Source organism: Candidatus Marivariicella framensis, from assembly GCF_982709265.1.
Map to the genome: position 1 here is coordinate 1 of NZ_CEXPNT010000010.1, position 57511 is coordinate 57511.

The 57511-nt window shown below is 31.6% G+C and carries 57 protein-coding genes and 1 tRNA gene (1 of these 58 cut by a window edge); 16 read left to right on the plus strand and 42 right to left on the minus strand.

Translation table 11 applies throughout. The features are described from left to right. Positions 1 to 86 precede the first annotated feature (86 nt). Genes AC34EU_RS04860 through AC34EU_RS04870 form a run of 3 tightly spaced genes read right to left on the minus strand, consistent with a single transcriptional unit; the run spans position 87 to position 3857 of the window. Positions 87 to 827, minus strand: coding sequence for a hypothetical protein (locus tag AC34EU_RS04860; RefSeq protein WP_487533979.1), 741 nt, complete (start codon positions 825 to 827; stop codon positions 87 to 89). A 20-nt stretch (positions 828 to 847) separates the two neighbouring features. Further along, positions 848 to 2173 carry an aminotransferase class III-fold pyridoxal phosphate-dependent enzyme gene (locus tag AC34EU_RS04865; RefSeq protein ID WP_487533980.1) on the minus strand — a complete coding sequence of 442 codons (1326 nt, stop codon included), beginning with the start codon at positions 2171 to 2173 and terminating at the stop codon, positions 848 to 850. A 10-nt stretch (positions 2174 to 2183) separates the two neighbouring features. After that, a complete protein-coding gene (locus tag AC34EU_RS04870) occupies positions 2184 to 3857 on the minus strand; it encodes an amidohydrolase (RefSeq protein WP_487533981.1) in 1674 nt (557 codons plus the stop codon). A gap of 219 nt (positions 3858 to 4076) precedes the next feature. Between AC34EU_RS04870 and AC34EU_RS04875 the strand changes: the two genes are divergently transcribed. Next, complete coding sequence (locus AC34EU_RS04875; protein ID WP_487533982.1) at positions 4077 to 4781, plus strand: hypothetical protein; 705 nt, start codon at positions 4077 to 4079, stop codon at positions 4779 to 4781. Here the strand turns inward: AC34EU_RS04875 and AC34EU_RS04880 are convergent. Then, positions 4778 to 5086: a hypothetical protein gene (locus tag AC34EU_RS04880; protein ID WP_487533983.1), complete on the minus strand. Its 309-nt coding sequence runs from the start codon at positions 5084 to 5086 to the stop codon at positions 4778 to 4780. The genes AC34EU_RS04875 and AC34EU_RS04880 overlap by 4 nt on opposite strands. A 3-nt stretch (positions 5087 to 5089) precedes the next feature. Further along, positions 5090 to 5968, minus strand: coding sequence for a lipid A-modifier LpxR family protein (locus AC34EU_RS04885; protein WP_487533984.1), 879 nt, complete (start codon positions 5966 to 5968; stop codon positions 5090 to 5092). A gap of 122 nt (positions 5969 to 6090) precedes the next feature. Between AC34EU_RS04885 and AC34EU_RS04890 the strand changes: the two genes are divergently transcribed. After that, positions 6091 to 6597, plus strand: a complete 507-nt coding sequence (locus AC34EU_RS04890) for a GNAT family N-acetyltransferase (RefSeq protein WP_487533985.1) — start codon at positions 6091 to 6093, stop codon at positions 6595 to 6597. Between the two features lie 11 nt (positions 6598 to 6608). After that, positions 6609 to 7064: a 6-pyruvoyl trahydropterin synthase family protein gene (locus AC34EU_RS04895; RefSeq protein WP_487533986.1), complete on the plus strand. Its 456-nt coding sequence runs from the start codon at positions 6609 to 6611 to the stop codon at positions 7062 to 7064. On the opposite strand, the gene AC34EU_RS04900 is transcribed toward AC34EU_RS04895, so the two are convergent. The 4 genes from AC34EU_RS04900 to AC34EU_RS04915 all read right to left on the minus strand — a co-directional run bounded on the left by AC34EU_RS04900 (position 7065) and on the right by AC34EU_RS04915 (position 12318). Continuing rightward, positions 7065 to 9368, minus strand: a complete 2304-nt coding sequence (locus AC34EU_RS04900) for a penicillin-binding protein 1A (RefSeq protein WP_487533987.1) — start codon at positions 9366 to 9368, stop codon at positions 7065 to 7067. Continuing rightward, complete coding sequence (locus AC34EU_RS04905) at positions 9361 to 9861, minus strand: gliding motility lipoprotein GldH (RefSeq protein WP_487533988.1); 501 nt, start codon at positions 9859 to 9861, stop codon at positions 9361 to 9363. Before AC34EU_RS04905 ends, AC34EU_RS04900 begins: the two co-directional genes overlap by 8 nt. A 61-nt stretch (positions 9862 to 9922) precedes the next feature. After that, on the minus strand, positions 9923 to 10954 hold the full coding sequence (gene trhO, locus AC34EU_RS04910) for an oxygen-dependent tRNA uridine(34) hydroxylase TrhO (RefSeq protein WP_487533989.1): 1032 nt from the start codon (positions 10952 to 10954) through the stop codon (positions 9923 to 9925). Positions 10955 to 10992: 38 nt separating this feature from the next. Further along, positions 10993 to 12318 carry a M24 family metallopeptidase gene (locus AC34EU_RS04915; RefSeq protein ID WP_487533990.1) on the minus strand — a complete coding sequence of 442 codons (1326 nt, stop codon included), beginning with the start codon at positions 12316 to 12318 and terminating at the stop codon, positions 10993 to 10995. A gap of 93 nt (positions 12319 to 12411) precedes the next feature. Here AC34EU_RS04915 and recA point away from each other — a divergent pair, with 93 nt between their 5' ends. Then, positions 12412 to 13419 (plus strand): recombinase RecA, encoded by a 1008-nt coding sequence (gene recA, locus AC34EU_RS04920; RefSeq protein WP_487533991.1) that lies wholly within the window; start codon positions 12412 to 12414, stop codon positions 13417 to 13419. Positions 13420 to 13432: 13 nt separating this feature from the next. Here recA and AC34EU_RS04925 read toward each other — a convergent pair whose 3' ends face one another. Then, positions 13433 to 14047, minus strand: a complete 615-nt coding sequence (locus AC34EU_RS04925) for a lysophospholipid acyltransferase family protein (RefSeq protein ID WP_487534045.1) — start codon at positions 14045 to 14047, stop codon at positions 13433 to 13435. 274 nt (positions 14048 to 14321) lie between these two features. On the opposite strand from AC34EU_RS04925, the gene trpS reads away from it, so the two are divergent. Both trpS and AC34EU_RS04935 read left to right on the plus strand, forming a co-directional pair. Next, positions 14322 to 15290, plus strand: coding sequence for a tryptophan--tRNA ligase (gene trpS, locus AC34EU_RS04930; protein WP_487533992.1), 969 nt, complete (start codon positions 14322 to 14324; stop codon positions 15288 to 15290). Positions 15291 to 15341: 51 nt separating this feature from the next. After that, positions 15342 to 16301 carry an HU domain-containing protein gene (locus AC34EU_RS04935; protein WP_487533993.1) on the plus strand — a complete coding sequence of 320 codons (960 nt, stop codon included), beginning with the start codon at positions 15342 to 15344 and terminating at the stop codon, positions 16299 to 16301. Positions 16302 to 16313: 12 nt separating this feature from the next. Here AC34EU_RS04935 and AC34EU_RS04940 read toward each other — a convergent pair whose 3' ends face one another. The 14 genes from AC34EU_RS04940 to AC34EU_RS05005 all read right to left on the minus strand — a co-directional run bounded on the left by AC34EU_RS04940 (position 16314) and on the right by AC34EU_RS05005 (position 30613). After that, the gene (locus AC34EU_RS04940; RefSeq protein ID WP_487533994.1) at positions 16314 to 17531 is read right to left on the minus strand and encodes a murein hydrolase activator EnvC family protein; all 1218 of its coding nucleotides are present in this window, start codon (positions 17529 to 17531) and stop codon (positions 16314 to 16316) included. After that, positions 17531 to 18316, minus strand: a complete 786-nt coding sequence (lolB1, locus tag AC34EU_RS04945) for a lipoprotein insertase outer membrane protein LolB1 (RefSeq protein WP_487533995.1) — start codon at positions 18314 to 18316, stop codon at positions 17531 to 17533. The genes AC34EU_RS04940 and lolB1 overlap by 1 nt, the downstream gene beginning before the upstream one ends. Further along, positions 18313 to 19329, minus strand: a complete 1017-nt coding sequence (locus tag AC34EU_RS04950; protein ID WP_487533996.1) for a sugar phosphate nucleotidyltransferase — start codon at positions 19327 to 19329, stop codon at positions 18313 to 18315. Before AC34EU_RS04950 ends, lolB1 begins: the two co-directional genes overlap by 4 nt. 26 nt (positions 19330 to 19355) lie before the next feature. After that, on the minus strand, positions 19356 to 19790 hold the full coding sequence (gene dut / locus AC34EU_RS04955; protein ID WP_487533997.1) for a dUTP diphosphatase: 435 nt from the start codon (positions 19788 to 19790) through the stop codon (positions 19356 to 19358). Between the two features lie 102 nt (positions 19791 to 19892). Next, on the minus strand, positions 19893 to 20756 hold the full coding sequence (gene atpG, locus AC34EU_RS04960; RefSeq protein ID WP_487533998.1) for an ATP synthase F1 subunit gamma: 864 nt from the start codon (positions 20754 to 20756) through the stop codon (positions 19893 to 19895). Between the two features lie 9 nt (positions 20757 to 20765). Beyond that, positions 20766 to 22340 carry a F0F1 ATP synthase subunit alpha gene (gene atpA / locus AC34EU_RS04965; protein WP_489666519.1) on the minus strand — a complete coding sequence of 525 codons (1575 nt, stop codon included), beginning with the start codon at positions 22338 to 22340 and terminating at the stop codon, positions 20766 to 20768. Between the two features lie 6 nt (positions 22341 to 22346). Next, entirely contained in the window at positions 22347 to 22898 is a 552-nt protein-coding gene (gene atpH / locus AC34EU_RS04970; protein WP_487534000.1) for an ATP synthase F1 subunit delta, read from the minus strand. 6 nt (positions 22899 to 22904) lie between these two features. Continuing rightward, on the minus strand, positions 22905 to 23402 hold the full coding sequence (locus tag AC34EU_RS04975; RefSeq protein ID WP_487534001.1) for a F0F1 ATP synthase subunit B: 498 nt from the start codon (positions 23400 to 23402) through the stop codon (positions 22905 to 22907). A gap of 33 nt (positions 23403 to 23435) precedes the next feature. Next, entirely contained in the window at positions 23436 to 23630 is a 195-nt protein-coding gene (locus tag AC34EU_RS04980; protein WP_487534002.1) for a hypothetical protein, read from the minus strand. Positions 23631 to 23671: 41 nt separating this feature from the next. Then, positions 23672 to 24763, minus strand: a complete 1092-nt coding sequence (gene atpB, locus AC34EU_RS04985) for a F0F1 ATP synthase subunit A (protein WP_487534003.1) — start codon at positions 24761 to 24763, stop codon at positions 23672 to 23674. A gap of 687 nt (positions 24764 to 25450) precedes the next feature. Further along, entirely contained in the window at positions 25451 to 25846 is a 396-nt protein-coding gene (locus AC34EU_RS04990; protein WP_487534004.1) for a bactofilin family protein, read from the minus strand. A gap of 7 nt (positions 25847 to 25853) precedes the next feature. After that, on the minus strand, positions 25854 to 28328 hold the full coding sequence (gene porW, locus AC34EU_RS04995) for a type IX secretion system periplasmic lipoprotein PorW/SprE (protein ID WP_487534005.1): 2475 nt from the start codon (positions 28326 to 28328) through the stop codon (positions 25854 to 25856). Between the two features lie 55 nt (positions 28329 to 28383). Next, positions 28384 to 29079: an ABC transporter ATP-binding protein gene (locus AC34EU_RS05000; protein ID WP_487534006.1), complete on the minus strand. Its 696-nt coding sequence runs from the start codon at positions 29077 to 29079 to the stop codon at positions 28384 to 28386. Between the two features lies 1 nt (position 29080). Continuing rightward, a complete protein-coding gene (locus AC34EU_RS05005) occupies positions 29081 to 30613 on the minus strand; it encodes a DUF5687 family protein (protein WP_489666520.1) in 1533 nt (510 codons plus the stop codon). Positions 30614 to 30719: 106 nt separating this feature from the next. Here AC34EU_RS05005 and AC34EU_RS05010 point away from each other — a divergent pair, with 106 nt between their 5' ends. Further along, positions 30720 to 31751, plus strand: coding sequence for a 2Fe-2S iron-sulfur cluster-binding protein (locus tag AC34EU_RS05010; RefSeq protein ID WP_487534008.1), 1032 nt, complete (start codon positions 30720 to 30722; stop codon positions 31749 to 31751). On the opposite strand, the gene AC34EU_RS05015 is transcribed toward AC34EU_RS05010, so the two are convergent. The 3 genes from AC34EU_RS05015 to AC34EU_RS05025 are packed head-to-tail and all read right to left on the minus strand — an operon-like array spanning position 31748 to position 34400. Continuing rightward, positions 31748 to 32791, minus strand: coding sequence for a glycosyltransferase family 9 protein (locus tag AC34EU_RS05015; RefSeq protein ID WP_487534009.1), 1044 nt, complete (start codon positions 32789 to 32791; stop codon positions 31748 to 31750). The two genes, AC34EU_RS05010 and AC34EU_RS05015, sit on opposite strands and share 4 nt — an antisense overlap. Before the next feature lie 4 nt (positions 32792 to 32795). Next, positions 32796 to 33437: a DUF4254 domain-containing protein gene (locus AC34EU_RS05020; RefSeq protein WP_487534010.1), complete on the minus strand. Its 642-nt coding sequence runs from the start codon at positions 33435 to 33437 to the stop codon at positions 32796 to 32798. Positions 33438 to 33470: 33 nt separating this feature from the next. Then, positions 33471 to 34400 carry a hypothetical protein gene (locus AC34EU_RS05025; protein ID WP_487534011.1) on the minus strand — a complete coding sequence of 310 codons (930 nt, stop codon included), beginning with the start codon at positions 34398 to 34400 and terminating at the stop codon, positions 33471 to 33473. Positions 34401 to 34439: 39 nt separating this feature from the next. Here AC34EU_RS05025 and AC34EU_RS05030 point away from each other — a divergent pair, with 39 nt between their 5' ends. Continuing rightward, entirely contained in the window at positions 34440 to 34670 is a 231-nt protein-coding gene (locus AC34EU_RS05030; RefSeq protein ID WP_489696091.1) for a DUF6341 family protein, read from the plus strand. On the opposite strand, the gene purD is transcribed toward AC34EU_RS05030, so the two are convergent. Genes purD through AC34EU_RS05055 form a run of 5 tightly spaced genes read right to left on the minus strand, consistent with a single transcriptional unit; the run spans position 34665 to position 40289 of the window. Beyond that, positions 34665 to 35936 (minus strand): phosphoribosylamine--glycine ligase, encoded by a 1272-nt coding sequence (purD, locus tag AC34EU_RS05035; protein WP_487534013.1) that lies wholly within the window; start codon positions 35934 to 35936, stop codon positions 34665 to 34667. The two genes, AC34EU_RS05030 and purD, sit on opposite strands and share 6 nt — an antisense overlap. A gap of 24 nt (positions 35937 to 35960) precedes the next feature. Then, positions 35961 to 36893: a polysaccharide pyruvyl transferase family protein gene (locus AC34EU_RS05040; RefSeq protein ID WP_487534014.1), complete on the minus strand. Its 933-nt coding sequence runs from the start codon at positions 36891 to 36893 to the stop codon at positions 35961 to 35963. After that, positions 36890 to 37933 carry a glycosyltransferase gene (locus tag AC34EU_RS05045; protein ID WP_487534015.1) on the minus strand — a complete coding sequence of 348 codons (1044 nt, stop codon included), beginning with the start codon at positions 37931 to 37933 and terminating at the stop codon, positions 36890 to 36892. Before AC34EU_RS05045 ends, AC34EU_RS05040 begins: the two co-directional genes overlap by 4 nt. Further along, on the minus strand, positions 37926 to 39419 hold the full coding sequence (locus tag AC34EU_RS05050) for a GH3 family acyl-acid amido synthetase (protein WP_489696092.1): 1494 nt from the start codon (positions 39417 to 39419) through the stop codon (positions 37926 to 37928). Before AC34EU_RS05050 ends, AC34EU_RS05045 begins: the two co-directional genes overlap by 8 nt. Positions 39420 to 39422: 3 nt before the next feature. Continuing rightward, the gene (locus tag AC34EU_RS05055; protein ID WP_487534017.1) at positions 39423 to 40289 is read right to left on the minus strand and encodes a M23 family metallopeptidase; all 867 of its coding nucleotides are present in this window, start codon (positions 40287 to 40289) and stop codon (positions 39423 to 39425) included. A 91-nt stretch (positions 40290 to 40380) separates the two neighbouring features. On the opposite strand from AC34EU_RS05055, the gene tatA reads away from it, so the two are divergent. Continuing rightward, positions 40381 to 40569 carry a twin-arginine translocase TatA/TatE family subunit gene (gene tatA / locus AC34EU_RS05060; RefSeq protein ID WP_487534018.1) on the plus strand — a complete coding sequence of 63 codons (189 nt, stop codon included), beginning with the start codon at positions 40381 to 40383 and terminating at the stop codon, positions 40567 to 40569. A 3-nt stretch (positions 40570 to 40572) separates the two neighbouring features. Here tatA and AC34EU_RS05065 read toward each other — a convergent pair whose 3' ends face one another. Together AC34EU_RS05065 and AC34EU_RS05070 are read right to left on the minus strand one after the other, a co-directional pair. Next, positions 40573 to 41580, minus strand: a complete 1008-nt coding sequence (locus tag AC34EU_RS05065) for a DUF4837 family protein (RefSeq protein WP_487534019.1) — start codon at positions 41578 to 41580, stop codon at positions 40573 to 40575. Positions 41581 to 41609: 29 nt separating this feature from the next. After that, positions 41610 to 42791: a phosphoglycerate kinase gene (locus AC34EU_RS05070; protein ID WP_487534020.1), complete on the minus strand. Its 1182-nt coding sequence runs from the start codon at positions 42789 to 42791 to the stop codon at positions 41610 to 41612. 130 nt (positions 42792 to 42921) lie between these two features. Between AC34EU_RS05070 and AC34EU_RS05075 the strand changes: the two genes are divergently transcribed. Next, on the plus strand, positions 42922 to 44001 hold the full coding sequence (locus tag AC34EU_RS05075; RefSeq protein ID WP_487534021.1) for a DNA polymerase III subunit: 1080 nt from the start codon (positions 42922 to 42924) through the stop codon (positions 43999 to 44001). On the opposite strand, the gene AC34EU_RS05080 is transcribed toward AC34EU_RS05075, so the two are convergent. From AC34EU_RS05080 to ybeY, 3 genes are read right to left on the minus strand one after another with little or no spacing between them, the layout of a single operon-like run. After that, a complete protein-coding gene (locus AC34EU_RS05080; protein WP_487534022.1) occupies positions 43998 to 44840 on the minus strand; it encodes a class I SAM-dependent methyltransferase in 843 nt (280 codons plus the stop codon). The two genes, AC34EU_RS05075 and AC34EU_RS05080, sit on opposite strands and share 4 nt — an antisense overlap. Before the next feature lie 17 nt (positions 44841 to 44857). Further along, a complete protein-coding gene (gene mnmG, locus AC34EU_RS05085) occupies positions 44858 to 46729 on the minus strand; it encodes a tRNA uridine-5-carboxymethylaminomethyl(34) synthesis enzyme MnmG (protein ID WP_489696093.1) in 1872 nt (623 codons plus the stop codon). 12 nt (positions 46730 to 46741) lie between these two features. After that, positions 46742 to 47137: an rRNA maturation RNase YbeY gene (gene ybeY, locus AC34EU_RS05090; RefSeq protein WP_487534024.1), complete on the minus strand. Its 396-nt coding sequence runs from the start codon at positions 47135 to 47137 to the stop codon at positions 46742 to 46744. Between the two features lie 85 nt (positions 47138 to 47222). On the opposite strand from ybeY, the gene gltX reads away from it, so the two are divergent. Further along, the gene (gene gltX / locus AC34EU_RS05095) at positions 47223 to 48713 is read left to right on the plus strand and encodes a glutamate--tRNA ligase (protein ID WP_487534025.1); all 1491 of its coding nucleotides are present in this window, start codon (positions 47223 to 47225) and stop codon (positions 48711 to 48713) included. Continuing rightward, positions 48710 to 49648: an SPFH domain-containing protein gene (locus tag AC34EU_RS05100; RefSeq protein WP_487534026.1), complete on the plus strand. Its 939-nt coding sequence runs from the start codon at positions 48710 to 48712 to the stop codon at positions 49646 to 49648. The genes gltX and AC34EU_RS05100 overlap by 4 nt, the downstream gene beginning before the upstream one ends. 8 nt (positions 49649 to 49656) lie before the next feature. Here AC34EU_RS05100 and AC34EU_RS05105 read toward each other — a convergent pair whose 3' ends face one another. Then, positions 49657 to 51327 carry a glutamine--tRNA ligase/YqeY domain fusion protein gene (locus AC34EU_RS05105; RefSeq protein ID WP_487534027.1) on the minus strand — a complete coding sequence of 557 codons (1671 nt, stop codon included), beginning with the start codon at positions 51325 to 51327 and terminating at the stop codon, positions 49657 to 49659. Between the two features lie 75 nt (positions 51328 to 51402). Between AC34EU_RS05105 and folB the strand changes: the two genes are divergently transcribed. Then, positions 51403 to 51762 carry a dihydroneopterin aldolase gene (gene folB, locus AC34EU_RS05110; RefSeq protein ID WP_487534028.1) on the plus strand — a complete coding sequence of 120 codons (360 nt, stop codon included), beginning with the start codon at positions 51403 to 51405 and terminating at the stop codon, positions 51760 to 51762. Between the two features lie 27 nt (positions 51763 to 51789). Beyond that, a tRNA-Cys gene (locus AC34EU_RS05115) sits at positions 51790 to 51860 on the plus strand. Positions 51861 to 51892: 32 nt separating this feature from the next. On the opposite strand, the gene AC34EU_RS05120 is transcribed toward AC34EU_RS05115, so the two are convergent. Then, complete coding sequence (locus AC34EU_RS05120) at positions 51893 to 52585, minus strand: GIN domain-containing protein (protein ID WP_487534029.1); 693 nt, start codon at positions 52583 to 52585, stop codon at positions 51893 to 51895. Between the two features lie 10 nt (positions 52586 to 52595). Then, the gene (gene rnr / locus AC34EU_RS05125) at positions 52596 to 54761 is read right to left on the minus strand and encodes a ribonuclease R (protein ID WP_487534030.1); all 2166 of its coding nucleotides are present in this window, start codon (positions 54759 to 54761) and stop codon (positions 52596 to 52598) included. 509 nt (positions 54762 to 55270) lie between these two features. On the opposite strand from rnr, the gene rpiB reads away from it, so the two are divergent. Both rpiB and AC34EU_RS05135 read left to right on the plus strand, forming a co-directional pair. After that, positions 55271 to 55699, plus strand: a complete 429-nt coding sequence (gene rpiB / locus AC34EU_RS05130; protein WP_487534031.1) for a ribose 5-phosphate isomerase B — start codon at positions 55271 to 55273, stop codon at positions 55697 to 55699. Between the two features lie 2 nt (positions 55700 to 55701). Further along, positions 55702 to 56148 carry a GNAT family N-acetyltransferase gene (locus AC34EU_RS05135; RefSeq protein WP_487534032.1) on the plus strand — a complete coding sequence of 149 codons (447 nt, stop codon included), beginning with the start codon at positions 55702 to 55704 and terminating at the stop codon, positions 56146 to 56148. Here the strand turns inward: AC34EU_RS05135 and rnpA are convergent. Continuing rightward, positions 56107 to 56481: a ribonuclease P protein component gene (gene rnpA / locus AC34EU_RS05140; protein WP_487534033.1), complete on the minus strand. Its 375-nt coding sequence runs from the start codon at positions 56479 to 56481 to the stop codon at positions 56107 to 56109. The genes AC34EU_RS05135 and rnpA overlap by 42 nt on opposite strands. Next, a protein-coding gene (locus AC34EU_RS05145; protein WP_487534034.1) for a M1 family metallopeptidase crosses the window boundary here: on the minus strand, positions 56468 to 57511 show its 3' portion. The gene runs 807 nt beyond the window's last position; the window shows 1044 of its 1851 coding nt (coding positions 808-1851); the start codon falls outside the window, past its right edge; the stop codon is at positions 56468 to 56470. Before AC34EU_RS05145 ends, rnpA begins: the two co-directional genes overlap by 14 nt.

Genomic DNA, 57511 nt, shown 5'->3' on the forward strand with positions numbered 1-57511 from the left:
AGAAGATGGGACTCGAACCCACGACCTCTTGACTGCCAGTCAAGCGCTCTAGCCAGCTGAGCTACATCCCCATTATTAAATTTTCTTCAATTTTTATTTTCGTCTTCAAGAAGATTATAAATTATTTCAAATACTTTCATGTCCCCTTTTAATCTGCCAAGCTCTATTATTGTCGTTTCTATTTTAAAATTAATAACATTCCAAAATTTTAGATCATTTGACAATTTTTCAAAATCTGTTTTAGGACCTCCAATAACAAGTTGACTGTTTGAATTTCCTAGAACAATTTCTCTATAATTAATGTTATCATTGATATATGGTTCAATTCTATCATTATACTGAGCTTCATTATACTCCGCCAGTCCTTTTGACCTCTCAATTTGCCTAACATACTTTTTAAGCATAGTTTTTAATGAGTCATTCTCTACTTTATTTATATAGTCCAGGTCGATAAACTCTTGAGTAATTGGCATTGTATAACTTACCGGCCATGTGGTAGCTAAAGTTCCCAATAGTTTTTTTAAGACAGGAATAGAATCTTTGTTTTTTGATTTGATAATCTCTAATGATCTTGTCATTGAATTTTTGAGATATTGTAATGTTTTTTGGTAACCCTTTTGATAATTAATTGTCTCTTTAAATTCAACTTGAATATCCTTATAGTAATATTTAATCTCAGCTTGTTCGACTCTTTTATTATTCCAATTATCTATAGCTAAGGCAATTAAAATTCCTCCTGTTACTAAAACTATTTCGAAAAGTATATGCTTAAATGAAACTCCTCCTCCTAACCCTTTAGCATTTGTAAGCCTCCTTAAGTTAATCATATTATTATTTAATTAGGTAATTATTCGTAAGCTTGATCCGCTATTTTTAAAGCTTCAGATATAATCTTTAAACCTTCGTCTATTTCATTTTTATTTATACAAAGTGGAGGTGCTATAAAGATATAGCTCCATTTACTAAAAGTATACATTCCTAGTTCAGCAATTTTAGCCTTGACTTTATCCATGACTTTTAAATCCTCCGGCTTAGCATTAAAATGAGCCATTGGCTCTTTATTTTTTCTATTCTTAACTAATTCTATGCACCCTAAAAGCCCAGTATTTCTAAAATCTCCAATGGAAGGGTGTTTGCTTTTTAATAATTCGACTTGCTCTTCCATATAAGCACCCATCTTTTTTGCATTATTAAAAAGATCGTCCTTTTCGTATATACTTATAACCTCTAACGCCGCTGCACATGCTGTTGGGTGAGCAGAGTATGTTAGCCCAAGCATCATAGGATTGTTGTCAAAATGTGATGCAATAGTATCAGTTACTTGTAAGGCTCCAAAAGGTAAATAGCCTGCAGTAATTCCTTTTGCTAAAACCATCATATCGGGAATAACATTATGGTTATTAATCCCAAACCACTGACCAGTTCTTCCAAATCCACTCATCACTTCATCTGAAATCAGTAAGATTCCATGCTTATTACAGACCTCTCTTAGTTTTTTAAAGTATCCTTTTGGTAACTTGAGACATCCCGAAGTTCCTGATTCTCCCTCCATCATAATTGCTGCAAAGTTTTCTGGTCCCTCATATGCTAATATTCTGTCGAGTTGGTCAAAACATTCTTGTTCCCAACCACTTCCCTTGGAACGGTATTCATAAGGTATCTCAAGATGAACAAAGTTTGGGGCTTGATGAGCATCAACTTTTAATCTTCTTGGATCTCCACCAGCTGACATAGCTCCCGTTGTTGAGCCATGATAGGATCGATATCTTGTTAAAATTTTATGCCTTCCTGTATATAGTCTTGCTAGTTTTATAGCATTTTCAATACCCGTAGCTCCACAAACAGTAAAAAAAGATTTATTTAAATTTCCAGGACATATTTCGGCTAGTTTTTTTCCTAATTCGCCCCGAACTCCAGTAATTGCAGATGGAGTAACGTAACTCACTTTTTGCATCTGATTCACAACTGCATTTGTTACTCTTTGATCTCCGTGGCCAATATTAACATTCATTAATCCAGAGGAAAAATCTATGATTTTATTTCCATCATGATCGTATAAATAAATCCCTTTTGCCCTTTCGATGTTTAAAGGCTTAATACCTTTTTGCTTTGACCATGAAAACAGTGTGTAGTCAAGATTATTTTTAAGGATCGTATCCTTTTTATCTAACATAAAAAAAAATTTAAGACTCGTACTTCCACTTACCCCCGACCATCGTTCTCTCAATTGGAATATCTATAATTTCCATTGGATCAACTTTTCTTAGGTCTTTGCCAAGAACAACCAAGTCGGCCAGTTTTCCACTCTCTAAACTCCCCTTTATACTCTCTTCATATGATGCATAAGCCCCATGAATTGTTCCTACTTTAATTGCCTCTTCTACTGATATTTTTTGGGACGGCCCCCATATATTTCCATTGATATCTGTCCTTGTTACGCTAGACTGAATAGCCATCATGGGCTCAAAAGGACCTGGAGGGTAGTCAGAAGTTTGCGTAACTTTTATCCCTGCATCAAGAAAACTACGAACGGCAAACATGTTTTCAAGTCTTTCCTTTCCATATTGTTTCATTTTCTCACCATGAAAATAAACATATGTAGAAAAAGGATTTGGAATAGCGTTTAATTTTTTGATTCTTCTAACTAGATCATCGTTAATTACTGTGCAGTGTTCGAGTCTAAACCTGGGGTCAATTCGAGGGTGTTCTTTTTGAAGTCGTTCATAAATGTTTAGTGTCTTGTCAATTCCAACATCTCCATTTGCATGAACGCCAATTTGCCATCCGTTTGTATGAGCTTTGTGGGCGTACTTATATACTTCTTCCTGCTCCATTACTAGTATTCCATAGTCATTTGGCCTTCCAATATATGGTTTTGATAACCTTGCTGTTCTTTCCGAAATTGAACCATCTATTGTAATTTTCATTCCACCAATCCTAAGCCATTCATCTCCAAAGCCAGTCTTAATTCCTGCATCAATAAACTTATCTATTTCTCTGTAAGAAATCATACTGTAAATCCTCATGGATAATTCATCTGCACTATACGCATCCTGATAAGCTTTTAAAAAAGTTGAAGACCCATAAGCCTCAGTAACAGATGTAACTCCACTTTTTGTCATCATTTTAGTTATCAACCTAACTCCTTCTTGATGATCTTTTTCAGTAAAAGTATTTGGAATTAATTTTGATAGAGGGTACCCTGCTGTTTCTAAAAGTTGTCCTGTTAATTCTCCAGTTTTTCCGTCTCTACCTATTTTGCCTCCTTTAGGATCAGGAGTGCTTCGGTCATATCCCATTAAATTTAGAGCTGTTGAATTAACATATGTTGAATGTCCCCCTCGATGTTTAATTCTAACTGGATGATTTGGAGCAGCTTCATCAAGGTCATACCTGTTTATTAATCTTCCTTCTTTAATCTTTGTGTCGTCATATTTAAACCCTAAAATCCACTCTCCCGGAGGAGTTTTTTTTGCTCTTTCTTGGATAGCTTTTTTAATCTCCTCTATTGATCTTAAATCAATATCAACATTTCTCAAATGTGATAGTCCTGATGAGGCAGGATGAGAATGGGCATCAATAAATCCTGGAACAACTGTTTTCCCAGCAATATTAATTTTTTTAGTATTTGAGTTTGCTAATTTTAATATTTGATCATTTTCTCCAATTGCAACAACTTTTTCTCCTAAAATGGCAATAGCTTGAGCCTCAGGATTCTTTGGGTTTACGGTTATTACATTTGCGTTATATAAAATTGTATCAGGGCTTGATGTGAAAATGCCTTTGGTTCTTAGCCATGGAAGGGCGATTAAAGGGCTTGCGTTTTTGAAAAATTGTCTCCTGTTTTGAATTGGCATAAAAATTTATTTAGGGTCTCTTAAATTTATAAAAAATCTTTTTCATTTTATCTATTTTTATTTTTCCTGCAAAAAATAATATCCTTATGATCTATTAATACATCATTATTTGCATCAAGCTTACTAAAATATATGTTATAGTTTTTTATTAAAAATTCAATAGAAAGTAAGGTTTAGTTTAAAAGTAAATAAATTTAACTTTAGTTTAGTGTTAAAATCTTGACAACAATTATTTTAGGGTTGTTACTGTATATTAGAGGAATGTTGCGAGTTTATTTGTTTTTAGCTTTAATTTTAACTGGTTTTTTATCCTTTTCACAAGGAAATAAAAACCTATACAAACAATATAGAACTGGGCCTGATCCAGACAGTTTTTATCACCTTTGGAATTACTCTTTATACGGAAGGTTAAATTGGATGAACTCTGATCAAGATTATACTAAAAACGGAATGGGAAAAGGTGTTGGTTTTGTCGTTCAAAAACTTGAGTCTAAAACATTTGGATTTTCAACTGGTTTTGAGTTTAATGAAATTCGCTATCAATATGATGGGTTTTTAGAAAACTCTTCTGATAGTATAAATTGGTTGAGTTTCCCTTTATCAATTAGACTTTATCCCTCAAGGAAATTATTGTTTGAAGTAGGACTCAAGTACCATTATTTTTTGAATGCTAAAAATTCAACAATTAATAATTTAATTACTGGGTCGCTTAAGTATCCTAAGGAGTTTTTTGGAAATACTTTCGGAACATTTATCACTATTCAATACCAAGTTTGGAAAAGATTAAATATAGGTTTTCAGTATCAATACATGAAGGGGAAAAGCATAAATTCTTCAGGGGTTCAACCAAGTGTTTTTGATGGATTGACTCTAACGTTTGGTGCTTTTATTAAAAACCCTATGAAGCGTCCAGAATTAAATTAATTATAATTTTTAACTATAGTGTCCTTAATAATTATCATTTTAACCAAAGAATCTGTAGCTAAACTATCAATTATAACAAGGTGTCCTTTTGGCTTAATTTCGTCTATGAAATAAATTTCAGATTTACGATTTTTTAAATCAACAAACTCCCCAGAAGGGTTTAGTTTCTTGGTAATATTTGATTTATGACCAAATTCTTTAGTCAAGGTTTTGGAGGGTGTTTCATAAAAGTTATTTACTATTAAACATGATTGAAACAAAATTAAAATAAGGCCTGAGGTAAAAAAAATTTTTATTGAATTCATGTTTTAAAATTGATTTCTTATTGTAATATTAAGGACTTGATGTCGATTGAATCTTTGACCAGGAGTGTCTTTACTCATAGATTGGTATAGCATTAAAATTGTCCACTTTTTTTTCTGAGAAAAAAATCCAAATTCAAAATTATTTCGATATTTTAAATTGGGTCTTGTTAATTCAGATGAACTATTATCAAATATGCTTCCACTCAAAGCAAAATCATGAGGCCTATATTCTTGTCTAGTTCCAATATATATTCCTCTAGAAAGTTCAGAGTTGCTAAATGAAATTCTTTGAAATGGAATCTTTTCATTTGAGCCTATTAAAACTCCTATTCTAGCTATAGATTGAATTCTATAGCTAGATAGTTTTGAAAAAAGTTGAGAGGTTAAATGAATTTTATCTGATATAGTAATTCCTTTATTAACCTGGCCAAAAATTCCAAAATGAAATCTTTGAGGTTGAGCTCCTGCCCATGATAGTTCGTCTAAGTTTAAAAAAGTGCGATGATAGAAATTTTGAAATGTTTTTGCTAAAGAAGCATCTCCCGTAACTCCTAATTCTGTTCCCCAGCTATAGCTGAATTTTGAATTCAAAAAATATTCTTTTTCATTTTGAATATATAGCCATCCATTATAAGGATAGTCGATTTTAGATAGATTAGTAGTAAAGCGATGAGAGGGGTGAAATATTTCTTGTCCAATTCGCCAATGAGAGGCTTTTTCTTCTTTTTTTTTACCATATGAAATAATTATTCCACTTGAATAATATTGGTCAGTTAGAAAATATAAGTCGTTATCAACAGATAATTGAACATATGACTGAGAATGAGTTTTTACAGTCAAAAAAGCAAAACACACAATCAAGTAAATTAACTTATTTTTCAATTTGTATTTTATAATACGTTTATATAAAATTAGATGTAAGGTTAAAATTAGAACATCTTTCTAAAAAACATAAAATTATAGCTAATGATGTTAAAAAAATTTATTTTGGCAAAAAATTTATTATGATTCGACTTGCATACTTTTCTGACTTAGATAACATTAAAAAATTAGCTGAAGCCTGTGCACAAGAAATGATTTCTAGAAAAATATTCCAATGGAATGAACATTATCCTTCTAGAGAGACTTTTGAAAAAGATATAATGAATAGGGAATTATATGTTGCTGAAATAGATAATTCTATAGTTGGTTGTATTATGTTTTCAAAGCTCAAAGATGAGGTTTATAATGAAATTGAATGGCTCACGCCTGATCTAAACAATTTATATATTCACAGACTAGCTGTTCATCCCAAAAATCAAAAAAAGGGATTAGCTAGATCAATGATGGATTTTGCAGAAGAAGAAGCAATTAAAATGAACTGTATTTCAGTTAGACTTGATACCTTTAGTCAAAATCCGAGAAATTCAAAATTTTATAATTCCAGGGATTATATTCAGCTAGGAGATGTATATTTTCCAAAACAAAGTGAATATCCATTTTATTGTTTTGAAAAAATTATGAAGCATTAAGAAGATAAATTATGAATAATAAAATACGAATTACTAAAGAATTTAGTTTAGAAACTGGTCATGCGCTTTATGGTTACGATGGACTCTGTAAAAATGTCCATGGACATAGTTATAAGCTATATGTGACCATAATTGGAAAACCAATAGATGAATCCAAAAATGTAAAGCTTGGAATGGTCATTGATTTTAGTGATTTGAAAAAAATTGTAAAGGAAGAAATTATTACTCCTTTTGACCATGCAACAGTTTTAAACTGTGATTCTCCTCATAATGTGTTAGCAAATGAGATGGAAGAAAAAGGAAATAAAATTGTTAGAGTAAATTATCAGCCCACTTGTGAAATGTTGGTTTCTGATTTTGCAAGTAAAATACAGGTTCGTCTTCCTAGACATTTAAAACTCCACTCTTTAAAACTAAGAGAAACAGCTACTGCTTATGCTGAGTGGTATGCGGAGGATAATCCTTAATTAGAATCCAAAACCATCTAAATCCTCTAAATCTTCATCTGATTTTTCTTGAATATATTGATCACAATCTAATGAAATTTTTAGTATTTCAGGCTTAATAAAATCCTCTTTTGAAATTCCTAATTCAGGCTTAAGATAAACTTCTTTCATAAACTGACCCCATATAGGTAGGGCCATTGTAGCCCCTTGACCGTAAGCAATTTTTTCAAAGTGAATTGAACGGTCTTCTCCACCTACCCAGACTCCTGTTACCAGGTTTGGAACAATTCCCATGAACCAACCATCGCTTTGATTTTGAGTTGTTCCTGTTTTTCCGGCAATTGGATTTTCAAAAATATAAGGGTATCCTGTAATTATGTTTTTATAAATGTAATTTTCTTTTTCAAGTCCTGCATGTCTTAGCCTTGCTCCTGAACCAAGCTCAGTAACTCCTTTCATCAGGCTTATTGTTACGTAAGCTGCCTCTTCAGATATAACATCTTGTGTTTCTGGAACTGATTCGTAAATAACTGTTCCATTTTTATCTTCTATTCTTGAAATCATTACTGGCTTAACATATATTCCTTTGTTTGCAAAAGTTCCGTATGCTCCAACCATTTCAAAAAGACTTATGTCGGGTGTTCCAAGTGCAATTGAAGGAACAGGGGGGATATTGGAGGTGATTCCCATTTTTCGTACTAAATTAATTACTGGTCTAGGACCTACTTTATCCATCAGTCTTGCACTTACAGTATTTACAGAGTTTGCTAATGCGTTTTTTAAGGTTCTATTCCTTCCATATTTATCTCCTGCATTTTTTGGACACCATGCTTCAACATTTCCGTGTTTCATCGGCTCTATACAAAACAGAGCGTCAGGAAGAATATCACATGGTGAAAGCTTTAGTTGATCAATAGCTGTTGCATATAGAAAAGGTTTAAATGTTGATCCGATTTGACGCCTTCCCTGCTTTACTTGATCGTATTGAAAGTGTTTATAATCATATCCACCCACCCAAACTTTTACATGTCCAGTTTGAGGCTCCATTGACATCATTGAGGAGCGCAAAAAATATTTATAATATCTTATTGAGTCTAATGGTGACATAACAGTGTCTATTTCTCCTTTCCAGGAGAAAACTGACATTGATTTAGGTTCTTTAAAGTTATTTAATATTTTATCCTTTTCCCATCCAGCATTTACTTTGTTTTTCCAGCGCTCAGATCTGTATGCTGTTCGCTCCAATAGAGTATCTATTTGTCCTGTTCTTAAGTCTAAAAAGGGTGCTGTTTTATTTAGTTTTTTTGTGTTTTGTCTGAAAAACTCTTTTTGTAAATTTTTCATGTGGTTACGAACCGACTCTTCTCCAATATTTTGAAGCTGGGAATCAATTGTTGTATAAATTTTTAACCCGTCCCGATACAAGTTATATTGATCTCCGTTTTGTTTTGGATTTTCTTTTGTCCATTTTCTCATAAACTCTTGCAGATATGCTCTGAAATATGTTGCCAATCCTTCCCTATGAGACTCAGGAGTATAATCAACTTCTAAAGTCATTTTTGAAAGAGAGTCAGCAATTTTTTGTGACAAAAAACCATTTCTTTCCATTTGTTTAAAAACAATATTTCTTCTTCTTTTAACTAATTCAGGTCTTCGTAATGGGTTGTAGTATGATGAGTTTTTAAGCATCCCTATTAAAGTTGCTGATTGTTCAATCTTTAGTTTTTTTGGAGTTGTGTTAAAAAATATTTTTGCTGCTGATCGAATTCCGTCAGCATTATACCCGAAATCATAAATATTTAGATACATGGCTATAATTTCTTTTTTGGTATATCTTCTCTCCAATTGAACAGATAAAACCCATTCTTTAACCTTTTGAATTACTGCCTCGGAAATATTTCTAGATCTAACTCCAACAAAAAGCTGTCTTGCTAATTGCTGAGTTATTGTGCTTGCCCCTCCTCTTTTTCCTAAAAAAACAAACGCGCTAATTGTTCGTCTCCAGTCTATTCCTGAATGGGAATAAAACCTTTCATCTTCTGTAGCTATAAGTCCATTTACAATATTTTCAGGAAGCTCATTAAATTGAATGGGGGTTCTGTTGTCCTCATAATAATACTTTCCTAGCACGACTCCGTCTGATGAAAATATTTGCGTGGCTAAATTAGTTTTAGGATTCTCGAGTTGTTGAAGATCAGGCATAGAACCATAGTGGCCCATTCCCGCTCTATAAAATATAATAACTGCAATAATAATTCCTGAAATGATTATTCCCCAAAAAATATTAATAGCGAGCCTAAAGGGTTTATTTTTTGGACTATTCATTTTTTTCTCTGTTAAGAATTATACTTATTCCTACACTTATAATTCCAGGTAAAACTTTCATTCCAAATTCATTTTGATTTTTCCTCATTGCATGTTTTAAAGTAACTGAATATTTAGATTCACTTGAAAAACTAATATCTTCTTTCCAGGTTAACAGACTTTCTTTCACGCTTCCAAAACCCTTACCTAAATACCTTCCTGTTTTATCGGCCATTGAATATTCTAAAGTGTCAGTTGTAATTTCAACTCCATCTTTTAATAAAGAGGAAATTAAAAAAATATTAGAAAAAGGATAATTATTGTCGTTTCTAATATTAATGAGAATATTTCCTTTTGAATTAGGTGTTTCATTAAAACTAAAAGTGGCTGAATCTTCTGATTTCCATCCATCTGAGAAATCTTTAAAATCACTATACCAAATTTCATTCGAACAAGAGCAAAAAACTATTGATGTAATTAAAAATAAGATTCTATTAATATTTTTAGTTGTCATAATGATTTTGGTGTCTAAGCAAAGATACAATATCTATAGACTGCCAATATATGTGAATATTTTATTTTTTAAACTTTAGAAATTCTGATCTGCCTTTTTTAAAAATCTTGTTACTATTGCGGGTTCCTTTTCTTAATTGTTTTTGAATTTCAAATGGCATGTTAATAATTTCTTTACACTCGTCAGAACAACAACTTTTATGTTTTTCACAACATTTAGAACATTGTATAAATAGTAAATGACAAGCTTGATTTTTACAATTCACATGAACATCACAAGGTGATCCACATTGGTGGCATTTAGAAACAATTTCTTGAGATATTCTTTCTCCTCTTCTCTCGTCAAAAACAAAATTCTTACCTATAAATTTGTTTTCAATACTTGTGTTATTAACTTGCCTAGCATATTCAATGATTCCACCTTCTAATTGAAAAACATTCTTAAACCCTTTATGTTTAAAATAGGCGCTTGCTTTTTCACATCTAATTCCTCCAGTACAATACATTAAAATGTTTTTCTCTTTTTCATTTTTTATTATGGTGTTTTCAATTACTGGTAATGAATCTCTAAAAGTATCTACATCAGGAGTTATAGCTCCTTTGAAGTAGCCTATTTCACTTTCATAATGATTCCTAATATCAACACAAATAGTTTTTGGATCCTCTAACAGTTCATTAAATTCTTTAGCACTCAAATGTTTGCCCTTATCGGTTACATCAAAAGAATCATCATTTAAGCCATCTGCTACAATTTTATCTCTCACTTTAATAGTAAGCTTCAAAAATGATTTGTTGTTTTGTTCAACAGCAATATTAAGCCTGACATTTTTTAAAAAAGAGATATCATCAATATTGTGTTTGAAGTTTTGAAATTTTTCTGCAGGAACAGAAAGTTGAGCATTTATTCCCTCATTTGCTACATAAATTCTACCCAAAACTTCAAGTGGATTCAATGTCAAAAAAAGGTGGTCTCTAAAAAGGGTAGGGTTCCCAATTTGTGCATATTGATAAAAAGAAAGGGTTAGGCGATCTTTTCCTGCAGATTCAATTATTTCTGCACGTTCATTTGCACTTAATTTATTGTACAGTTGCATGCTATACGTTTTTAAGTTTAATTTAAATAAAGATAATATTATTCTATAGCATTATCTTTTTGTCCAACCAAAATAAGTTCAGTTTGTCTTCCATTGACGTATTTAAACCCCTCATCACCAAAATATCCGGCTTCTTCGAGCATAACTCTAATTTCTTTTTTCCATTCTTTTATATAAACTTTTGTGTTTAATTCAATAGCATATACAGTTTCTAAACGTAATGGATGTTCTCCTGATCCAGGTATACCGCTTTGCGCATCCCACATTCCAAAAGTTGTTCCTGCAGAATGTCCGAAAAAGCCTAAAGGATGAGTATATATTTGAGGTTTATAACCCATTTTTTTAGCTTGACTTAATGCCTTGATAAGAGTCTTATTTCCAGTTTGACCCTCAATAAAGTTGTTTGTCAAATAGTCCTGGACAGTGTTTCCGTCTTTTAAGGCTTTTTCTAGTTCTTGGGGAGCCCTTTTTTCGTCTCTTTTTAAAACATAGGCCAACTCTTGACAGTCTGTGTTTAACGTTAAATAACTGATGCCAAAATCACAATGAAGCAAGTCTCCTGGAAGTATGGTGTCAAATTTTGATTTACCATCAAAAGAGTATAAATCACTCGATTCATTTCTTTGTACGTCTACTGTTGGATGAAACCAAGTAGACAAACCAAGACTCCTTACTTTTTCACGAAGCCACCAAACAACATCATCCGTAGTTGTAATTCCTGGAGTAATTACTTGACTTGAAAACGCTTCTTTAATAATATTATGAGTAATAGAAACTAGTTGATTATATATAATCATTTCTCTTTTTGTTCTTGTTTCAATCCATGAAACAGCCAATGGTTCAGATGACATTACTTTACTGGCTAGATTTTCGGGTAACACTTTTATTAAGTTGTCAAAATCAGTTCTGACTAGACCATCAGCTAATGCATAATTTTCAGATGTATTGACCGCTATTGTTTTAGGGTTTTGAGACTTTATATATTTAGCTAATGCTTTCCACTGATCAGGCTCTTTTTCTTTATCCCAAACCGATGGAATAAGGTTTCCAAATGGATACCTTGTGATTGCGGCTGATTTAAAAACTCCTTCTTTCAACGAAAAAACTATAATCGTCCTCCTTCTGGCATTCAACCATGTTGGAGGTAAAAAGGTCTTAACTACTGGGTCTTCGTTATACTCTCTTGTTATTAATACCCACATATCAATATTATGCCTTTTCATTAATTGTGGTAATAAATTTTCTAATCGATCTTTTTGAATTTCATCAATAACGGTAGCTTGATCTTTTAGATCTAATATATTCTGTGATTTTAAAGAGGTAACAAAGAACAAAAAAGCTACAAATAAGTAAAAATTTTTCATAGTGTTAAACTAATTAAAATTTTGTTAATAATCACTTTTATAGCTACTTGACCTAGACTAAAAGAAATATTACTTTAGCTAAAAATAAAACTAATGTCAGAAGATAATTCAGCAAAAATAAAAGCTTTACAGTTAACCTTAGATAAACTAGATAAAACTTATGGGAAAGGGACTGTAATGAGGTTAGGTGATGAAGTAGTAGTGGAGACAGAGGCAATTTCATCTGGATCCCTAGGTCTTGATATTGCACTTGGAGTAGGCGGGTATCCTCGAGGAAGAGTCATAGAGATTTACGGACCTGAATCTTCAGGGAAAACAACTTTAACTCTTCATGCTATTGCTGAATGTCAAAAAAAGGGAGGTATAGCAGCTTTTATAGATGCTGAACATGCATTTGATCGCTCGTATGCAGAAAACCTTGGAATTGATATTAATGAGCTGATAATTTCACAGCCTGACCATGGAGAACAAGCTCTTGAGATTGCTGATAATTTAATTAGATCAGGAGCTATAGATATGGTTGTTATTGATTCTGTAGCCGCTCTGACTCCAAAAAGCGAAATAGAGGGAGAAATGGGTGATTCTAAAATGGGACTGCATGCTCGACTTATGTCACAAGCATTAAGAAAACTAACCGCTTCAATAAGTAAAACTAATTGTACGGTTTTTTTTATAAACCAATTAAGAGAGAAAATTGGAGTCATGTTTGGAAATCCAGAAACAACTACCGGAGGAAACGCTCTAAAATTCTATGCTTCAGTTAGGCTTGATATTAGAAGATCAACACAAATAAAAAATGGAGACGCAGAGGTTCTGGGTAATAAAACAAGAGTAAAAGTTGTTAAAAACAAAGTTGCTCCTCCATTTAAAACAACTGAGTTTGATATTATTTATGGCGAAGGAATTTCAAAAATTGGAGAAATAATAGATCTTGGAGTTAATTATGAAATAATTAATAAAAGTGGCTCTTGGTTTAGTTATGGAGAAACAAGACTTGGTCAAGGTAGGGACTCTGTTAAAATCCTTTTAGCTGACAATCCAGATTTAATGGAAGAGCTAGAAACTAAAATAATGGAATCAATAAATGCTGTAAGTAGTTAATTCGTTTTATTTTTTAAGACTTATTAGTTCTTTTTTTCCAAATTTCAATTGCTTCAATCGCTGACTGCTCAGGATCTTTGATTAATTTATCTTCAATAAACATTCTTGTTTCTTTCATCACTTTTTTATAATCACTTTCCTTTAAATTCTTTGTAGAAATTGGATTAAAAATTGTTGCTCTGAGCTGACCTGGATATCCATGTGTTATATACCAAGGAAATTTTCTTTTACAATCGTAAAAAACAATTGGAACTATGGGAAGTTGATGTTCAATCGCTAGCTTAAATGCCCCATGTTTAAATTCATTCAATAAGTTCTCTTCAACCGTATATTGTTTTTCTGGAAATATGCAAACACTGTATCCTTTGCTTAATTTTTCACTTGCTTGTCCATAAACTGCAAATCGGCTATTCTTATTGCTTCTGTCAACCATAATTGCAGCGCGCCTATATAAATATCCAAAAAAAGGGATGCTGTCTAATTCTTTTTTTCCAACAAAAACAAATGGTTTTTTAAATAATCTCAGCATGATCATGGGATCTATATAGCTTGTATGATTCGCCACGAGTAAGTAGGGTTTGTTTTTTATAAGATTAGAAAAATTGGTTTTCTTAATATAAAATCCCATTCCAATTAACACAAAAGGTGCCCATACATTCCTTGCGTAGCAATAAATGACATCATAGCCTCTGGGGAAAATAAAAATAATAGGAGATATCGGAAAAATTAATATTATGGGGATTGTGCATAAAATATAAAACCAAAGTCTCCAAAAGATTAATAAAATACTTCTTAATAATTTCACGAAATAAGTTTATAAAGTCCCGAATATACAAAGGCTTCATTAAAAAATAAGCTAAAGCTCTTAATAAAAATTTATCTTTGTAATAACATTTTATAATATGTCAAGAATATTAACTGGAGTTCAGTCAACAGGGACTCCTCATTTAGGAAATCTTCTAGGGGCTGTGATTCCAGCTATTCAACTTGCTGAAAAGGATAAGAATGAATCCTTTTTATTTATCGCAGATTTACATTCACTAACTCAGGTTAAAAAAGGAAAAGAGCTTAGAGAAAATACTTTTGCTACAGCAGCTTCATGGTTAGCATGTGGTTTAAACCCAAATAAAACAATTTTTTACCGACAAAGTGATGTAAGTCAAGTGACAGAGTTGTCGTGGTATTTATCATGTTTTTTTCCTTATCAAAGACTTACACTGGCTCATTCTTTTAAGGATAAAGCTGAAAATTTATCAGACATAAATGCCGGTTTATTTAGTTATCCAATGTTGATGGCTGCAGACATACTGCTTTATGATGCTGAGTTCGTTCCTGTAGGAAAAGATCAATTACAGCATTTAGAAATGACTAGAAATGTAGCTTTAAGATTTAATAATCTTATGGGAGATACATTTATTTTACCCCGTCCAATATTACAGAAAGATAGTCAATATGTTCCTGGTACTGATGGTAATAAAATGAGTAAGTCCAAAAATAATACCATTAATGTTTTTCTGCCTGAGGAAAAATTAAGAAAACAAATTATGAGTATTTCAACAAATAGTACTCCTATAGAAGAACCAAAAAAACCTGAAAGTTGCACGGTTTTTAAACTTTATTCCTTATTGGCTAATCCTGATAAAACAGATTTACTAAAAAATAAATATTTATCTGGTGGTATGGGTTACGGAGCGGCAAAAGAATTACTTTATGAATTAATTCTTGAAAAATTTAAGCCTGAAAGGATTAAATTTGAATATTATAATTCAAATCCTGAAGAAGTTAACATTGCTCTTGAAAAAGGTGCTGAAAAAGCTAGAAAAATAGCTAATAAAGTTTTATTAAGAACAAGAGATAGAATAGGTTATTAAATCAGTCTTTAAATTTCTAGGACGAGAAAATAAATTTGTTATTTTTGGTAAATGGCTCTTGAACAATATATAAAAGAATTATTATTTGATTACGAGTGTGTTACGATTCCTGGATTTGGTGCGTTTTTAACACGTTCTTATGATTTTCAAGTAAATAATATTACTGGAGAATTTAGTCCTTCTCGAAAAGAGCTAACTTTTAATAGCTTATTGACAAGTAATGATGGTGTTTTAGCTAATTATTTTGCAAAAAAACAAAATGTAAGTTACGAAAGCGCTATTCGTTTAATTGAAAAAGAAGCTGGTGTTTGGAAAAATAAATTAAACACTCAACCAATATACATAGGTAGTCTAGGAAAAATGATGCTCAATCAAAATAAAAAAATTGAATTTGAGCCCTATGGTAAATTGAATTTTGATAGCTCTGTTTATGGTTTAAGTTCTTTTATTAGAAAGCCTGTAAATTCATTAAAAAGTTCAAAAATAATTTTTTTACGGGATAAAATAGAAAAGCTAGAATTCATACCAGAAAATAAAAAGGCTCCTATTCGAAAACCTTTCTATCGATATGCAGCTATTGGATTAATTACTATTGCATTATCTACGTCATCTTTTTACTTTGGAGAGCAATACGTCAATGATCAAAGACATATAAATCAAGAGGTTGCTCAAAATGAAATTCAAAATAATGTTCAATCTGCAACTTTTAATTTAGGGAAGTTAAATAGTGTTTCACTTACTGTAGGTGTTACCAAAAAGAAAGAAAAAACTAAATTGAAAAACCCTTATTACAGTATAATAGCGGGATCATTTAGAAATAAAATTTATGCCAAAAGAAAAATTAAAACTTTAAAAAAAGAAGGGTATAATGCTGTTCTAGCTGAGGTTAATCCCAAGGGTATGTTTCGCGTTGCCTATGGACGTTTTAAATCTAAAGATGATGCAATTAAGCTTCTGTATTTGCTAAAGTATACTCTAAAAAAAGATGCTTGGTATCTTATTGAACGATAAATTACTATAAAATTATTTGAATAACCAGAATGCAGGGTCTTCAGACTTCATTCCTTTAAAAACACTGAACTGTAATATTGTTTTTCCTGTTTCTTTATTTGTGAATATTTGACCCAAATCTTGTTTAGATTTAACTTTCTGGCCTTTCTTTACAAAAACTTTTGAAAGGTTTTTATAAGCAGTAATATAATTTCCGTGTTTTATTAAAACTGTTGGGTTACTGTTTTTGAAAGCTAATATAGACATGACTTCTCCTTCAAAAACAACCCTTGCTTTCATTCTTGATTCTGTTGCTATGCTAACTCCACTACTCTTAATTTTAGTTGTCTTAACAACTGGATGCGTTTGAGTGCCGTAACGCTGAACTATTACTCCTTTTATAACTGGCCATGGAAGTTGACCTTTGTTAGATTTAAAATTTTCTGCTAGAATTTTGGATTCGGGCGTTAATGAAAAAAAATTTGATGCTTTTTTACCAGCTTTTTTATTTGAAAGAGCAATTGCTTCACTTATAAGACTTTCAATTTTAGCATCAATTAAGCTAGCTTGTGTTTGCTTATTAGTAATTTGTTTTTTAAAATTTTTAAAATTTTTATTGAGAGATTTTAATACGTTTTCTTGTGTAACTTGTTCGCTTATTAGAAAATTAGTCACATTTCTATTTTCAGAAACTAATTCTTTCCTTTGTCTTTTTTTAAGTATTAAATCTTTATTTAGATCCTGAAGGTTTAGAGTTTGATTTTTTATTTTAATTCCTTGTTTTTTTCGAAAAGCATTATATTGTTTTAAATAATCCAGCCTCTTGTATGCCTTAAGCAAATTTTCAGATGAAAAAACAAACATCAACCTGTTTTGCATAGATTTACTTTTGTATGAGTTTTGAATCATCAACGCATATTCTTCTTTGAGTTTTTTAAGCTCAAGTCGATATTTATCTATGTCTCTTTGATTTATATTTATTAGATTATCTAAAAAATTTGCTTGCTCATTGTTTACTCTTATCAATTGCTTTCTTACTGATATTCTAAGTTGAATATCTTCAACCTCTGAAAGTGTAGATTTCTTTTGATTTTTATTTTCAAATAACAAACTGTTTATTTGCTTTATCTCTTCTCTTAATTTAATGCGCTGTTCTTCGAGTTTAATTTGTTTGTTTCTTGAAGCTTTTTGAGCAAATAAATTTCCTCCAATTAAACAAAATATTAAAATTAAAGCCGCGGTGTTTTTCATTAAAGTTTAATTGGTAAATAACCTGATGGAAAGGTAAATGGAAATGTTAAATTAGTTGGGATTTCTGCTCTAGTGTAATCTAATATAATTTCAATATTACTTTCATTGTTGATTAAGTTTAAAGAAATTTTACTTGGGACTAATTTTCCATCAACTTTTTGAAAATCGTCATAATATATTGTCAAAGACTTGTTAATATCCTCAAAGATTAATCTTTGCTCCTTCAAGAGAAAAGTTGAAGGGTCAAAGAAAAAAATAGGTCTAAATTTATTATTAAACGATTTGGGAGAAATAACATAAGACTTTGGGTTTTTAATTTGCTCCCATTTTCCCTTTCTTATATCTATTAGTGGTCTTCCTATTAGTAAATTTTGTAGGCTTTCGTATCCAAAATCAATCCCCAAATACTTCTTTATAAATGAAAAGTCTCCTTCATATGAGTTTTTTTGAAACTTCTCATAAAAAGAAATTTTATTTGGGGTTATTAATATCTTAGCAATAGGAATAAGCATCGTTGCGCTTAGCCAAACTGCTTCATCTTTCTCCATTCTCAGATTTACAATCAATTGTTGACTTCTCTTTCCGTCGTCAAAACTTACCTTCAATCTTGATCTCAATAATGACAGCTTAGGTGAGGACGAGTATAACACCTTGGTTAATTCCTTTGTTTTTATATTTTTAATAGGTGCTTTATTTGGTAAAACCTTTATAGACTTGCAGCTGTTAAATGTCAGGCCTATAAAAGCAAATATTATAAAGAAGTGTTTGGTTGATGTCTGATTCATTTTAATTGCGAATAATCTCCTATGGATATCGATTTATGTTGATGATTAAAGTTTACATTATTACCTATCATAGACTTTACTAATTTAGCATTTTGAATTATAGAGTTATTTTGAATTAGCGAATGTTTAATTTGACTGTTTTTTACTCGAGTATTTTCTCCAATTGAGACGCCTGGGCCAATTTTAGAATTAATAATCTGTACACCATTTCCAATATAACAGGGTGGTATAATTTTTGAGTTTTTTAGTGTTATTCCTGAAGAAATTAATTTCACATTTTCATTACTTAAGATCTTTAACATCTGGGTATTAGTTTCTATAGTTATGCTTGGATTTCCACAATCCATCCAATGACTAACCTTTCCAGGCTCAATTATATAGCCTTCATTAATCATAGAGATTATACCTTCATTAATTTGATATTCTTCACCTACTTCTTTTTTAATAAGTAATATCTCCTGTAGTTTATTTTTTAATATTTCAATTTCTTTAAAATAATAAACCCCTATAGCTGCAAGGTTGGAGACAAAAGACTTTGGTTTCTCAATCAGGTTTTTAACTTGTTTTTTCTTATTAAGTTCGATTACTCCATAGGACTCCGGATTTTTAACTTTTTTTACCCAAATCATTCCATCAACTTCAGGATTTATTTCTAAATCTGCTCTTATAAGGGTGTCTGCAAATGCTACAATTGCCGGACCATGAAGAGAGGGGAGTGCACACATAACAGCATGCCCAGTTCCTAGTGGTTCAAGCTGCCTATATATAGTAGCCTTGGCTCCTATTGATTTAGCGGCTTTTATTAAACTTTTTTCAATTTCTTTTCCAAAAAAAGCAGGTTCTCCTATGATGTAAGCAACTTCATCTATGGGAGATTTTATGACTTTTGATATTGTAGATATTAATTGATGGACTATTGGTGTGCCCGCCACGGGTAACATTGGCTTAGGTATTGTTAAGCTATGAGGTCTAAGTCTTGAACCCCTTCCTGCCATTGGCACTATAATTTTCAAATTGTTTGGTTTTTAATATTTATCTTTCATTTACCTGTACTTCCAAAACCTCCATCACCCCTTGATGTAGTATCTAAGTCATTTTTTAAGTCCCATTTAACTTGTTCAACCTTAGCAAAAACAAGCTGCGCAATTCTTTCACCTGGTTTAATAGTATAGCTTTCCGAAGAAAGGTTGACCAGAATGATTCCAATTTCTCCACGGTAATCTGCATCAATTGTTCCTGGAGAGTTAAGAACTGTTATTCCATGTTTAGCGGATAAGCCACTTCGAGGCCTTACTTGAGCTTCATAGCCTGCTGGTAAAGCAATTTTAATTCCTGTGCCTATAACTTTTCTTTCAAGGGAAGAAAGCTTAACCTCAGTTGTTAAAACTGCTCTAAGATCAACTCCCGCCGACGAAGTAGTTTCATATTCAGGTAATTTGAATGGGCTTTTATTTATAATAGAGACTTTTGGCATATTTCAGTTTTTTATAAAATTACAAAAAGCCTAATTTATCAAATCTTAATTAAAAGCTAATTTTAATTAGATTAATAAATATTTAATTTTAGAATTCTTTAATTATTTTAAGGCTTCAGCTCCGCCTACTATTTCTAATATTTCATTAGTTATCGAAGCCTGACGGGCTTGATTATATGTAAGCTTGAGTTGATCTCTAAGCTCTCCAGCATTATCAGTCGCCTTGTGCATTGCTGTCATTCTGGCTCCATGTTCGCTTGCAAAAGAATCTTTCAATGATTTTAAAAGTTGAGTTTTTAGAGCTTTTGGAAGTAATTCGTTGATAATCTTTTCCTGAGATGGCTCATAAATGTAGTCAACCAAAGATTTCTTTTCATCAGAATTGTATTCTGGAACAATTGGCAGGTAAGGTTCTTTTGTAACGATTTGAGTAGCTGCATTTTTAAAACGATTATACAAAAGCTGAATAGAATCGTATTCTTCTTTAGAGAAAGCTTTCATGATTAAATCTGCTATTAAAGATGAGTTTTCATAGTTTAAATTATCAAAAACATCATCATGGGAACTAATTACTTTATATTTTTTTGACAATAAATCTGTTCCTTTTTTTCCAATTGATAAGATTTCAATTTTTTTATCTTGATTTTTATTATAAATTTCTTTCACAACTTTAATTATATTAGAATTAAAGCCTCCACATAGTCCTCTATTAGAGGTGATTGCAACTAATAAAATTTTATTGACTTGTCTAATTTTGACATAAGAATTATCATTGTCTCCACTTTCAAAGGATGAGCTTAAATTCTGAATAAGTTCAGTTAATTTATCTGAATAAGGTCTCATCCGAGAAATAGCATCAGTTGCTTTTTTTAATTTAGCAGCAGAAACCATTTTCATTGCGCTTGTGATTTGCATTGTTGAAGATACTGACGCAATTCTATTTCTTATTTCCTTTAAATTAGCCATAGACTTTTTTTAATATTGCCCTGAAATAGTTTGCGCAGTTTCGTTTAAAACGTCAATCACTTTATCTGTGAGTTTTCCTGATTTTAACTGAGATAATACTTCTAGATGATTTTTCTTCAAATGTTCTAAATAACTTATTTCAAAATCTTTGACTTTAGCAACCGGAACAGATCTCAGTAAATTTTTAGATCCTGCATAAATTATAGCAACCTGATCTTCAACTTTGAAGGGATCGTTTTGTGCTTGTTTTAATATTTCAACATTTCTTTTCCCTTTTTCAATAACATTTAATGTAGCTGCATCTAAATCTGATCCAAATTTTGCAAAGGCTTCTAGTTCCCTGTACTGGGCTTGATCAAGCTTAAGTGTTCCGGCAACTTTTTTCATTGACTTAATCTGAGCAGATCCTCCTACTCTAGAAACAGAAATTCCTACATTTATTGCGGGCCTTACTCCTGCGTTAAAAAGATCAGACTCTAGAAAAATCTGACCATCAGTAATAGAAATAACGTTAGTAGGGATGTATGCAGAGACATCTCCAGCTTGAGTCTCTATTATGGGAAGGGCGGTCAACGATCCTCCCCCCTTGACTTTGTCTTTTAAAGCTTCTGGAAGATCATTCATTTCAGAAGCAATGCTATCATCAGAAATTACTTTTGCAGCTCTTTCAAGTAAGCGTGAATGTAAATAAAACACATCTCCAGGATAGGCCTCTCGTCCGGGAGGTCTTCTAAGTAACAATGAAACCTCTCTATAGGCAACTGCTTGTTTAGACAAGTCATCATAAATTATTAATGCTGGTCTCCCTGTGTCTCTAAAGTACTCTCCTATTGCTGCTCCAGCAAAAGGAGCATAAACTTGCATTGGCGCAGGGTCAGAAGCATTTGCCGCTACTATAGTAGTATATGCTAAAGCTCCTTTTTCTTCTAATACTCTTGCTATTCCTGCTACTGTTGAGGCTTTTTGCCCAATTGCTACATATATACAATATACTGGCTTTCCTGCATCAAAAAATTCTTTTTGATTAAGAATAGTGTCAATACAAACAGTAGTCTTTCCTGTTTGCCGATCTCCAATAACAAGCTCTCTTTGACCTCTTCCAATGGGTATCATGGCGTCTATAGATTTTATCCCTGTTTGCATTGGTTCATTTACTGGTTGTCTATAAATAACCCCTGGCGCTTTTCTTTCAAGAGGCATTTCATATAATTCCCCTTCAATAGGTCCTTTTCCGTCAATAGTAGCACCCAAGGTATTGACAACTCTTCCTACAATTCCTTCTCCAACTTTAATTGAAGCAATTCTTTGAGTTCTTTTAACAGTATCTCCTTCTTTTAATTCTTTTGAAGGTCCTAATAAAACAATTCCAACATTATCTTCTTCTAAATTAAGCACCATTCCTTCAAGGCCACTATCAAAGGATACTAATTCACCGTACTGAGCATTGGTTAGTCCAAATACTCGAGCAATTCCGTCACCTACCTCAAGAACAGTTCCTATTTCGTTTAGATCTAAAGCAGAATCATATCCTGCTAATTGATTTTTTAGAATTGCTGATACTTCAGCTGGTTTAACTTCTGCCATAATGTTTTATTTAAGCGTTGTACTTGTTTTTGTTAATGTGCTACTCAAAGTCTTTAGCTGATTAGTTATGCTTGCATCGATCTGTAAATCCCCCACATTTAAAATAAACCCTCCAACAATTGAGGAATCAATCTCATTTTTCAATTCAACTTGAAAATCAGTCATTTTTTTTGCTTTATTTAAAACTTGTTTTATAGTTGATTCATCAAGGGCTATAGCTGAAGTAACTACCGCAGTAATTTTTCCTTGTGCTTTCTGATAGCTTGCTATGAAGTGTTCAGCTACTGCAGGTAACAAATGAAGCCTTCGGTTATTTGAAATAAGAGAGATGATTGATTTTGTCTCATCATTAATTGTGGAAAATATCTTAATTATTGTATTAAGTTTTAATTGAGATGGTAATACTGGATTAGATAAAAAGTCTCTTAAATCATTTGAGCCAGAAACAGTTGATAAAATATTTTTAAAGTCTTGCTCTACTCTGTTGGCTATGTTTCTTTCCAAAGAATATGCAAGGGAGGCTTTTGAATATCGTATTGCTGCTCTATTTACTTTCATAAAGAATTAAAGTTTAGTCTCTTTAAGTAATCGCTCAATTAGTTTGTTTTGTTTGTCTTTATCATCTAATTCTGAGTGAAGAACTTTTTCAGCCATCTGAATCGCTATACCTGCAACTTGAGTTTTAAGTTCTTGAATTGCTGCTCTTTTTTCGCTTTCAATGGATTCCTGAGCTTGTTTAATTGATTGATCTGCAGAAATTTTTGCTGCTTGTTTTGCTTCCTCAATTATTTTTGAGCTTGTATTTCTTGCTTCTTTAAGAAGCGACTCTCTTTCAGATCGCGCTTCTTTAATTATTCTTTGGTTATCTTCATTTAAAGACTCCATTTCTTTTCTGGCATTATCTGCTGATGAAAGAGCTTCTCTAATAGAAAACTCTCTTTCATTAACAGCATCTAAGATAGGCTTCCAGGCATACTTCTTTAGCAATAGGACTAAGCCTATGAAAATAAGTAATTGCCAAAAAAACAGCCCAAAAGAAAATTCATTTATTAATTTTTCCATTTTAGTGCTTTTAAGATAACTGTTTTAAAACATTTAATTTACTGCAAATAATGCTGCAAAACCAATACCCTCAACAAGGGCTGCGGCTATTAACATTACTGTTTGGATTTTTCCTGTTGCATCTGGCTGACGTCCAATCGCCTCCATCGCTCCTTTACCAATATTTCCGATACCGATACCTACTCCTATTACTACTAAACCTGCTCCTATTATTTTTGGAATTTCCATATTTACTATTTATTTAAATTAAACATTAATTAGATTAAACTTTAATGATCCTGCTCTTCATGATCGTGTTCTTCTACGGCAAAACCAAAATATAACGCTGATAATACTGTAAAAATATATGCTTGTAATACTGCTACTAAAATCTCAATGATAGAGATTGAAAAGGCTAAGATAAAAGACAAACTTGATCCAAGCCAATTTCTGAAAATAAAAATTAAAGATATGAGACTCATTAAGACAATGTGTCCTGCAGAAATATTTGCATATAGGCGAATCATTAAAGCAAATGGCTTAATCATGACTCCTAATAGTTCTATAGGTGCTAATGCAATTTTCATTGGCAATGGGACTCCCGGCATCCAAAAAATATGTTTCCAGTAAACTTTTTTTGCTGTCAAATTAGTTATTAAAAATGTTATTAACGCTAAACAAGATGTAACAGCGATATTTCCTGTAACATTAATTCCTAGTGGTGTTAATCCAAGAATATTTAAAAACCAAATAAAGAAAAATAGAGTCAATAAATAGCTCATATAATTCTTGTAATATTTTTCTCCAATATTTGGAATTGCTATCTCATCTCTAACGTATAAAACAATAGGCTCAAAAAACCTTCCAATTCCATTAGCAACAAGGTTGTTTTTTTTATAGGAATCAGCAAGTCCTTTAAATAAAAAAAACATTATTATGGACGTGAAAATTATACTAACAACTCCTTTTGTTAATGAAAAATCTAGAGGAGCTATGTTTTTAGGGTGATGGAATTCATCATATATAATAAGTCCCTCTGAGTTGGTTTTATATATTTTATTATGTTCTAGCTTGTAATAGTTTTTACCAACATGAGCAACGCTTTCGCCATGATGAAGTTTCGAAGAGGAGAATATCTTTAGTCCCTCGTCCCATAAAATTACTGGCAATGGAAGTCCAATGTGAATTTTTTTTCCTTCATTATTAGTATAAGAGAGCAAGTTAAAATCATGCGAATCCTGAAGATGATGCAAGATGTACTCTTTTATTTCTGATTTTTTATCCCTATTTTCTGAAGAAGGTTCTTTTGTTTCATTTGCACTTATTGGCAATATTCCAAAGAGAATTAAAAAAAAACTTATATAGTGTGTATTTTTGAGCATACTTAGCGTAAAAATTAGTTTGTTTTTTGCGCATTGCAAATGTAGGTCATTCACAAAAAATATTAAAGCACTTTTGGTATATATTTTTATTAAAGCTATTTGACCTTATTCTCTTGAGTTTAAAAACCTTAAAAGTTCATATATTTCAATTATTAAACAAGCTGAATATGGAATAAAAAACGTTAAAAATTCTATATTTTGAATCTCTCCATCAAAAGTAAATTTGGGATATAAAAAAAATAAAAATAAAAAAATCTTGAATAGAGTACCAGTGCAATAAAACAAAATTGTATTCGAGCTACTTGATAATGAAAAAAAAAATGTTCCTGAGTATATAATTATAGCTAGGGTAATATTAAACACATAACAGATTATAATATTTGGCGGCCATAAAAGATCAAAAATATAATACGTGGTAAGTAGATGAGCAAAAAAAAGAGGAACTAAAAAAAAAATGGTCTTAATCAAAAATTTTAATGAAGCTTTAATCATTTCACTTACAAATTAAGATTCTTACTTTGTTTTTGTATTAAATATATTATTATGATTAGTCCAGCTGAAGAACACAGAATAGAAGGCAATTTGCTAGGAAGTAAAATCTTAGATTCAATCCATAGGCCTAAATGAATCATAAGATACATCAATATGCCGATCTGAAAAGCAAGACCAGAGAATACAAGCCACTTATTAGGCTGTTTTTTCATGGTTTTTTGTAAATCCAGAGAGTGGCTTAATCTGATTGTCTTCTTGAGACTTCATTGAGCAATTAGCGTTAAAAGTAGCTCCTGACTCAACAATAAGTTTGCCAATAAGAACATCTCCTTCTATGTTACTTGTCGATTTTAGGAAAAGTATATTTTTAACCTTTAAAGAGCCTTTAATTTCTCCTTCAACATCGGCTGTTTCACACTCTAAGCTCCCATTTACTTTTCCTTCTTTTCCCACAATAACCTTTCCCGAAGTTTTAATTGTTCCTTCTAAAGCTCCATCAATTCTAAAATCTGCCTCGGAAACAATATCTCCGTTAAATCTAGTGCTCTTTTCTATTCGGCTGTATTGACCGTTAATTTCTGTGTTTTTCATAATACTTTTAATTTACCCTTGGCCAGGATTTTTCAATAAAAATCTTTCGAAATTGGGCCGATAAAGTTACAAAATTATTTGAATCTAATAATTTCAATGTAGTTTGGGGAAGTTTTTGCTTAATGCTGTCAATTTCAAGTTTAGATTTTATACCGTGTATGACAATAAATTGATAATCACTATTATAAATATCGTTTGTTATTCTCCAGTTTTTAGTTTGAAGTTGATTTATGTTAATGTTTAGACTGTCTATTAATTGGTTTGGATCAAATTTTGAATCTTTTTTATAAGGAAAAACCCACTTAAACTGTGCTAATGTTTTTGTTTGTTCCTTGAAGCTTTTATTAATATTCTCTAGATCTGTTTTAGCTTTAACTGCGATTTTTGAGTTTGGATAATCTTTAATGATAATTGCAAGTTGCTCTTCCAGGGCCTTTTTTCCGTTTAATCTTCCAAGGATTTGAGCTTTTAAAAACATTGCTTTTGGTTCCCACTTTGATCCTGTCAATAAAACCTTTATACTTTCCATTATTGATAATGCCTCGGAATAATTTCCTTCTAAGTGTTTCTTTAATACTTTTAAATACATTGATTTAGGCGTTCTTAATTCTCCTAAAACATAATTGTCTGGATTCTGAAGAACCTTTGAGTAAACAGATTCTGGAAATTTGCTGATTAATTTTCTTTTATAATCATTTGCTAATTCATTTGATTCATCAAGATAAATTTTATATAAATGATACAATGCTGGAGATAAAAAGACAGGAGATGCTTCATTGTCTATAAGATATTTTAAGTTTTTGATAGAGAGCTCCTTATCTTTATATTTTTCTTTATAAATCAATCCCAGCTTTAAAGCTGCTTGATGGTTTTGTTGTTTTAAACTATCCATTATACCCGTTGATTTAGGTATTTGATTAATATAAAAATCAACAGATTCAATTTCTATTTTTGAAATTTTATAATCATTTTTAGTTTTATTTTTTTGAAAAGAAGTGTTTTTATATTGTGCTTGAATCTTATTCCTCCAATTATCAATGTTTGGTCTTTTACCCCAAGTTGATGCGTAATACTGTTTTCCTTTCAGGACTAAATTTGGATTATAAAAATAAAATGATGAGGGGGATTTTATTTTTAAAAATGAGTTACCCTTTTTTTCTTCACTAAGAGTCTCAAGTTTTTTAAGTTCTGCTTCTCTTTTATTTGTTAAAAATTCTTGAAAAAACTTAATTTGCTCAGCTTTATTAAGGCTTAAAAGACTTAATAAACTATCCGTGTTTTTAAACTGATTTTCAAAATATATAACATCCGAAAGATTATCACGTTCTCTTTGAGTTTTATTTTTAATAATTCCTTCTGAAGGTAATAAAGGGATCAGGCTGTCTAGATAGTTGCCTGTTAAAAGATAATTTTTATTTTTAAAATTAAGATCTGCTAAGTCTCTATAGTTTGCTTTTCGAGTAGAGTTGTCTATCCCCATACTCTTAAGTGACTTTGTTAAATATATTTTAACTAGGCTATCATTTTTTTTGGACAAATAATGCTCCCCTATGGCTCTATTTAGACTATGAGAAAACATCTTGTTTTCATAAACTTTTAATAGCTCCTCAATTGGCTGAACAAATTGTGTGTCTTCCTTTTCATGAGAAAGTCTTAACGAATTTATTTTTGCATTAATCCAAAACTTTCTTGGCGCTTGCCAATTTAATTCAACTATTGAGTTATAGTAATAAAGGGCTAGGTCTTTTGATCCCTTAGTCTCAAAAAGCTGGGCGGCAATATATGCATACCTTACTTTTCTTAGTTGGTTCTTCTCATGGTTTGCAGCTCTAATCATATAATAATTTGCTGAATCAACCTCTTTCAAGTTAATAAAAGCTTGTGCTAATGTTGCGTTTGCTTGTCCATATAGGTGGTTCTTATTAATGAGTTGTCTGGCTAAAGGCCTAAGGTTGTTTATCGCTATTTGATTATTTTGTAATCTAATATTTGTTTTTTCTCTCCAAATTCTTCCTTCAATATAAACTGATTCATCCGTACCGTTGTCTAATAAAAAATTAAACGCCTCTATAGCGGGGAAAAATCTTCTGTCATAATAGCGTGCTTTTCCTAAGAGTAAATATGCTTCATCAATATATGAGTTTTTTTGAGCTCCTTCTATGTTCATTGAGTGTTTTTGAATAGCTTTAACTGCTTTTTCTTCTGCTTTATCAAACCCAGGCACAATTGTATTGTCATCAAAATTTTCTCCTTTTAAAAGAATAGGATCTGTTTTAATTATTTCAAAAAAATTATCTTCTATAGTGGCATTTAAAATGTCTTCTCCTACTTTTAAGGCCTCTTTTCCATTAAAAACAACATTGTATTTAGTATTAATACTATGGTATTGTTTGTTTAAAAATCGATTTTTTTGAGTTGAACAAGAAGCTATTATTAAACAAAAAGTAAGAGAAAAGTAAAATGGCCTGTAGAAGTATTTCAAAATGGCTTTTTTCTTATAACTAAAAAAGCAGCTTTTTATTATAAATTAAAAAGGTTTAAAGAGTAAAATAGCTCTCAAGTTCTTTAAGTGTGGCTTTATTAGTTTCAATGTCTTTGATGATCTGACCTTTTTCAAGTAAAACTATACGGTTACATACTTCTGTAACGTGACTTAAATCATGACTAGAAATTAAAAAAGTAGTTTGATCATTCTTGACGAACTCTTGTATTAATTTCTTAAGAAGAATTTGTGAACTGGGATCTAAACTTGAAAAGGGTTCGTCAAGAATAACCAGTTCGGGTAAACCAATAAAAGAGGCTGTAATTCCAACTTTTTTTTGATTCCCTTTAGATAGGTCTCTAATATATTTTTTTTGATTCAAAATTTCATCCTTAAAAAAGCCAGAAAACTGCTCAAGCCAATCCTTTAATGTTTCATTTTTAACGCCTCTTAATTGTGCTATAAATTCAAAATATTCTTCAGGCGTTAAATATCCAATTATGAAAGTGCTATCTATAAATGCGCTTGTTTTGGCCTTCCAAGACTCATCTTTAGAAACTTTAATTCCCTGATTTAGTATGTCTCCTGAAGTGGGCTCAACCAAATCTAAAAGTAAACTAAAAAGAGTTGTTTTTCCGGCACCATTATTTCCTACTAGTCCAAAGCAAGAGCCTTTAGCAATTTCAAGGCTTGAAATATTAAGTACAGTTTTTCCAGAGTAGATTTTTGATAGATCCTTTATGTTAATCATTTTAATTATTTGTTTGATATGCTTCTAGAGTTTTATATTTATGCTTTTTAAACACCTTCTCAATTTGACTAATTATTAGACTGTGTAAGGTTATCCCTAACACCCCAAATAGTCCCACTAATAAAATTCCTATTTCTTCTGTAAATAAAAATTGCCCTACCCAATAAATTAAAACTGGTAATCCCATTTTAGGAAGAACAAAAAGAAACTGAGTAATACTAAATGCCTGAGTGTTTTCAAAAGCTTTAGCCTTTACATTTAATTTTAAAGGACTTTTATTTAATACTCCTGAAATAATCGTGATGTATCCTCCTAATCCCAGATTAAAAAAAGCACCTGCTATTATCATACTGTATATTTTTAATCCATAGTAAAGGTATGGAAGGGAAAGGATAGTAGCTATAACTGTTGCTGCAATCATTAAAACTAGCTTAGACTCTAAGTATTTTTTGTAAGAAAGGTTTTGAACCATTAAAAGAGGGTAATATTCGCTATCCCATGAAGGAATATATTGTCCAAAAGTCATCATAAACCCTCCTGTTATAAATAGAGAAGCAAACATTAATAACGCTCCGCTTTCTTTGTAAAGGTCTGGCGTAAAAAATATTACCCCATAAAATAAAAATAAAAATGACATGAGCACAACTTGTTTTGCCCTCGCGTTTCTAATAATCAATCTTATATCATTTTTTATTAATGATCCTAGTTTCCCAAAGCGATTTAAGAATGTTAACTTTTCTCCTATTATTTTTTCTTTACCTTTTGAGAGTCCCTTGTCTAAATAGCATTCTTTAATTAAGAATTTAAATAGCAAGAAGTAAGAAGCGGCAAGACTAAAAAAAACAATAAATAAATAAATTGGATTGGAGTATATTTTGTCAAGTCCAAAACCAAAAAAAGTGAAAATATCAAAATAATTAAATTTCTGAAAAGCGTATAAAAAAAACACAACGCCGATAATTGTTTTTAAAATTGAACTATTTTTATTTACTAGAAAAACTAAATTATTCAACATCCATGTAATCATTTGGAGACAAACCCACCAGGAAAAAATACCCAAAATGCTTCTTCTTGAAAATTCGACTTCATCTCCTGGGCCTCCTGAAAAAATAAAAACAATTGCAAATGGTAAAAAATAAAATATTGGGGAAGAATTGTAAATTGAAAACGTAGACTTTAATATTGTGTTTAGAATTATATATTTTTTAGTTATTGGCGTTATTAATAGCTGTTGTATCTCATTTGTAGGAAGAGCTTGAAAAAAATATCTAACTATGAAGGCAAAAATAAAATAATATAACAGATAACTGTTTACTATTGATAAAGGGGATTGATCAGGAAATTCTTTTTCTAATAAAAAAACGGAAATTCCACTAAAAAAAATTGCTGCAAGCGAGAAATAGGTTATAAAAAATCCTATTAAAACTTTAACTGCTAATTTAGCTCCGAATTGAGGGGCTCTTGAAAACTGCTTCCATTTAAGTTCAAGAAATTTACCTGTCATGATTTTATTCAAAATTGTCGCAATATACATACTTAATTGCTTTAGACAACTATATTTTATAGATCATTATTTAGAGTTTTTATTTATTAAAATGATGTAATTTTGAATTATTCAAATAATTTTATTTATAAGCTACATGTCTAATTTTAATCTTTTAAAAGTCATCGAAATTGATAATCTCACATCAGATTCTGTCGCTTTATCATTCGAAATACCAGAGAAATTTAAAAAAAAATATAATTTTATTTCTGGCCAATATCTTTCTTTAGAAATAATTATTGATAATATAAAAGTTAGAAGATCATATTCTATATGTTCAGGCCCTAATGAGTCTTTAAGAGTTGGTATTAAGAAGGTTCAAGGGGGGGTGTTTTCAAGTTATGCTGTCGATAAAATTAAAAAAGGAGATTTAATCAACGTGAGTTATCCAGAGGGCCGGTTTTGTTATAAATCTAATTCTGGAAAAGAAATCATAACAGGAATAGCAGCTGGAAGTGGTATCACTCCTATTTTATCAATTGCTCAGTCAGTTTTAGCTGCAAATATTAAGAATGAATTTAGATTAATCTATGGAAATAAATCTCTTTCAAAGGAAATGTTTTCCTCAGAGATAAACGCTTTAAAGGTTCTGTATTCTGAGCGATTAAAAGTCATTAATGTTTACAGTCAATCAAATGAGAAGGAAAGTAAGTTTGGACGAATTGATGAGTCTATTATAAGTTATTATGAAAATCAATATGGAATTGCTGACAAGTATTTTATTTGTGGACCAGAGTCAATGATTTATTCTATTTCAGATAATTTATTGACAAAGAAAATACCAAAAGACAAGATTTTTTATGAATTATTTACAACCAGTCAAAAAAATATTGCTGAAACTGAAAAAAAAAATTCAAAATTAGATATTGTTTATGATGGTGAAGTGTATCAAATAGGAGATATTTCAGGAAAAACAGTTTTAGAGGCGGCAATTGAATCAGACATTGATGTTCCTTACTCTTGTCAAGGTGGGATATGTAGTAGTTGTATCGCAAAAGTTGTAGCTGGAAGTGCCAAAATGAAAGCTAATCAAATACTTACAGAAGAAGAAATTGAAGATGGGCTAATATTAACTTGCCAAGCTGAATCTCAACAAGAATACCTTAAGGTTGATTTTGACGATGTTTAATTGTTGTTTTCTTCTAAAATTTCTATAGCCTTTTCAATCACAGCTTTTGGAGAAATAGTTCTAAAGGCATTTTCATAACCCCTAGGTATTTTTTTTCCATAAATAGAAGTAGGTATTCCAGGATATTTAATACGATCTGAGCAAATTGAATTGTCTTCTGGTTGGCCAAATGGAGCAAAACCGGCATATGGATGAGTCTGTCCCCAAAGGGTAATTACTGGGACCCCTGCATTTGAAGCTAAGTGTCCATTTAAACTGTCCATACTAATCATAAGATCTAAAAAAGGAAAGGCCTTAAGTTGTTCTTTAAAGTCTAATTCCTTTGATGCGTTCCAGCAATTTGAATAAGCTTTTGTCCAAACGGATAAAAGATCTTCTTCTTTTTTTCCAGCACCCAGCAAAAATATTTTATAGTCTCTTTGTAAAAAAACTATGACCTGCTGCATTAAATCTAAAGGATATGTTTTTCCTTCAAAAGAAGCAAAAGGAGCTATTCCTATCCATTTTTTTTTATCTGAATAAAAAACTTCTTTCAGTTTTTCTGGTAAAGAATTATTATGAGATAATTCATTTTTAGTAATGTCAATAGAAAATCCAAGTTTTGAAAAAACTTTTGAATATCTAAAAACAGTAGGTGTTAAAGGTTCAAAGTGTTTATTTCTAATTCTTGTTAAGGCTTTTTTTTGTCTTCTTCCTTTATCAATACTTTTAACCTTATATCCCAGTATTTTAAAAAGCAAACCTATTACTCTTGTTCTTATAACAAAATGAAGATCAGCTATATGAGTTGGCTTGATAAGTTTAAGGATTTTAAAAAGTTTATATATTCCATTTAAACCTTTATAATCATTTTCTATATCAAGAGATATGAAGTTAATATTAACAAACTCTTCAAATAGCGGAGCCATTTTAGGTCGACTAGCTAAATTAAATTCAACATTTGGATATTGCTTGGATAAAGCTCTAAGTACCGGTATCATAATGGCTATGTCTCCAAAAGAAGAAAAGCGAAGTATCAATACTTTTTTAGCTCGTTTCATTCAGTTACTTTCCGTCCTTGTAGAGGACAGGGTTTAATTCCTCATCATTATACATTTTCATTTGCTTATAGACCTTCATGTATTTTTTACCTTTAGAAATGTGATCTAATAATGAATCTATTGCGTTTGATAAATCAGTTTTTTGATCTAATAAAATATTTAACTTGGATTTGCAGGCTATTTTATGTTTCTCAGATGCATTTTTTCGATTTACTTGTTCTTCCATGTGATATATTTTTAATGCCAGAATTGAAAGTCTATCAATTGCCCATGCTGGACTTTCAGAATTGACTTCTGCATTTTTTAATACTTCAACATCTTTGTAATTGTCAAGAAAATAACTATCAATATACTCGACCATATCAGTTCTGTCTTGATTCGATGAATCAATTTTTCTTTTAAGTTCCATACCTTTTTTTGGATCGATATTTGGGTCTCTTATTAAATCTTCATAATGCCATTGAACCGTATCAATCCAATTTTTTCTATATAATAGATGATCAAAAGTATTTGTAAGGAAAGGGTTTTTAAATAGTTGATCTACGGAATTTAAAACATGGTATTGATCAATTACATTATTAAAAATGTCAAGAGCTTTTTTACTTATGCTGTTTGAGTTCACAGATTTAGATTTTCTTAAGTACATAATTTAATCAAAGATACTATTTGCTAGATGGAATCAAAAAGAATAATATATGTTCAAGGCAGAAAAAAACAAGATGGCTACTAAAAAAGATTCTTTCAAGATCATTTTCTGCGTTACCCTAATTAAAAGCTCTAATCCATACAATATTGATACTGTTAATATCATTAAAGTTTCTGGAGATCTGATAAAACTAATTACCAATAAATGAGCAATAAAGAGTGTTATCCTACTATAGTGTGTGTTTCTCTCTAGTTTATATAAGTTTTTTTTGTTGACAAACACTAATGTTAATAAAGCAATTATGCTTAAAGTTATTAAACCAACTCCTTGGATGCTGTTTGTTATTTGAAAATAAAAATCTTTTTCACTATTAATTAATTTATAAAAAGGTGTGTTAAGTGTTGAAAATGTATTGATTGTTAGTGCCATAAACCATGTTAAAGCTGTTGGCAAAACAACTGCAATAATTTTACTAAGCGTGAATTTACCTGTTAGGAAAATTCTTACTACCATTAAAGCTAAATATATTATGAAATAGGGCGTGAACAAAATGGAAAAACTAATAAGTATTCCAACTTCTATTAGAGATTCTTCTTTTATATTATCTATTGATAAACTATATTTTCTAGTTGCTAGAAATAAAAAGTATCCGCCAAGAACCCACTCTAAGTTCATTATTTCATATGGCATAAAAGAAACTAGTGCTGGGAATAAAAGCAAATAAATAATTGGCCTTTCTGTTGTATTAATTCCATCATTTTTAGCAGAATTTTTTATCCACCTGTTATAGCCCTGAAGCATCATCATAAATAAAACTATAAAGACGAAGTAATTTGTTAATGAAGGTTCGTTTATTTGAGAATTGTGATTTTCTCTTATTTTGAATATTACAACAACAGTCAAATATATATATGATAATATACTAGCTAAATAAGAAGATTTGCTGTATAGCTTTGTGAGCATATTCTCTTTTATTATATTTGTAAGATAAAGAATCTAATCATGATGAAAAATTTTTTTGAAGCAATCGCCTATGTGTTTGAAGAAGTTCTGTTTGTTCCTTTTAATTTTTTAAGACAACTTGAGTTAGATAATTGGTGGATAGCTAATGCTATGACTTGGGTTTTCTTATTTTCGGGGATCTGTGCAGCTGCTTACTGGATTAATCAACTTAAGGGTTTTGATGAAAGAGGTGAGGAAAATAAAGATCCTTCAGCTCATTCTTTTTTATAAATCAAATCCAATATCCTTTCTATAGTACATTCCTTTGTAGTTTATTTTTTGAAGTCCTTCATATGATTTTTTTAATGCTTCAGACATGTTGTCTCCTAGTCCTGTGACCGTAATTACCCTTCCTCCAGATGTGATTATTTTTTTGTCTTTAATGGTGGTTCCCGAATGAAAAACCAAAGTGTCTTTGATATCACTTATTCCCTCAATTTCATGTCCTTTTTCATACTCTTCTGGATATCCTCCTGAAACTGACATAACCGTTGACGCAATTCTTGGATCTATTTCAAGTTTTATTTTACTTAAGGTTTTATTTGCAGTTGCTTCAAAAAGAGAAACTAAATCATTTTTAATTCTAGGGATGACAACCTCTGTTTCAGGATCTCCCATTCGCACGTTGTATTCTATAACCTTAGGGTCTCCATTGACATTTATTAATCCAATAAAAACAAATCCTTGATATGGTAAATTATCTTTCTTAAATCCTAATAATGTTGGTTCTATGATTCGGTCATTAATTTTTTTTATAAACTTTTCATCTGCAAATGGAACAGGCGAAATTGCTCCCATTCCTCCAGTGTTTAAGCCCTTATCTTTCTCTCCTATTTTTTTATAATCTTTCGCCATTGGAAGTGTTATTCCTGTTTCGCCGTCTGTTAACACAAAACATGATAATTCTATTCCATCTAGAAATTCTTCAATAACAACTTTTTCAGATGCTTGACCAAACTTCTTGTTTATTAACATGGACTTAAGCTCTGATTTTGCTTCATTAATATCATCAATAATCAAAACTCCTTTCCCTGCAGCTAACCCGTCTGCTTTTAAAACATATGGAGGGCTCATGGTTTCCAAGAAACGAAGGCCTTTTTCAATTGAATTGGAGGTAAATTCAGAATGTTTAGCCGTTGGAATATTGTGACGGTTCATGAATGCTTTAGCAAAGGACTTGCTTCCTTCGAGTTTTGAAGCTTTACTGTCTGGTCCAATTAAACTTACTAGCTTTAATTTATCGTCTAATTCAAAATATTCTTTAATTCCTCCGACTAATGGAGCTTCAGGGCCTACAATTACCATTTCAATATCATACTTTATTACCGCTTCCTTAATAGATTCGAAATCAGTGACAGAAATTGCAAGATTAGTCGCTATTTCTGATGTTCCTGCATTGCCGGGAGAAACATAAAGATTTTTGCATTTTGGGCTTTGAGCTAATTTCCAGCAAAATGTATGTTCACGACCACCTGACCCAATAACTAAAATATTCATGATTTTTTTTTCAAATATAAGTTTTTACTTGTCCTGGCTAAAAAATTGATTAACCTTTTCTGTTAGGTTTTTTGAAATTTCTTCATGATTTTTTTTAGGAAGTATTTCATTTAATTTTAAATTACTTAAATCGCTTGTTTTACAACAATAAAAATAATCAGACAACCCCTCTAGCCTGCTTTTTTGATTAATATGGTCAAGCCCATCAGTTAAAAAAATAACTTTTGTTCCGAGAGAAATTGCAGGAAGAGCCGTGTGTATTCTAGATGTAATTACAAGCTTAGATTTAGAAATCATATCCAATTGTTTTTGTGCTAATAAGAATTTTTCTTGCTCAGTATGTTGGGTTATATCAACAATTTGAGATTTCGTTGTAACTTTTAAAGGTTTTTGATCTGAAATAAAGGCTTCAAGTTTTCTTTTTGATTTTTTATAATTATAATACTTTTTAGGGAACTTAGCCAATTGGATAAAAATATTATTCATGCTAATTTTTGGATTCATTCTTTCTAGGGCGCTCATAACGAGAATTCCCTCTTTTTTATAATCTTTATTCTTGTTTTGTAAGGTAAGGGTCAAACAGCCAGAAAAGTATGCCTTAATTCCTCTTTTAGATAAAATTTTTTGAGTATAAGTATCTCTGCAACCAATGGGCTCATGTTTTTTAAAATATTCAATTCCTGAACTACTTAGCATCTTTTTTTTTGCTGTTGGATTTAAATGAAATGAAATAATTAAAGGTTTTATATTTTTTGTTGGCGGCCAGTTTTTTGAATTTTCCATAAACCATCCATTCATTATTAAATTTAATGATGGGCCAGGGTAAATATTTAGTTTTTCTCTATCTACATTAATGAATTTTTTACCAATTAATTCTTTTGCAGCTATACTTTGAATATAGTCTCCCAAGTTATTTGATTTTGAATAGGATAAAAAACCTCTCTGATTTTTATTCATATTTTCTTAAACTCCTTAACTCTTTTTTCTTCATTAAAAAGATCTATTATGTTTTGACGAGCTGCTATTCCTGTTTTATCATGCTTACCCTTTAGAAAAAGTTTTATTTGCTCAATATCTTTTATTCCATTAAATAAAAACCCTGTATTCCCAATTGCTTTTGGTATTCCAAAAACCGCATTCCCAATTGGAATGCATTCACATAGCATTGCCTCACAAAGAGAGTTCGGTAGTCCTTCAAGTCTTGATGCTTGAATATAATATTGACTTTCAGAAAAGTAATCTCTTAATTCTGTTTTATTTTTTGTTTTAATAAGCTCAACATTTGATGGCCTAATGTCCAAGGGGATTATGCTTTCAGACTTTAACCCTACAACCCTAAAATTAAAACTTGGAAGCTCACTGGCTAATTTTAATATTAGAGGAATCCCTTTTAGCTTTAAAACTCTAGAGTCATTAAAATTAGCAACAGTTAAAACTGTTTTCGGTAATTTTAAAAGTGATCGTTTCCAAAAACTTGAAGAATAGCTCGTGGGGACAATTTTAATTTTTTTTTCAATTTTAGGCATCCAATTAATAAGTCCTGAATTTATCTTATTCTGTAAAAAAGCATTCTTACATCCCTTTGATAAAGTCTCATCTACTACCCATATTTGAGATGCTAATTTAAAATTCATTTTTACAATTTTTTGCCTTAAATTGTTTTTTGAAAAAACTCCATGATTGATCTCTTGATCGGATACAGCATCATAGCCTCCAACCATGATGATGCTTTTAACCGAGAAAACTCTTGAAATAATTAACGGTATAAATGCATGATAGTCACTAAACCAGATTACAATACAATTTGATCTTGGTATAACAAAAATCCCTTTTAAAAGTTCTTTAATTCTGTTAATTGAAAAAAGAAAAATATTTTTTAATGGGGGAGATGCTATTTCAAAAACTTGATGCCCTATTGATTTTAAAGTTTCTATATCTTTTATCACAAACGAAGTTGGCAAAGTGTAAACAAAACTTATTTTTTTTGGCTTAAACATGATTAGTTTTTAGAGATAGTCTATTTGCTATTTTTCTATCATTGCTTAATCTTGGCACTTTGTTTTGCCCTCCAAGTTTTCCTATTTTTTTCATATAACTTTCAAAACCACGCTCTACTACGAGAGAAATATTGATTGGTTTTAAGACTTTTCCTTTTATTAAATCATCATAATATATATTTTGTTTTCTCATCTCGATGTCAAGTGCTTTTGAAAACTCTTTAATGTTCTTGGGTGGTGTTTTAAAATCAATTAACCAATCGTGATATGGTAAACCTGAGTTTGGGTTTATTTGAGGTGCTACCGTAAATTCACGAACTTCAATTGGAGTTGAATTAATTACATTTTTCAATGCTGTTTCAACTTCTTTGCTAATAACATGCTCCCCAAACGCTGAAATAAAATGCTTGATTCTTCCCGTAATAACTATTCTGTAGGGTTTGTCAGAAACAAAGGACACAGTGTCTCCAATATTATATGACCAAAGCCCAGCATTTGATGATAAAATCAAAACATAATTAACCCCTAGCTTTACGTCTTTTAGAGAAATTCTTTCATGATCAGAATCCAAGAATTTCTCTACTTCAATAAATTCATAAAAAATTCCATTATTTAAAAGCAAGAGAAGTCCTTTCCCTTGAGGTTTGTCTTGATAAGCAAGAAACCCTTCTGAAGCAGGAAAAACCTCAACAGAGTCTACCTTTCTACCTATTAAGCTGTCAAATAAGCCTTGGTATGGTTCAAAATTAACTCCTCCATAAATAAATAGAGAAAAGTTTGGAAATTGTTTGCCTACACTATTTCGCGAATTGCATATTATTTTTTCAAAATACATCTGAACCCAAGAAGGAATTCCTCCTATAACTGTCATATTTTGATCAATGGTTTCCTTTACAATTTCATCAACCTTATCTTCCCAGTCTTCAATGCAATTTGTCTCCCAACTTGGCATTCTGTTTTTTTGTAAATATGATGGTACAAAATGAGCTACAATACCTGAAAGTCTTCCAATAGAAATTCCATTTATATTTTCTAAAACTGGACTTCCCTGAATAAATATTTGCTTTCCATTAACAAAGTCGACGTTTCCTGTTTGTTCTATATAATTTAAAATAGCATCTCTAGCAGAATTAATATGTGTAGGCATTGAATCCTTTGTTATTGGTATATATTTTGCACCTGAAGTTGTTCCGCTTGTTTTTGCAAAATACAATGGTTTTCCGGGCCATAAAACATCTTTTTCTCCTGCTATTATTGATTCAACATAAGGTCTAATTCCTTCATAATCATTTATCGGCACATTGGATTTAAAGTCTTCATAGTTTTTTATTAATTCGAAATCATGATCTCTACCAAATTTTGTTTGTGAAGCATTTTTAATTAAATCCTTTAAAGTTTTTTCTTGAGCACTAATTGGATTTTCAATCCATTTTTTGTTTTTCCAAACAATAAATTTTGCGAAAAGTTTAGCAGCTACTTTTTTCATTTACTATCTTGAGAAGTCTATAAATTTTTCTGGATCTAGAGGGTATCCTTCTGCCCACAGCTCAAAATGAAGGTGAAATCCTGTAGAAAACTCCCCTGTATTTCCAGCGGAAGCTATAACCTCTCCTGCTTCAACACTCTCGCCTTGTTGCTTTGATAAGGACGCGTTGTGTTTATAAACTGACAAAAGTCCATATGGGTGTTCTAAAATTATCACATAACCTGTCTCTGCGGTCCATTCTGAAAAAATAACCGTTCCCTCTGCCACAGATTTTATTGGTGTGTTTTCTTTTAACGCTATATCTACAGCAAAATGCTTTTCATCTATATTGAATTTTTCTGACACTATTCCTTTTGCTGGTGTAAATAAGATAAAAAGTGGTTTGTCTTCATTATCACTAATTATATTGTATTTATCCTCTTCTGCAACTATCAATCGCAATATTGAATCTTCTTCCGATGTTTTTATTGGATTTTCAAATAGCTTTTGAGTATTATCTATAGCTAAAGTGGATATCTCTTCTGCTTTAATATTTCCAGAAAGTGCACTTTTTATTGCATGAAGATATCTCTGCTGTTTTTCTATTTTCAATGTTATTGAATCAATTTTAATAGCATTTGAAATTGCTTCTATTCTCATTTTACTTGATGGATATCCTGGAATAAACTCTTTAATTGGAGAATAGGAAATAATAAAATAGGTGGTGGTTGCTATTATTGTAATAGACAAAACTGAAGCTAGAATGACAGCAACTCTTGAAAGCGTAAAGTGAAACTTGTCTTCAAAAGTGTCTTCGCTTATAACTACTATTCTGTATTGATTAAATAATTTTTTAAATCCAGATATTTTATTTTGTTTTTCATCACTCATCTTAAACAAAGATACAACTTCAACTATGATAATCGCCCCTTGGTTTTTGCTTTGAAATATTTCTTTATCTTTGTTTTAAATATATTTTAATATGTTAAGTAATATTTTAAACGGAATGATTGGTGGTCCTCAAGTTATTTTAATTTTGGCAGCTGTTTTATTATTATTTGGTGGTCGAAAAATCCCTGAACTTATGAGAGGCTTAGGAAGTGGTATTAAGGAGTTTAAAAATGCTTCTAAAGAAGAAGATTCCAAAAAAGAAGATAAGGAGAAAAAATAAATTTCACCTATTTTTATTGAACGAAACACTTTTAATTATTGTTTCCAACTCAAACATGTAATCTCTCTTGCTCATTGAGGGAGCAAAAACAAACCCTTCTATTGCTATCCATCTTTTTCTAAGTGTGTCGGATGTTAAATAATTTATAAATGGTCCTGCCATATAATCGTTAGCTACTTCCCAAGTCCCCTTTGTTAAGTAGGACGCTCCTCCTAACAACTGTGTTTTATAAAAATACGGTTTATAAGCCTTTTCAGTAATCATATATGAGCCTTTTAATCTTCCAGGTATATGTGTTTTTCCTATTGAATCTCTAAGTCCTATTATTGACTTGGATATATTTTTGTCAAATATTTTGATTGGAATTGAATAAACAATAAGGTTTAGATGTCCTTTGGATATGCGTTTTTGAACCCATATAAAATTAGCAGTGTCCTTAACTACTTTATATGCTGAAGGATACTTAATTTGAACTTCAAACCTGTTTTGAATGTTTCTTTCCGTGCTCAAAGACTTTGAAATTCGTCTTGACTTTTCTTTGATTTCATTCTCAACAAATACTCCTTTTATTAATTTTTCATTTTGTTCTAGAAAAAACATCATCTCCTCAGAATCAGCGCCATGTATTTTTGCAACAACCTGAGGCCTAGCATACAAGTCTGAGTAAAGATTAAACTTAGCTACTGAATCTTTCACAAATTGAATTATATTTCTAGAGTGTCTTGCGAAACCGTTAAAAATTTTTGGTTCTAAATATTTAAATGAAAATTGAGGTTCGTCAATTGGAAGTCCTTCATATGTTTCCCCTAAAGAAGATCTCACTTTTTTTCCTAAATCTCCTTCCCAGTTGGTTTTTGTCATAACAACATTCACCGTATTTATATTACCACTAGAATCTGGAGTATATCTAACTGATGGTTTGCTGTCACAAGTAACAAGAGTGAAAAAAATAAACAAAACACCTGATATTATGTTTAAAGAGAAAAAAAAGTTTTTTATAACAGCATTCATTTAATAAATATATAAAATAAGTTTGAGGGTTAATTTAAGGCCTCTATTCCTGGAAGTTTTTTACCTTCCAGGCTCTCAAGCATAGCTCCTCCTCCTGTGGAAACATAGCTCATTTTATTGGCAAAGCCAAATTTTTTAACTGCTGCCACCGAGTCTCCTCCTCCCACTAGTGAAAAAGCTCCTTTAGATGTGGCCTCTGCAATTAACTCTCCTAACGCTATCGTTCCTTTAGAAAAATTATTAAATTCAAATACTCCCAAAGGGCCGTTCCATAAAATTGTTTTTGATTTTTGTATTAAAGGTTTGATTCTTTCAATACTTTCTGGTCCAAAATCCAAGCCCTGCCATCCTAGGGGAATATTGCTAATTGAACATGTTTTAGTGTTAGCTGAATTGCTAAAGCTATCTGCTATTATTACATCTGATGGCAAGTGAATTTGCACTTCTTTTTCTTTGGCTTTTTCTATCAACTTCAACGCATATTCACAAAAATCTGGCTCACATATTGAGTCTCCTATTGAACCTCCTTGAGCTTGAATAAAAGTATATGCCATTCCCCCTCCAATAAGAATGTCGTTTACCGAATCCAGAAGACTTTCAATGATTGTGATTTTAGAAGATACTTTAGCCCCTCCTAAAATAGCAAGTATTGGTTTTTTTCCTTTATTAACTATTTTATCAATAGAGTTAACTTCTTTTTCTAGTAGTTTCCCTAAATATTTGTTTTTGAAAAATTGCGCTATAATCGTTGTAGAAGAATGAGCCCTATGAGCTGTTCCAAAAGCATCATTTATATATACTGTTCCTAATCTAGATAATTGCTTAGCAAAAGTGATTTCTCCTTTTGTTTCTTCTGGGTGAAATCTAATGTTTTCCATTAATACTACTTCGCCTGAACGCAGTGATTTGGTCATTAACTCTGCTTTTTCTCCAATTGTTGAAGAACAAAAAAGGACTTTTTGTTTCAATATCCTTGAGACCTCATCTACAATTAATGAGCATGAAAAATTTGCATCAACACCTTTTGGCCTTCCTATATGCGTTAGAAGGATTACGCTTCCCCCTTTTTTTAATACCGTCAAAATAGTTTCTTTTGAGGCTTCTATTCTTGTTGTGTCTGTTACTTTATTTTTATTATCCAAAGGAACGTTGTAGTCAACTCTAATAATAACACGCTCTCCTTCAAAGTTTACATTCTTGATTGTGTTCATGAAATCTATTTATAGAACAAAATTAGAACAATTTTTATGCTCATGGCTACTTTTCTAAACCAATAAATACGATAAGTTTCTGAGGAAAAAATAATATGTACTTTTAAGCTTGTTTTTATACTAAAATAAAATGATAGACTTTTGGGGACAAGAAAATTTAGCTAAAAAAATAAATCGAGAATTAGAGAGAAATGAGCTTCCCCAAACCCAATTAATCGCAGATGAATATGGCGGTGGAGGCCTTCTTTTAGCAGTTGCTATTGCAAAAGAATTGCTTGGACGTCATCCTTTCAAGCACCCTGACTTTTTTATTTGTTTCCCAGTAATTAAAATTGATAAAAAAACTGAAGTTTCTCTTGACTTAATTGAGGCTTTCAAATCATTTTATGAAAAAAATAATTATTGTAGTCTAACTGACTGGCTTCTTAGCCTAGGGTCTTCTAATAAGCAGGGCTCAATTGGTGTTGAAGAAGTTAACCAATTGCATCAAAAGATAAGCCTTAAAGCTTACGAGGGGAAAAGTAAGGTTTGTCTTATATGGGCTCCAGAACTTCTCAATATTTCAGCTGCAAATAAAATGCTTAAAATACTGGAAGAGCCTCCCGCTAAAACCTATTTTATGATGATTAGCGAAAAACCTGACCAAGTATTACCAACTATCTATTCCCGCTCAATTTTGTTATCTCTAAGCAAAATATCAATAGCAAAAATAAAAGAAAAACTAATTAACGCTGGTGTTGAAAATGCTTCAGAAATAGCAAATGCCTCTGAAGGAAACTGGGCGATTGCGCTTGAATTATCTAAAAATTCAACTTTAAGAAAAAAACTTGAATCTGTTTGGATTAAAGGCTTAAGGAGTGCCTTTAAATCAATCGGAAATAAAGCAATTGTAGTTGATCTGATGAGTTGGGCTGATGATGTATCGAAGCTTACTAGAGATGAGCAAAAAGCTTTTTTGGAGCTTGGGTCTGTTCTTATTAGGTCTGCTTTAGTCACGAACTATGGCGCAAACAAGGCCTCTCATTATTTAAGCTTAAACAGTTTTAATGTTAAAAAGTTAGCGCCTTTTGTTAATGGTAAAAACATCATTAATATTACTAGTTTACTAGAAGAAACATATTATCAAGTGAAAAGAAATGCAAATTCAAAAATATTATTTTCAAATTTCATATTAAAGATTGCTAAGTATTTGAATAAAAAAGAAGACTAGTTGCTTTTTCTAAAAACAAATACACTAGACGAATAGTTTCCGTTAAAAACTCCTACAATATTTGAAATTGTTCCAACTATGAAAGCCACAATCCAAGGTAAAAACATTTTTTTTCGTCTTGCTGAAAGTAAAGAGATGTAGTATGCATCTAGAGGTAATGGCTTTGTTTTAAATAAAACAAATTTTTCCTTTTTCAAAAGCTCAATAAGCCCTTTAGGGGTAAAATGCCAGAGATGTCTTGGAACATCAAGGGCCGCCCATTCTTCTTTAAACACCTGTGAATCAAAGCTTTGTATGTTTGGAACTGCTAACACAAGTGATCCCTCTTTAGATAAAAGCTCTGATAAAGCGCTTATGCATTTAGTCGGGCTGGGTACATGTTCTAGCACATGCCATAGTGTGATTATGTTATAACTAGATGTTCCAAGGTGCTTAACTGACGAAAAAACACTTATCCCTTTAGATTGACAAATTTTTTGTGATGACAGACTTTTTTCAATTCCCGTTACTGGAATTTGCTTATCTGATATATATTTTAAAAAATCTCCGTTTCCACATCCGTAATCAAGAAGTTTTGTTTGTTTGACTAAAGACTTGATAATTTTATATTTAAAAAACATCATGGCCCTCCGGCTAATGAAGTATAGTTTATCCGTAAAGGTTTTTGATTCTACCTTGTGGGAATTATAAATGTTCGTTTTATAGAAACGATACATGTCCTCCTCTAAGTCAATTTTTGTTTTTGCAACAGATCGTTCATTGTTGTAATAAACAGAAAACAGTTCTCCTGTGACTAATCTGTCTTTTGCTGTACAATAATAATTATTATATTTTTTCATTTGTTTCACGTGGAACATTATCTACCCAAAGCAACTAACAGGACACTAATATCACTAGGATTAATTCCGCTTATTCTACTCGCTTGTGATAGTGATTGGGGCAATATGTTGTTTAACTTTTCTTTTGCTTCGCTTGACAATGACGCGAGTTCATTATAATTGAAAGAGACGGGTATTGATATGTTCTCTAGTCTATGAATTTTATCTGCCATTTGCTTTTCCTTGGCAATGTATCCGGAATATTTAATTTGAATTTCTGCCTGCTCTAAAATTATTTCGTTGATTTTCTCTTTTTCAATAAACTCAGAAACCTTAGGGAGCTTCTTTAAGTCGTCCATTATTATATTTGGTCTGGCAAGAACCTTAGCGAGCTTTCCTGCCTGCCTTACGGGGGAAGATTTTTTTGATTTTAATATTACGTTAAGCATTTTAGGATCAAAACTAGTATTGTTTAAAAATTTTATTGATTTTTCTGTTAACGCCATTTTTGCCTCAAGAGACTTCATTCTTTTTGAACTAGCCAAACCTATGTTAAAAGCCAAGGGCGTTAGTCGTTCGTCTGCATTATCTTGACGAAGTAAGGTTCTATATTCTGCTCTGGAAGTAAACATCCTATAGGGCTCTTCGGTCCCCTTAAGCACAAGGTCGTCAATTAGAACCCCTATATAAGCTTCATCTCTTTTTAAAACAAAAGGATCACAATCCTGATGCTTGAGGTTTGCATTTACGCCCGCAATTATCCCCTGGGCGGCAGCTTCCTCATAACCTGTTGTACCGTTTATTTGTCCTGCAAAGAATAAGTTTTCAATGATTTTAGTTTCGAGACTGTGCTTTAGCTGGGTTGGCTGAAAGTAGTCGTATTCAATCGCATAACCTGGCCTAAAGAATTTAACTTTCTCAAAGCCTTGAACTTTTTTTAAGGCTTCATATTGAATTTCTTGAGGAAGTGATGTGGAAAAGCCATTAACATAAACCTCAACAGTGTTCCATCCTTCAGGTTCTACAAAAATCTGATGTCTTGGTTTTTCAGAGAAGCGACTTATTTTATCTTCAATTGAGGGGCAATACCTGGGACCTGTACTTTGGATGCTACCGTTAAACATTGGAGATCGATCAAAGCCAGTTCTAAGCAGGTCGTGAACTTCTTCACTGGTGTAAGTAATATGACAACTTCTTTGAGAATTTAATTTGTTTGTGGTTTCTAAAAAACTAAAAGTTCCTGGGCGATCATCTCCAGGCTGTTCTTCCATTAGTGAGTAGTTAAGTGATCTGCCATCAACTCTTGGAGGTGTTCCAGTCTTCATTCGGCCAGATATAAAACCATGCGACTCCAAACAATGCGTTAATCCAATTGATGGACTTTCACCAGCCCTACCTCCACCAAAGTTTTTCTCCCCAATGTGAATGAGGCCGTTTAAAAAAGTTCCGTTTGTAAGAATAATTGTTTTAGAATGTATAGATATGTCAAGGGAAGTTTTTACACCAACGGCTATTCCATTTTCAACAATTAGACTTGTTACCATTTCTTGATAAAAGTCGAGATTATTTGTTTTCTCTAAAAGATCTCTCCAGTTTTGGGAGAACATAGATCTGTCGGATTGGACACGAGGGGACCACATTGCTGGACCTTTAGACCTGTTCAACATTTTAAATTGTATTGCGCTGTAATCTGATACTGTTCCGCTGTAACCGCCTAGAGCGTCAATTTCACGAACAATTTGGCCTTTTGCGATACCTCCCATGGCGGGATTACATGACATCTGACCAAGAGTTTGAAGGTTCATGGTGATTAATAACGTGCTAGAGCCAAGGTTGGCTGATGCTGCCGCTGCTTCACATCCTGCATGACCTCCGCCAACAACAATAACATCATATTTTTTATCAAACATATATAATAGAAATTAATGTTTCACGTGGAACATGTTGATCATTTTATCTTCTTCATTTGACATTTTATTTTTAAGAGCCTTAGTCTTATCATGAAAACCTAAACAATGAAGAAAACCATGGGATATTAATCTAAGGGTCTCATTTTCAATACTTTGATTAAATATTTTTGCATTTTCAAAAGTCTGTTCTGTTGAAATATAGACCTCTGCAACTATATTTTTATTAGTCCCGTAAGGGAAGGTAAGAATGTCCGTGTGAGTATTATGGTTTAAGTATTTCAAATTTAAACTTAACATGTGTTCCGTTGAAACAAATGAATAAACTAGCTTTTTTACTGATACGCTATAGGCTAATGCGGATGAAATGAGCCATTCCTTTATACGGTCTTCATCAATCTGGGGGGACATGTTAATAAATTGTATCATTTCATTTACAAATATACACCAATCTAAATGCAGTTGAAACTAAGCGATTCTTTATATTTACAGCATCATGAAAGAAAGAGTTAGATTCGCGCCAAGCCCAACCGGCCCTTTACACATTGGAGGCTTAAGAACGGCGCTTTTTAACTACCTGTACACAAAAAGCAGAAACGGGACTTTTATATTACGTATTGAGGACACTGACAGAAACAGACTTGTAAAAAACAGTGATAAATACATAGAAAAAGCCTTATCCTGGGCGGGTATAATTCCTGACGAGAGCCCGTCTTTAGGCGGAGAATATGGTCCTTACATGCAAAGCGAAAGAATTAGTATTTATAATGAAAAAATTGAACTGTTGATTGCAGCCGATAAGGCGTATTATGCTTTTGACACAGATGAAGAGCTCGGAAGGCTAAGAAGTGAAAAAGAAAAAAAGGGATTAGTTTTTAAATACGATTATTCAACAAGATGTTCACTAGACAATTCTTTATCTATGAACGGTGAAGATATAGATACAAGAATTAAAAAAGATTCTTTTGTGATTCGTCTTAAAGTTAATAGTGGAAAAACAATATCCGAAGATCTTTTGAGAGGTCTTGTGCATTTTGACAACAGTGTTCTTGATGATAAAATATTGGTTAAAACGGATGGGTTTCCAACCTATCACTTTGCAAATATTGTGGATGACCATTTGATGAAAATAACAACTGTAATTAGGGGAGAAGAGTGGCTTCCTTCTCTTCCGCTTCACGGCTTGATACACGAAGCTTTTGGATGGGAAAAACCAAATTACATACATCTCCCTTTAATCCTTAAACCTTATGGAAAAGGCAAGCTTTCAAAGCGTGATGGAGCGAAAGGTGGATTTCCTATATTTCCGCTAAGCTGGGAAAAAGATGAGGGATTTAAAGAGATGGGCTTTTTAAGCAGCGGAATGATTAACTACTTAGCGCTGCTTGGCTGGAACCCCGGTAGTGATGATGAGTTTTTTAACCTAGACGACTTAATAAAGCTATTTAACATTAAAGGTCTTCAAAAAGGAGGTGCAAAATTTGATTTTGAAAAAGCAAAGTGGATTAACCAGCAACATCTGTTAAGACTTGATTTTAATGAATTTGAAATAAACTTTCCTGAGCGTGTAATAGATTTAAAAAACAAATATCCTTCAAAGTGTGCTGAAATCTTTTTACTAGTAAGAGAAAGATTAAAACTGGCTGGTGACTTTGAAAAAGAGATTGAGTTTTTTTTAAAGGATCCTGCAGATTATGATCAGAAAGCAATAAATAAATTGCGATCAAAAAACGATGTTGAGGTAATAATAAAAGAAATAGAAGCTGTTGTTGAAAAAAATGGTGTTGATAGGCTTAAAGAAAACTTGAGTACTTTGTCTGGTAATAAAAATATTAATTTTGGCTCAATAATGCAGCTTCTAAGAATAAGTTTAGTGGGAAAATTGTCTGGTCCAGACATTGTTAAAGTTTCAGTGTTAATAGAAAAAAGCTTAACTTTAAAAAGATTGGCTAATTTAAAAAATCATATTAAAAATAATTTATCATGACTATATTTTCAACAATATTAACCGTATTTACAGTTCTAATTATTTTGTCTGGAGTGTTTATTGTCAAACAACAAACCTCTGCATTAGTAGAGCGATTTGGTAGGTTTTTAGCGGTGAGACCTCCTGGACTTCATATAAAAATTCCTTTCGTTGATAAGATCTCAGGTCGATTAAGTCTAAGAATTCTTCAGCTTGACGTTATTGTTGAAACTAAAACTAAAGACGATGTTTTTGTTAAACTTAAGGTGTCAGTTCAATATAAAGTTATTGAAGATAAGGTCTTTGATGCTTTTTATAAACTAGACTTTCCTCAGGATCAAATAACGTCTTATGTTTTTGACGTGGTCAGAGCAGAGGTGCCTAAAATGATCCTTGATGATGTGTTTGAGAAAAAAGATGAAATTGCTAATGCAGTAAAGAGCGAGCTTAATGAGGCAATGAGTAGTTATGGGTATAACATAATTAAAACATTAGTAACGGACATAGATCCTGATGCTGAAGTTAAAACTGCTATGAATAAAATTAATGCTGCAGAGCGACAAAAGGTTGCTGCTCAGTATGAAGGTGATGCGGCAAGAATTTTAATTGTAGAAAAAGCAAAAGCTGAAGCTGAAAGCAAAAGGCTTCAAGGTCGGGGTATTGCTGATCAAAGAAGAGAAATTGCTCGAGGCCTAGAGGAGTCCGTGGATGTTCTTAATAATGTCGGCATAAACTCTCAAGAAGCTTCTGCTTTAATTGTAGTTACTCAACATTATGATACTTTGCAGTCAATTGGAAGCGAAACAAACAGTAACCTTATCTTGCTGCCGAATTCACCTCAAGCAGGAAGTGAAATGTTGAACAACATGGTTGCCTCGTTTACAGCAAGTAACCAAATTGGAGAGGCGATGAAGGAGCAAAATCTAAAGCTAAAAGGTGATGCCAAAAAAGAATAAAAATGTGTTTACTTCTTTTTAACCCAACTATCCCTCAGACCAACAGTTTTATTAAAAATAAAATTAGTAGGGGAGCTCTTTTTGTCTAAATTAAAATAGCCCACTCTTTGAAATTGATAAGAGCTTCCTTGTTTAGCGCTCAATATGCTTGGCTCTACAAAGGCGCTTTGAGTTATGAGTGAGTTAGGGTTAACAAAGTCAATAAAACTTTTATCCTTGTGTTGATCTGGAGAGGGGTCAACAAAAAGACGATCATAAATGTTTACTTTAACTTTTATCGCGTGTTTTTCACTTACCCAATGAAGAGTGCCTTTGACCTTTCTTTTACTTGCCTCAGATCCTGAACCACTTTTGGAGTCTTTATCATAAGAGCAAAGAATCTCAACAACTTTACCCTCTTCATTTTTTACAACGGATTCTCCTTTAATTATGTAGGCGTTTTTAAGCCTTACCTCTTTACCTAGGGTAAGGCGAAAAAACTTTCTATTAGCTTCCTCTTTAAAGTCCTCTCTCTCTATAAGTAAATTTTTGGAAAAGGGTATTTCTCTTGTGCCAAGATCGATTTGTTCTGGATTAATTTCGCCACTTAACAGTTCTTCATGTTTATCATAGTTGATAATGGTTAACTTTACAGGGTTAAGAACAGCATTAACTCTTGGTGCAATTTTGTTTAAATGGTCCCTTGCGCAAAACTCTAATAGTGACGCCTCAATAATGTTTTCTCTTTTAGCAATTCCTGCAGTTTCAACAAACAGCCTTAAGGATTCTGAGGTGTATCCTCTTCTTCTAAGTCCTGATATAGTGGGCATTCTTGGATCGTCCCATCCGTTTACAAGCTGTTTATCAACTAGCTGTTTTAATTTTCTTTTTGAAGTAACTGTATATGACAAGTTAAGCCTTGCAAATTCAGTTTGTTTAGGAATACTTTTATTAATTGGAAGTGTTTTTAAGAACCAATCGTATAAGTCTCTGTGGGGCTTAAACTCTAGTGTGCATAGAGAGTGTGAGATTTGTTCAATATAATCTGACTCTCCATGGGTCCAGTCGTAAGTTGGATAAACCTTCCACTTGTCGCTAGTTCTATGGTGTGTTTTGTCAAGAACTCTATAAATAACAGGATCCCTCATTAGCATGTTTGGTGATTTCATGTCGATTTTTGCCCTTAAAACATATGAGCCTTCTGGATGTTTCCCTTCAGACATTTCTACAAATGTTTTTCTGCTCTTTGCAGGTGGTTGATTTCTAAACGGGCTTTCTGATCCAGGGGATAACGGCGTTCCCTTTTGTTCAGCAATAAGCTCTGAGCTTTGAGAATCTACATATGCTAAATTATTATCAATTAAAAACAGGGCCCACTTATAAAGCTGTTCAAAATAATCAGAGGCATAGCACTCCTTGTTCCATTTATATCCAAGCCATTTTATATCTTCTTTTATAGCCTCAACATATTTACTCTCTTCATTTTGAGGGTTTGTGTCGTCGAACCTTAAATTAACCGGGGCGTTATATTTTAGGCCTAAATTAAAATTTAAACATATCGCCTTTACGTGCCCTATGTGAAGAAAGCCGTTAGGTTCTGGAGGAAAACGAAAACGAAGAGATTTGGAGCTGAAGCCGTTTGTTAAATCATCTTCAATTATTTTTTCTATAAAGTTTAAAGCCGGGACGCTATTGTCCATAAATATTTTTTGGTAAATATATAAAGAGTGTGTGAACTATTCATTTGAAAACTAGTTTATATATTTGAGGTAATTATGGGGAAAATTAGATTAAAAAATGTTAAACTTTATTCAAATCACGGATGTCTGGACCAGGAGGAGTTAATTGGGAGTGATTATGTTTTACAACTAGAGGTTAGTGTTGATCTAAACAAATCATCAAAATCAGACAACCTTAATGATACTGTAGACTACGTAGCGCTAAATTCAATAATTAAAGAAGAAGCCCTTAAAAGATCTAAACTTCTGGAGGCTGTTGCAAAAAGAATAATTGATAGAATTTTTAACGAGCACGCGTCTGTAAAGAAAGCAAAGGTTGAAATCTCAAAAATAAATCCTCCAATTGGTGGTGATGTTGAGGCCGTCTCTATTATTCTTAAAAGAAAAGAAACTTAAAGGAATTAGTGCTATTTTTGCACCCACGGCATCGTGGCCGAGTGGCTAGGCAGAGCTCTGCAAAAGCTTCTACAGCGGTTCGAATCCGCTCGATGCCTCTTAAAGCCCGTTATAATTATTAGCGGGTTTTTTATTTTATATACTTTATTGACCCTCCCAACCTCGTATTTGTGATAAGTTTTTTGGGGCTTCCATAAACTCTAATTATTGCTCCTGTTGTAGCGTTTGCCTCCATCAACGTAGAGGCTGTAGCGTGAACAACAGATCCTATGCTTGCATGAATCATTGTTTGTTTAGAGCTAAGTTCTTCTGCAGAGCAAATTCCCCCTGTACTTGATTTGATTTCAACAACCGACGATTCCCCTTTTATGCTTACTGATCCTCCTGAAAACACCTCAACGGTGGCTCTGTCTGTGTTTACAATTCCTACTAATAAAGATCCTTCTTTAACTTTTATTTTTAAATTCGTTTGGTTTATTGTGTCTTTTAAAAAAACTTTTGAGCCTTGAAATAGTTTTAATTCATCAATGTCATTTCTATAATAAACGTCAACAAATATATTTCCTAATGAGAGTTTTTTATCTATTCCAGCCCTAAGCTTTAAGTTGTTGTTTTTAATTTTATATCCAAAAACAGAAGTGTCCTCATTTTTATCGCTTAATACAATTTTGTTTTCTTTAGATTTAATCAGGTTAACTTCAATCCCAGCATAAACACTTATAGTGCTAAAGTCGCCCAGCACACTAATGGTCTCTATTTTTTCTTGAGCTTGTAAAGGGAATAGTAGCGTTGATGTAAATAAAAAAAGTAAAATACGTTTCATGATTTATTTTTTAATGTTTTATTTTTATACTAAAGTCCAGGTGTCTATTTACTAAGTCTGCTTTTTTAACAGTTACCTCTATCGGGTCTCCAAGTTTATAAACTTTTCCTGAAGCGTAACCTTCTAGTTGGTGTTTTGTTTGGTCGTAAAAATATTGATCATTTTCAATACTTTTAACCGAAATCATTCCTTCACATTTATTTTCATTAATCTCAACATAAATTCCCCTATCTGTTACCCCTGATATTATTCCGTTAAAATCAGAACCTATCTTGTCTTCCATATATTTAATTTGCATATACTTTATAGAGTCTCTTTCTGCTTTTGTCGCTAATTGTTCTCTATAAGAGGAGTGAACGCAAGCGTCTTCCAGCGCGACCTTGTTAAATGCTTTTTCTCCATCTAAGTATTGTTGAAGCAAGCGGTGGGTTAACACGTCTGGATACCTTCTTATTGGAGAAGTAAAGTGTGAATAACTTTCAAAAGCTAAGCCATAATGGCCAATATTATTTGTTGTGTATACAGCTTTAGACATGCATCTTAAGGTTAATGTATCTATCATGTTCTGTTCTGGCTTTCCTTTAATGTTAAGCAATAAATTGTTTAGTGATTTTGTTAAATCCTTATTAGCTGTTTCAAGTTTATATCCAAATGTGTTTACTAAATTTTTTAAGTTTTTTATTTTCTCTATGTCTGGCTCATCGTGAACTCTATAAATAAAAGGTTTTACTGGTCTTTTTTTATTTATAAAGCCTGCTACTTTTTTATTAGCTAAAAGCATGAATTCTTCAACTAATTTATTTGATTCTTTTGATTCTTTAAGTTTTATGCTTTCAGGTTCATTTTTTTCATTTAGATTAAATCCAACTTCAACTCTATCAAAAGATAATGCCCCTAATTCTAATCTTTTATTTCTTAACTCTTTTGCTATATTATTTAATTCTAAAACTGCTTTAAAAGTTGAATTTGATATATAATATTCTTGTTTTACTAATGATATTGTTTTGCTAATATATGGCTTACCTGTTTCTATTACTTGTTGTATTTCTTCATAAGAAAATCTATTATCTGACTTTATTACTGTTCTTCCAAACCATTCTGAATAAATTTTTCCTTTATTATCCATTTCAAAAACTGCAGAAAAGGTGTATTTTTCTTCATTAGGTCGTAAAGAACATAAATTATTTGATAATATTTCTGGAAGCATGGGGACTACCCTGTCAACCAAATAAACAGATGTTGCTCTTTTATAAGCTTCATCATCAATTTTAGTGTTTTCTTTAACAAAATAGGAAACATCTGCAATATGAATTCCTATTTCAAATTTATCTTCTCCAATTTCCTTAAAAGATATTGCGTCATCAAAGTCTTTTGCTGTAATAGGATCAATAGTAAAGGTTAAAACATTTCTAAAATCTCTTCTTTTCTTTATTTCTTCATTCAGAATTTTTCTTTCAATTTTATCAGCACTTTCAATTATTTCTTTAGGAAAATTATATGGAAGACCATAATCGTATAAAATTGCATGCATTTCTACATCAATATCACCTGGTTTTCCTAACACCTCTATTATTTCTCCGAAAGGTGATTGAGCTCTTTCCGGCCATTCAGTAAGTTTAACCACTACTTTCTGACCATCCTCTGCTTTTTTCATTTCTTTTGATGAAATAAAAATATCTGTATACATTTTTGGTCCTCGTGTTAACACAAAACCAAAGTCTTTTTGTTTTTTAATTATACCAACATACTCGTGTTTAGATCTTTTAATAATTTCAACCACCTCTCCTGAAATATTATCTTTTCTATCGGGCCTTTTAAAAACATAAACTTTAACTGTATCATTATTCAAAGCTTTATTTATGTTTTTTTTAGATATAAAAATATCTTTTCCACTCATTAATAAGTATCCATTACCAGAACTTGTTATTTCTATAATACCCTCCTCATAAAACTTATTGTCCTCTATAAAACCATACCTTCCTTCAGATTCTTTAAAAATTCTTTTAGAAATAAATAAATCATTAAGTGTTTTTATAATATTGTTTTTTCCTTGAGTATCTTTGATTTCGAGGATAGATGAAACTTGCTTAAAATTATATAACTTTTTATTATTACTTTGAAAAAGGCGTAGTATTTTGCCTTCAAATCCTTTTGAATCTTTCTTATTTTTTGACATTCTTTATCTTAATCTTTCAAAATTAGGTATTAGATTTTGTAAAATACTTAACATTTATAAACAACTATAAACATTATCATTATTATTTAAATTAAATTAAATTAAAAATGATGATGATGATAGCTTGTTAATATAACAAATAACTTTTCCTTTTTTTATTTTGATTATAAGTAAATAATAATTTTTATACACTTATCAACTTATATAGATGTATATAAAAACATGTTTATCAGTTAAATATAAAAGTATTTAACAACTGTTAATATATTATAATAGTTAATAATAATATTTAAAAAACAATAAATATATGTTTATAAGAGTTTGAAAAATCTTAATAATAAAATAACATAAAAAAATAAAATATTTGTGTATAAGAAAAGTTTTTATACCTAATAAAATTAAACACATAAACAAATAAACTTATCTTTAATACGAACACCTTTTTAGCCGTTTATAAAAAAATTATTAACCAATAAAAAATAACATTATTTATTGTAAAAAAATGAAAAATGAAAATAGCAATAGGAAATGATCACGCCGGGGTATATTATAAAAATGAAATAATAAAATATTTAAAATTAGAAAATATAGAAGTAATTAATTACGGAACAGACACGGAGGAAAGTGTCGATTATCCTGATCACATTCATCCAGTATCTAATTTTGTTTCAAATAACAATGGAAGTTTGGGTATTATTATTTGCGGAAGCGGAAATGGAGCAGCAATGACTGCAAATAAAAGAGAAAACATAAGAGCTGCTCTCTGCTGGAATAATGAGCTTTCTAGACTTTCTAGGGAACATAATGACGCTAATATTATAAGTATTCCAGCAAGATTCGTTTCTGTTGAAGAGGCAATTCAAATGGTAAAAGTATTCAGCTCAACAAAATTCGAAGGGGGTAGACATCAAAAAAGAGTGAGTAAAATTCCTTGTTAATAATGATAAAATACAGTTTTTTCAATTTTGAACAGCTTTCTAACGTAAAGCTTTATCAAACACTTCAGCTTAGAGCTAAAGTTTTTGTAATAGAACAGAAATGCTTGTTTCAAGACATGGACGATCTAGATCAAAAAGCATATCATGTGTTGGTTGAAAAAAACAATAAATTGATTGGATATTCAAGAATAATAGAAAAAGGTATATATTATTCAAAGTTTTGCTCAATAGGCAGAGTTCTAGTTAATAAAGAAGAAAGGAAGAACAAAGTGGGAGACGGGCTGGTTGAATACAGTATTAAAATAGCCAAAAAATTATTTAAAAAGGATTCCATAAAAATATCCGCCCAGTCATATTTGATAAAATTTTACGAAAAGCACGGATTTATATATAAAGGAGAAGATTATTTAGAAGACGGAATTCCTCACAGCGCCATGTTTCTTGACTAATTTTTTTAGAACCCCTAATATTTCGGAAGAAAGACTAACAGACAAAGGAATGCGCTTCCCCATATAAAAAAATAAATAAATTCCTGGAGGACAATTATCAATAAAAAAATCACTAGTCTTATAAACCTCAGACTTAATCCTTCTTTTTATTAGGTTCCTGTCAACGGCTTTAGAAAAATGTTTTTTAGAAACAGCGTACCCAACGTAAAAAAAACCTTTTTCTTTTTCGCAATATCTAACACCAACATTCTTTTCTTTATGAAATTCTCCATTTTTAAAAAGAGACTTAAAAGCCTCTTTAGATTTTAAAGAAAGTAATTTATTTTTTTTCAATTGCTTTATCCCTTTTTAATTTCTTAAAAAACTCATTATTCTTTCGATTAACATCAGCCATGTATCCAGTTGGATCAATAATAACAGAAACAATGTCATCCTTAGGCCGGTCAATAACAAGCAAATACTCCGGCATGGACCAGGCCCAGTCTTTATTTATGGTCCAAGAAATTTTGTAAGGATTGTTTTTTTCACCCCTCATTAAAGAAATTGGTATGTACTGAATTTGATTACTCCCATCACTAAAGTTAATTAATACGTCTAAAGGCATTGGCATAGACCCAACCCTGTTTAAAGTAATATGAGTTTTTTTATCAACTTCATTAATTTCCTTAATGCCATAGTCAATTTGATTAGTAGTCTGTGTCCAGTCAGTTAAGTACCACTTTAGCTGTATTCCAGAAACTCGCTCCGCAACTCTTCTGAAATCGTTGGGTGTTGGGTGTGTAAACTTATGGGACTTATAATATTCCTTAATTGTGTTTGAAAGATTTTCTTGGCCAATCACATATCCCAACTGAGCCAAAAAAACAGCACCCTTACTATAAGCGGTACTTTCGTATGCCATATTATAATCATACCTGTTTGCATTTGTTGATTGTGGTTGTTCAAACCCAGAAAGAGCGAGACGTAAATAACTACTGTATGAACCACTAAGAGGAAACACTTTGTTTTCCTCTAAAATTTTATCTACTGCAAGCTTAGAAATATAAGAAGTAAAACCTTCGTCCATCCACTCGTGCTTCATCTCATTGGTTGCTAAAACATGCTGAAACCAAGAGTGGGCAAGTTCATGAGCTGTTACCCCTACCAAGCTTCCAAATTTTCTATTCCCGGTAATAAGAGTAAGCATGGCATATTCCATTCCCCCATCACCTCCATGAACGACGTTATACTCTTTATAAGGATAATCACCTATTGTGTTATTAAAAAACCGCATTAACTCTGCAGTTTTTGGTTGAAGTTTTTTCCAATTATCTATAATATCAGGATTATTTTTATAAAAGAAATGAAGTGTAACTCCTTTAGG

What these genes read in the sequence shown, in the direction of transcription:
- ybeY (WP_487534024.1), bottom strand. Translation starts at nt 47,137, where the DNA reads ATGTCCCCCCAGATTGATGAAGACCGTATAAAGGAATGGCTCATTTCA.
- recA (WP_487533991.1), top strand. Translation starts at nt 12,412, where the DNA reads ATGTCAGAAGATAATTCAGCAAAAATAAAAGCTTTACAGTTAACCTTA.
- AC34EU_RS05015 (WP_487534009.1), bottom strand. Translation starts at nt 32,791, where the DNA reads ATGAAACGAGCTAAAAAAGTATTGATACTTCGCTTTTCTTCTTTTGGA.
- AC34EU_RS04905 (WP_487533988.1), bottom strand. Translation starts at nt 9,861, where the DNA reads ATGACAACTAAAAATATTAATAGAATCTTATTTTTAATTACATCAATA.
- AC34EU_RS04915 (WP_487533990.1), bottom strand. Translation starts at nt 12,318, where the DNA reads ATGAAAAATTTTTACTTATTTGTAGCTTTTTTGTTCTTTGTTACCTCT.
- AC34EU_RS04865 (WP_487533980.1), bottom strand. Translation starts at nt 2,173, where the DNA reads ATGTTAGATAAAAAGGATACGATCCTTAAAAATAATCTTGACTACACA.
- AC34EU_RS04890 (WP_487533985.1), top strand. Translation starts at nt 6,091, where the DNA reads ATGATTCGACTTGCATACTTTTCTGACTTAGATAACATTAAAAAATTA.
- AC34EU_RS05040 (WP_487534014.1), bottom strand. Translation starts at nt 36,893, where the DNA reads ATGAATAAAAATCAGAGAGGTTTTTTATCCTATTCAAAATCAAATAAC.
- AC34EU_RS05075 (WP_487534021.1), top strand. Translation starts at nt 42,922, where the DNA reads ATGATAGACTTTTGGGGACAAGAAAATTTAGCTAAAAAAATAAATCGA.
- AC34EU_RS04980 (WP_487534002.1), bottom strand. Translation starts at nt 23,630, where the DNA reads ATGGAAATTCCAAAAATAATAGGAGCAGGTTTAGTAGTAATAGGAGTA.
- dut (WP_487533997.1), bottom strand. Translation starts at nt 19,790, where the DNA reads ATGCCAAAAGTCTCTATTATAAATAAAAGCCCATTCAAATTACCTGAA.
- lolB1 (WP_487533995.1), bottom strand. Translation starts at nt 18,316, where the DNA reads ATGAATCAGACATCAACCAAACACTTCTTTATAATATTTGCTTTTATA.
- AC34EU_RS05025 (WP_487534011.1), bottom strand. Translation starts at nt 34,400, where the DNA reads ATGCTCACAAAGCTATACAGCAAATCTTCTTATTTAGCTAGTATATTA.
- atpB (WP_487534003.1), bottom strand. Translation starts at nt 24,763, where the DNA reads ATGCTCAAAAATACACACTATATAAGTTTTTTTTTAATTCTCTTTGGA.
- purD (WP_487534013.1), bottom strand. Translation starts at nt 35,936, where the DNA reads ATGAATATTTTAGTTATTGGGTCAGGTGGTCGTGAACATACATTTTGC.
- trhO (WP_487533989.1), bottom strand. Translation starts at nt 10,954, where the DNA reads ATGCAACTGTACAATAAATTAAGTGCAAATGAACGTGCAGAAATAATT.
- trpS (WP_487533992.1), top strand. Translation starts at nt 14,322, where the DNA reads ATGTCAAGAATATTAACTGGAGTTCAGTCAACAGGGACTCCTCATTTA.
- AC34EU_RS04870 (WP_487533981.1), bottom strand. Translation starts at nt 3,857, where the DNA reads ATGCCAATTCAAAACAGGAGACAATTTTTCAAAAACGCAAGCCCTTTA.
- mnmG (WP_489696093.1), bottom strand. Translation starts at nt 46,729, where the DNA reads ATGTTTGATAAAAAATATGATGTTATTGTTGTTGGCGGAGGTCATGCA.
- AC34EU_RS04880 (WP_487533983.1), bottom strand. Translation starts at nt 5,086, where the DNA reads ATGAATTCAATAAAAATTTTTTTTACCTCAGGCCTTATTTTAATTTTG.
- AC34EU_RS04895 (WP_487533986.1), top strand. Translation starts at nt 6,609, where the DNA reads ATGAATAATAAAATACGAATTACTAAAGAATTTAGTTTAGAAACTGGT.
- AC34EU_RS04975 (WP_487534001.1), bottom strand. Translation starts at nt 23,402, where the DNA reads ATGGAAAAATTAATAAATGAATTTTCTTTTGGGCTGTTTTTTTGGCAA.
- AC34EU_RS04925 (WP_487534045.1), bottom strand. Translation starts at nt 14,047, where the DNA reads ATGGGATTTTATATTAAGAAAACCAATTTTTCTAATCTTATAAAAAAC.
- AC34EU_RS05045 (WP_487534015.1), bottom strand. Translation starts at nt 37,933, where the DNA reads ATGTTTAAGCCAAAAAAAATAAGTTTTGTTTACACTTTGCCAACTTCG.
- folB (WP_487534028.1), top strand. Translation starts at nt 51,403, where the DNA reads ATGGGGAAAATTAGATTAAAAAATGTTAAACTTTATTCAAATCACGGA.
- AC34EU_RS05000 (WP_487534006.1), bottom strand. Translation starts at nt 29,079, where the DNA reads ATGATTAACATAAAGGATCTATCAAAAATCTACTCTGGAAAAACTGTA.
- atpA (WP_489666519.1), bottom strand. Translation starts at nt 22,340, where the DNA reads ATGGCAGAAGTTAAACCAGCTGAAGTATCAGCAATTCTAAAAAATCAA.
- AC34EU_RS05005 (WP_489666520.1), bottom strand. Translation starts at nt 30,613, where the DNA reads ATGTATATTGCGACAATTTTGAATAAAATCATGACAGGTAAATTTCTT.
- atpG (WP_487533998.1), bottom strand. Translation starts at nt 20,756, where the DNA reads ATGGCTAATTTAAAGGAAATAAGAAATAGAATTGCGTCAGTATCTTCA.
- AC34EU_RS04940 (WP_487533994.1), bottom strand. Translation starts at nt 17,531, where the DNA reads ATGAAAAACACCGCGGCTTTAATTTTAATATTTTGTTTAATTGGAGGA.
- AC34EU_RS05105 (WP_487534027.1), bottom strand. Translation starts at nt 51,327, where the DNA reads ATGGACAATAGCGTCCCGGCTTTAAACTTTATAGAAAAAATAATTGAA.
- AC34EU_RS04900 (WP_487533987.1), bottom strand. Translation starts at nt 9,368, where the DNA reads ATGAATAGTCCAAAAAATAAACCCTTTAGGCTCGCTATTAATATTTTT.
- gltX (WP_487534025.1), top strand. Translation starts at nt 47,223, where the DNA reads ATGAAAGAAAGAGTTAGATTCGCGCCAAGCCCAACCGGCCCTTTACAC.
- AC34EU_RS05065 (WP_487534019.1), bottom strand. Translation starts at nt 41,580, where the DNA reads ATGAATGCTGTTATAAAAAACTTTTTTTTCTCTTTAAACATAATATCA.
- AC34EU_RS05050 (WP_489696092.1), bottom strand. Translation starts at nt 39,419, where the DNA reads ATGAAAAAAGTAGCTGCTAAACTTTTCGCAAAATTTATTGTTTGGAAA.
- AC34EU_RS05020 (WP_487534010.1), bottom strand. Translation starts at nt 33,437, where the DNA reads ATGTACTTAAGAAAATCTAAATCTGTGAACTCAAACAGCATAAGTAAA.
- AC34EU_RS04935 (WP_487533993.1), top strand. Translation starts at nt 15,342, where the DNA reads ATGGCTCTTGAACAATATATAAAAGAATTATTATTTGATTACGAGTGT.
- AC34EU_RS05010 (WP_487534008.1), top strand. Translation starts at nt 30,720, where the DNA reads ATGTCTAATTTTAATCTTTTAAAAGTCATCGAAATTGATAATCTCACA.
- AC34EU_RS05080 (WP_487534022.1), bottom strand. Translation starts at nt 44,840, where the DNA reads ATGAAAAAATATAATAATTATTATTGTACAGCAAAAGACAGATTAGTC.
- AC34EU_RS05030 (WP_489696091.1), top strand. Translation starts at nt 34,440, where the DNA reads ATGATGAAAAATTTTTTTGAAGCAATCGCCTATGTGTTTGAAGAAGTT.
- AC34EU_RS04860 (WP_487533979.1), bottom strand. Translation starts at nt 827, where the DNA reads ATGATTAACTTAAGGAGGCTTACAAATGCTAAAGGGTTAGGAGGAGGA.
- AC34EU_RS05070 (WP_487534020.1), bottom strand. Translation starts at nt 42,791, where the DNA reads ATGAACACAATCAAGAATGTAAACTTTGAAGGAGAGCGTGTTATTATT.
- AC34EU_RS05135 (WP_487534032.1), top strand. Translation starts at nt 55,702, where the DNA reads ATGATAAAATACAGTTTTTTCAATTTTGAACAGCTTTCTAACGTAAAG.
- tatA (WP_487534018.1), top strand. Translation starts at nt 40,381, where the DNA reads ATGTTAAGTAATATTTTAAACGGAATGATTGGTGGTCCTCAAGTTATT.
- AC34EU_RS05120 (WP_487534029.1), bottom strand. Translation starts at nt 52,585, where the DNA reads ATGAAACGTATTTTACTTTTTTTATTTACATCAACGCTACTATTCCCT.
- rpiB (WP_487534031.1), top strand. Translation starts at nt 55,271, where the DNA reads ATGAAAATAGCAATAGGAAATGATCACGCCGGGGTATATTATAAAAAT.
- rnr (WP_487534030.1), bottom strand. Translation starts at nt 54,761, where the DNA reads ATGTCAAAAAATAAGAAAGATTCAAAAGGATTTGAAGGCAAAATACTA.
- atpH (WP_487534000.1), bottom strand. Translation starts at nt 22,898, where the DNA reads ATGAAAGTAAATAGAGCAGCAATACGATATTCAAAAGCCTCCCTTGCA.
- AC34EU_RS04990 (WP_487534004.1), bottom strand. Translation starts at nt 25,846, where the DNA reads ATGAAAAACACAGAAATTAACGGTCAATACAGCCGAATAGAAAAGAGC.
- AC34EU_RS05100 (WP_487534026.1), top strand. Translation starts at nt 48,710, where the DNA reads ATGACTATATTTTCAACAATATTAACCGTATTTACAGTTCTAATTATT.
- AC34EU_RS05055 (WP_487534017.1), bottom strand. Translation starts at nt 40,289, where the DNA reads ATGAGTGATGAAAAACAAAATAAAATATCTGGATTTAAAAAATTATTT.